Here is a 55,270-nt window from a genome sequence, read left to right on the forward strand (position 1 = left end):
GGGCGAGTCGGCGCGCACGCCGTCGCGCGCCTTGTCGATGTACTTGCCGATGCTCTTCGGGTCGAACACGCCGCCCTTGTCGAGCGCGTCATGGGCGTCGGCCGCCACCTTGTCGATGGCGTCGTTCGGGTCCTTGCCTTCGGCGATCGCCTTGAGGCTGGCCTTGCGCATGTCCTGCTCGGCGGCCTGCAGCCAGTTCGTCATGGCGGTGTCGACGACGGCCTTCTGTTCCTTGCTGCCGTCGCCGCCGTTCGCCTGCGCCTTGAACACTGGCCTGGCGGCGGTCTGTGCCTTCTCGAGCAGGTCCTGCGTGCCCGGGCTGGTCGCGGGGGGCTGGCCCTTTGGCTGGTTGGCTGGCGGCTCGAAGATGGCGTTCATCTTCTGCGCCGCGTCGACTTCGCCCTGCGCGGCGCGCGTGGCTTCCGAAGGGTTGTTGTCCGCACGGCGCTGCCGGATGTCGTCGAGCTTGGCATCGGCGAGCGTCGACTGCTTCTCCTTGAGGTTGCTCGCCGCTTCCTGCTTCAGCGCATCGCGCTCGGCCGCGTCGCTGGCACCGCGTGCCTTGGTGGCTTCCTGCTGGTCGGCTTCGGCCTTGCTCTTCTCGGCCTTGGCCTCGGCGGCTTCCGCGGCCTTGCGCGCTTCTTCCGCCTTGCGGCGCGCGGCTTCGGCCTGCTTGCGCGCTTCCTCGGCCTGTCGCCGTGCCTCCTCTGCCGCGCGCTTCGCCGCGGCTTCCGCCTGGCGCCGCAACTCTTCGGCAGCCCTGGCGGCCGCCAATGCCTCCATCGCTGCCTGTGCGGCGGATTGCGTTCCCGACCCATCGCTGCTGACTGCTAGAACCATAGGACCCCGGATGAAGTTGCAGATTGAAAGAAGGGCTCGCGGCACAACCCGGCCGGCTCCGATGCCGCGCGAACTCTAAGTGGCACCCCGTGCGTGGGCAACAACGAGTTCTCGTAGACGGGAGTGCTGGCGCAGCGAATCCGAAGCAGCTTCTCCTGCATGCAGCAACCGAAGAGGCATGCGTGGAGGAAGGTCATCGGTACGACAGCACGAGCCCGTGCACCAGCCTCGTCCAGCCATCGAGCATCACGAACAGCAGCAGCTTGAACGGCAGCGAGATGGTGGTGGGCGAGATCATCGACATGCCCAGCGCCAGCAGCACCGTGGCGACGATCAGGTCGACCACCACGAACACCAGGTAGATGATGAAGCCGATCTGGAAGGCGCGCGTGAGCTCGCTGAGCGTGAAGCTGGGCACCAGCACCATGAAGTCGTCGTCCTTCAGTTGTTCAGCGCGCGCCTTCGGCCAGATGTTGGCCGCCGACTTCAGGAAGAACTGGCGCTCGCGCTCGTGCGTGTGCTTCTGCAGGAACTCCTTCACCGGCGCCTTGGCCGCGTCGATGACGGCCATGATGTCGCCGAGCCCTTCGCCCTTGGTGCCGAAGCTGCGGCCGCGCAGGGCATCGCCGATGTCCATGCCCACCGGCGCCATGATGTAGACCGACAGGATGATCGCGATGCCGTTGAGCACCATGTTGGGCGGTGTCTGCTGCAGGCCCAGGGCAGTGCGAAGCAGGCCGAACACGATGACCAGCTTGGTGTAGCTCGTCACCATCAGTGCCACGAACGGCGCGATGCCGAAGGCGACGATCAGCGCGACCAGGATGAGGGGTTCGGGAAGTCCGCCTTGCATGGGTATGGACCGGATGAGGGGCGGCCCCTCAGACTTCGCCGGGCGCGAACTCCGACACGCGCACGCCCAGCCGGTCGCCCACCGCGACGAGATAGCCCTTGCCCAGCATGTTGCCGTGCGCAAGGATGCGAACGGGGCTGCGGTTGAGCGGCTGGCCCAGGTCGAAGACGTGGCCGGCGCGGATGCTCCTGAGTTCGCCGAGCGACACGGACAGGTCGCCCACCTCGAAGCGCAGCGTGACCTCCAGCGCGTCGAGCCGGTCGATCGGCAGGTTGGCGTTGTCCGCGGTATCGGCCGCGAGGGCGGGAATGTCTGGCTTCATGGCACTGTTTCTCGATTGCTGAACGGTGATGCGCGAGCCTTCGGCGAAGGCGGAAAGATGCCGCCCGGCGGAACCTCCCAACTCCGCCGTGACCACGATGGCGGCACCCGAGGAACTCCACTGCTCGATGCCGACGATGTCGCCGGGCCGGATGCTTCCGACCTCGCGCAGGCGGATCGGCGTGCTGCCGAGGCGAAAGCTCACGGGCAGGCGCAGCGCGTCGAAGGCGTCGGCTGCGTAGGCGTTGTGATGCGCGCCGGTGGCCGTCGGCACCAGCGTGTCGAGCGTGGCCGCGTCCTCGAACTGCACGTAGCCGCGCAGCACGGTGCTGCCTTCCAGGGGCATGGCGACGAAGAAGGCCGCGTGCCCGGGATCGCCCTGCGAAGGCAGCGCCCGATGGCTGTGTTCGTGCATGTCGCGCGTTTCCGCTTCCGAAGGCTGCCACTCGAAATGCAGGCGCAGCGCTTTCTCGAGCGCGTCGATCAGCGGATGCAGCGCATCGGCGAGCAGGATGTAGCGCAGGTCGCGCGGCAGCAGGTCGATGCGGCGTTCGCCCAGAAGTGCCTGCAGGCTCGGTGCGTCCATTGCGAGATGGCCGACGTGCGAGCCCAGCCTGAAGCGGAAGCTCTCGCGCGCGGTGAGGGCGAAGGTCGTGTCGTGGTGCCAGCGGATGCGGTAGCGGGCACCGCGTGCGGCCGCGATGTCCGGCAACGGCGACGCGCCGTACAGACGGTTCAGCGCGCGCACATTGGCGGCGTCGGCGCGCGGCAATGCGCGGGCTTCGCCGAGTTCCGTGACGGCGTCAGGCATGCACGCTTTCGTTCGATGCGCCGATGCGGGCGGCTCTGTTTTTCTTCACCTTCTTCACGCCTTGAAGCAATGCGATTCGGTTCGCATCGGGACCGGCAGCTTAGCCAGAGGTGTTGCGCGGAGGTAGTCCGCAAACACGTAGTGCCGCGCGCGCCACACACGGCGGCGATCTACGAAAACTCGTGGTTGCCGCGAATGGAGGGCGGCGCATAGAGTCCGTCGCGACGCGACATTCCTCGCGACCGACGACGAAGCGAAGCGATGCGACAGGCACCGCCCGGTACTTCGGGACACCCGCAAGACAAAGACACCATGGCGAGTTCTCCGCGATCCTTTGCCGCCTACCGCGGCGGCGTGCGCGACCTTCTGGGCAGCGCCGGCCGCTACAACGATCTGCTGCTGGCGGGCCTGCTGGTGGTGATCGTCGCGCTCTTCGTGCTGCCGCTGCCGACGCCGCTGCTCGACCTGCTGATCGCGAGCAACCTCGCCATCAGCCTGGTGCTGCTGATCGTGGCGATGTACGTGCCATCGGCGCTGTCGCTGTCGACCTTTCCGTCGCTGCTGCTGTTCACCACGCTGTTTCGCCTTGCGCTCAACATCGCATCGACCAAGCTGATCCTCCTGCACGCGAATGCGGGCCACATCATCGACACCTTCGGCAAGCTGATCGTCGGCAACAACGTGGTGGTCGGCGGCGTGGTGTTCCTGATCATCGCGATCGTGCAGTTCATCGTGATCGCGAAAGGCTCCGAGCGGGTGGCCGAGGTGGCGGCGCGGTTCGCGCTGGATGCGATGCCCGGCAAGCAGATGAGCATCGACGCCGACGTGCGCGCGGGGGTGCTGTCGTCCGCACAGGCGCAGAAGCGCCGCCACATGCTGGAGCAGGAATGCCAGCTCCACGGCGCGATGGATGGCGCGATGAAGTTCGTCAAGGGGGACGCCATCGCGAGCATCGTGATCGCGCTGGTCAACATCCTCGCGGGCATCGCCATCGGCACGATGATGCACGAGATGAGCCTGGGCGGCGCGCTGCAGCGCTACGCGATCCTCACGGTGGGCGACGGCATGGTCTCGCAGATCCCGTCGCTGCTGGTGTCGATCGCGGCGGGCATCGTCATCACGCGCGTGAGCACCGGCGAGCGCCGCGACACGCAGCTGGCGAGCCAGATCGGGCAGCAGCTCATGGCGCATCCGCGCGCGCTGATCATCGCGGGCCTCGCGGTCGCGAGCTTCCTGGTCGTGCCGGGCTTTCCGAAGTGGGTGTTCGGCCTGCTGGCGGCGGCGCTGTTGGGCCTCGGCTTCGCGGTGCGCATGCGGCGCCGCAAGAACCAGACGCCGGGTTGGATCTCGCACCGCGAGGGCGACGCCCTGGAGGACGCCGACGGCGACCATGCCATCGCGGCGCCACTGGCGGTGCGGCTGTCCAGCGGCCTGCGCGGTGGCGTCGACCGCCACGCGCTCGACCTGCAGCTGGCCAGGGTCAAGACCGCGGTCGAATCCGATCTCGGCCCGGTGTTCCCGCGCCTGCAGCTCGCCTACGCGGACGGCCTGGCCCAACACGCCTACCAGGTGCTGGTGCACGACGTCGCGGTGTCGCAGGGCACGCTCAGGCCGGGGTGGCGCATGCTCGATCCGGCCGAGGCTGCGGCGCCGCCGGCGGGCGCAGAGGTGGCCGAGCCCTTCGGCCCCTTCGCCCGGGTCGTCTGGGTGCAGGGCGAAGCAGCCGGCTCCACGAGCTGGGACAACGAGGAGGTGGTGGGCCTGCACCTGGACCACGCCGTGCGCCGCAATGTGCGCGAGCTCATCGGCCTGCAGGAAGTGCAGCGCCTGCTGCATTCGGTGCAGCGCGACGCGCCGGAGCTCGCGGCCGAGGTGGCGCGGGTGGCGTCGAGCCAGCGCATCGCCGAGGTGTTGCGCCGGCTGCTGCAGGAGGGCATTCCGATTCGCAACCTGCACGCGATATTCGAGTGCCTCGCGACATGGGCGCCGAAGGAGCAGGACGCGATAGCGCTCACCGAACTGGTGCGCATCGATCTCGGCCGCTACATCACCAGCCGCTATGTGGGCCCGAACCGCCAGCTCGAGGCCATCCTGTTCGAGTCCAGCCTGCTGGAGCGGGTGCAGAACGCCATCGAGCGTTCGCCGCGCGGCAACCTGCTGCTGCTGAGCCCGGCCGTCACGCAGGACATCCGCGAGCAGGTGCGCCGCATCCTCGGATCGGCCGCGACCCGCGTGGTGGCCATCGCCTCGTCGGACGTGCGCCGCTACATCAAGACGCTGATCGAGCCGGTGGCGCCGCTGCTGCCGGTGCTGTCCTACCAGGAAGTCGACGAAGACGTGGCCCTGCAGCCGGTGGGCTGGGTCACCAACCCCCAGGCCCATTGATGAACATCCCATTGCCTTCGAAGGCGCACCGCGAAAACAACGCCATGACTCCGCAGAACATCCTGGACATCACGCGCGAAGGCCTGCTCCTCGTGCTGTGGATCTCGCTGCCGGTGGTGGCGGTGGCAACGGTCACGGCCTTGGTGGTGGCCGTGCTGCAGGCCGTAACGCAGGTGCAGGACCAGAGCATCGGCCAGTCGATCCGGCTGATCGCGGTGATGGTCGCGATCATCGCCACCGCGGGCTGGATGGGGCGCGACGTGATGCGCTTCGCGGAGCGTGCCATCCAGGCGCTGAGTTCCCTGCCGTGAAGATGCATTTCCCCGAAATGACCGCCCCGCGCCTGAAAGCCTTCTGCCAGCGCCGCCTCGTGCTGTGGGGCTTCGCCGCGCTTGTGGTGCTGGCCATGTGCGCGCAGGCCCGTGCGGCCGAACTGCGCTGGAGCAACCGGCCGTTCCAGATCGTTGCCAACGAGAAGCCGCTGGCCGACTTCCTGCGCGAGCTGGCCTCGTCGCAGAACATCACGGCGGTGATCGACTCCAAGGTGGCCGGCACCATCAGCGGCAAGTTCGCCGGCCCCGCCCTGAGCACGCTCAACAGCGTGTGCGCGGTCAACGGGCTGACCTGGTACTTCGACGGCGCCTTCCTGTTCGTCGACCTGGCCTCCGACGCGAAAAGCGAGGTGCTGCCCATCGCGGCCGAGAACGCGGGGCGCATCGCCGAGACGCTGGTGCGCCTGCACATCTCCGACGAGCGCTATCCGCTGAGCATCAGCGAGCGCGACGCCAGCGTGTACGTGACCGGGCCGCGCCGCTACGTCGAGATGGTGCGCCAGGCGGTGAAGCTGGCCGACCAGAAGAGCGCGATGGCCGAGGGCGCCGAGATCCGGCTGTTTCCGCTCAAGTACGCCTGGGCCTCGGACTTCCGGATCAACCGCTCGGGAAAGGACACGGTCATTCCCGGCGTGGCCAACGTGCTGCGCAGCCTCTATGGCCGCAGCGGCGGGAACGCGCCGAGCGGCAGCGGCGGCCCGCGAGGCATGAGCGGCGGCATGTCGCTGGGCCCGAACCGGCAGATCAAGCTGCGCAGCGGCGAGACCATCAACGCGCCCAAGGTCGAGATCGCCGGGGCCGGCAGCGAAGCCATCGCGCAGGGCGGCATCGCGAACCTCGCGGGCGGCGAACTGCCGCAGTTCCAGGCCGATACGCGCATGAACGCCGTGCTGGTGCGCGACATGCCCGACAAGATGGCCCAGTACGCGAAGCTGATCGAGTCGATGGACGTGCGCCCGCGGCTGGTCGAGATCGAAGTGACCATCATGGACATCAGCTCCGACACGCTCAACAGCCTGGGCATCGACTGGCGCCTGCATGGCCGGCATGCCGACTTCCAGACCGGCCGCGGCGATCGCGGGCAGCTGACCTGGGGCGGCACAGGCAGCGAGGCAGGGCAGATCGGCAGCGCCGACGGCTCGGGCAATCCGCTCACGCCGCTGGGCGGCATGTTCACCGCCGCCATCGGCAACAGCGCGCGCAACTACCTGCTGGCCCGCGTGACCGCGCTGGCCACCAACGGCAATGCGAACTTCGTGGCGCGCCCGAAGGTGATGACGTTGGACAACACCGAGGCCGTGCTGGAGAACCTCAGCGAGTTCTACGTGCGGGTTGACGGCTTCCAGGACGCGGGGCTGTTCAGCATCACGGCGGGCACTGCGGTGCGGGTGACGCCGCTGGTCATCGACGAGAAGGCCTCGCGCGGCGTGATGATGTCCATCGACATCGTCGACGGCGACCTCAGTCCGATGTCGGTCGACAAGATCCCGATCGTGCGGCGCCGCACGGTCAACACGCAGGCGCTCGTGGAGGAGGGGGCGAGCCTGCTGATCGCGGGCTACTCGTCGGAGGAGAAGAGCAATGCCGTCACGGGCGTGCCGCTGCTCAAGGACATTCCCGGCGTCGGCGGGCTCTTCAGGTCGACGGAGAAGAAGCAGTCCAACATGGAGCGCTTCTACCTGCTGACGCCGCGCCTGGTGCTGCCGGGCGCCACGGCGAACCTGCCGGCACTGCCCTTGCCGGAAGTGGGAGGCTGAGCATGCACGACCCGGAAGAGATTTCCTTCGACGACGGCGACGTGCCGGCGGAAGCGGCCGGCATGGCACGGCCGGAGCGCCCCGCGCTGGGCGACGGCTGGTGCCTGCGCTTCCTCAGCGGCGCGGTGAAGGGCCGCACCATCGCGCTCAAGCCCGGGCTCAACGTGCTGGGCTCAGGCGGCGATTGCGAGGTGATGCTGCCCGGCGGCGACGTGCTGCCGCGCCACCTGGCGTTCACCGTGGGCGAGTTGGTGGTGTCGATGCAGCGCCTGAGCACGGCTTCGGCGCGGCTCAACGGCGAGGACATGCGGCAGGCGCGCAGAAGCGTGGTCGCGGGCGACGTGGTGAGCCTCGGGCAGATCGACTTCCAGCTCGACCGCAGCTACGTGCCGGACGTGCGCGAGGACCGCATGTTCGCCCCGGAGTACGAGGCGCGGCCTGGCGAGGGCGCGCTGGCGGGCACGTCCGGGGCTTCCTCGCGGCGGCGCCTCGGCTATTGGGCGGGTGGCGTGATGGCCCTGCTTGCGGTGATCGGCCTGGCCGCCGTGTCGCTCGGCGACGCGGGCGCGAGCGCGCGCCGCGCCGGGCACGTGGACCTGGCCGCGGTGGAAAAGGCGCTCGTGCCGTTCCCCGAGGTGGAAGTGGTGGCCGCGCAGGGCGGGCGGCTCGGCGTGAAGGGCTACGTGGAGTCGAGGCAGCGCCGCGAGGCCCTGCAGCAGGCGATGGAGCCCTTCGGCAGCCAGGTCGGCGTGAACGTGCACTCGGCCGAGGACATGGTCGAGCAGGCGCGCCGCTATGTGGGCGACCCCGGTGTGGCGGTCGCGTACACGGGGCAGGGCCGGCTGGTGCTCACCGGCACGGTGGAGGACGCCGCGGTGCGCCAGAAGATCCGCAGGCTCAGCGAAGACCTGCATCCGTCGGTGCTGGTCTTCGACAAGGTCCAGTACCGGGAGAAGCCCGTGGCCGAGAACAAGGACGCCGACGTGCGCGCGCAGTGGGACGGCTGGCAGAGCGTGCTGCCGGCGCGCATGGTGAGCATCACCGAGGACGGCAACGGCCTGCGGCACATCCAGCTGTCGAACGGCAGCCGCTACTACGAAGGCGCGATGCTGCGATCCGGTGCCGAACTCAAGCGCATCGACGCCGACGGGCTGGTCCTGAGCGGTGGCGTGCCCGACAGCAACAACAGGCGCGGGAGGTGAAGGCATGGCCATCGGCAGAGCCCGCCTCGCGCGCACCCCGGATTTCATGCGGCGCCGCATCCGTGCGCCGCGTGGAATGGTTCCGTCCCGCCGGGGCGGAGCGCTTCAACCCTCGTAAATCAATCCTTTCTTGACCAGGAGATACACATGGCAGGCGCAGTTGACAGCTCTATCCAGCAGATGAACCAGGCCGCAGCCGACAACGCGCGGCTGATGTCGGCCAGCATGGCCGCTTCCACCAGCATCCAGGGCGCGGCATCCACCGCGCACACGGTCAACGGTGCGAGCGCCGCGGGCGGCGAGGTGGCCAAGTCCACCGGCAACGACATCCGCCAGTCGGCCAAGTCCTCGTAAGCAGGTCCGCGCGATGCCCTGTCGCATCGCGCGGCCTTTTCCCCCAGGAGGTGAACCATGACCGATCCCACCGCGCTGGTCGCGGCAGGCACGCCGCCGGCCGGCGTGTCCGCGGCCGCCGCGCAGCAGCAGGCCGGCGCGCCTTCGCGCCTCGATCCGGGCGAGACCCGGATGTTCGCCAACATGATGCAGGGCGTGCAGGCGCCGCCGTCCTCGGTGGCCGCGCCCAGCGCGCTCGGCGACGCCGCCAAGGCGCTCGCGGCCCAGTTCTCCGGCAACGTGCGCTCCTACGAGGAGATGCGCCACAGCATGCTCGAGTCGATCGACATGTCCGACCCCATCAAGACCATGTTCGCGATGACCGACCACGCCATGGAGGCGCACATGATGTTCGCGAAGATGCACATTTCCACGGGCCTGGCGAGCGCCGCCACCAGCCTGTTCGGCACCTTGCTGAAGAACCAGCAATGAGGATGCCGTGAAGCCGCTGTCCCGCACTCTTTCTTCATTTCTTGCGCGCCGCGGCCGCTGGCTCGCGGCGCTGGCCCTGCTGGCGGCGCTGGGCGGCTGCAAGGTCGGCCTGTACTCCAACCTCAACGAGCAGGAGGCCAACGAGATCGTCGCTGCGCTGTCGGCCGAGGGCATCGACGCGGCCAAGAGCCGCGTGGAGGGCAGCAACTGGCAGGTCGAGGTGGACGAGAGCCGCATGGGCGTCGCGCTCGACGTGCTGCGTGCCCAGGGCCTGCCCCACGAGCGCTTCGCCACCATGGGCGAGGTGTTCCAGAAGCAGGGCCTGGTGTCCACGCCCTCCGAGGAGCGCATGCGCTACATCTACGCGGTCTCGCAGGAGCTCTCGCAGACGCTGCGCAACGTGGACGGCGTGGTGTCCGCGCGCGTGCACGTGGTGATCCCGGCCAACGACCCGCTGAGCGAGAAGATGCGGCCGTCGTCGGCCGCGGTGTTCATCAAGCACCGGCCGGATGTGGACATCCGGCTGCTGGCGCCGACCGTGAAGGACATGGTGGCGCACAGCATCGAGGGGCTGAGCCACGACCAGGTATCGCTGTCGCTCTTCGAGGCGCGCCGGCCGGTGGCGTCGGCTGCGGCCCTGGCGGGCGGCGCCAGGGAGCGTGCGATGGTGCTGGGCCTGTTCCCCGCGTCGACGGCGATGGTGCTGCTGGGGCTGCTGCTGCTGGCCGCCGTCTGCCTGCTGGTGCTGCCGGCGCTGCTGCGCAGGCAGGGCGTGGACTGGCGCAGCTGGACGCGCCGCCAGGTGTTCAGGCGCTGATCCGGAACAGGAATGCCGGCACCTACCCCCGCCACCCACGAAGCCCCGCAGGCCGGAACCGGCCCGATGGACCTCGTGCGCCTGGTGGTGCGCTTCAACCTGCACCCCGAGATCGGTCTTCACCCAAGCTGGCTGCCTGCCGACTGGCCGTCGCGCCACCGCGTCCCGGCACGGCTGGGGGAGGCGGGCCGCGCGGTGCTCGCCGACCAGCTGCGGCGAGCCCAGGGGCCGGACGCCGGCAGCGCCGACTACAACTTCGACGCACGCTTCAAGCGCGTGGCGCTGCTCGATGCCGACGCGCTGCGGCGGCTCGCCGCCTACCTCGGCTTCTGCGTGCACCTGCCGCTGTTCCGGCTGCGCGGCGGCGCGGGCGCGCAGATCCGCCGCCAGGCCCGCCGCTTCGATGCCGATGCGGTGGATTTCGTGCTCGACCGGGTGCCGTTGCTCACCGAACTGCGCATGGACAACGCGCTGCTGCAGCAGCGGCCCCTGTCGGCCGGCCGGGTCGCCGTCGAGCGCGGCCACCGGCTGCTGCTTGCCACGGCTGCGGCCGAAGGCGAGACGGTCCGCCGCCGCCTGGGGCACAAGCTGCCGCGCCGCGTCTCGGCGCTCGGCGTGCCGCAGTTGCAGCAGCGCCAACTCCAGCAACTCAACGAACTGATGCTCTCGTGCATCGTCCCCGAAAGACTGCCGCAATGGGACTGGCTTTTCTGATCACCACCGAGAACCTGCAGCTCCTGAGCGAGCGCAAGGTCCTGAAGGAGCACGAATACGCGGCGCTGCTCGACGCATCGACCGTGGTCGAGACGGCCCGGCGCGAGGCGCGCCGCATCGTGCAGCAGGCCACGCAGGACGCCGAGGCCGGCCGCAGGCAGGGCTACGAGGAGGGCCTGCGGCGCGCCAAGGAGGAATACGCGACCCAGCTGGTGACGGACACCATGGCCACCGAGCGACAGCTGCATGCGCTGCGCACGTCCATGGCGCAGGTCGTCGTCAAGGCCGTGGGGCAGTTCATCGCCGACGCGGACCCGGCGGCGCTGTTCGAGGCGGCGCTGCTGCGCGTCGACACGCTGATCCGCCAGGAGCCCTTCATCACCGTGCGCGTGGCGCCCGCGCAGGAGGCGATCCTGCGCGGGGTGATTGCGCGCCTGCGCAGCGAGGCCAACTGGAGCATGACCGTGCACTTCGTGGCCGATGCGGCGCTGCCCGTCGGCGCGTGCGTGGTGCAGACGGCCTCCGGCGTGCTGGACATCGGCGTGGACGCGCAGCTCGCCGCGTTCCGGCGCGCGGTGGAGCGCGGCGGCCTCGCCGAGACCCGGGAGGGGGCGCAATCGTGAACCCGGTGTCCGACGCGGCGCTTGGCATCGTCGCCGAGCTGGAACAGGCGCTGGGCCGCGTCACGCCGGTGGCGATCCGCGGGCGCGTCAGCAAGGCGGTGGGCATGCTGATCGACGCATCGGGCATCCAGGCCCATGTGGGCGAGCTGTGCGAACTGGTCACGCCGGGCGAGCCGCCGCTGCTGGCCGAGGTGGTCGGCTTCCGCGACAACACCGCCGTCCTCACGCCGCTCGGGCCGATCACCGGCATCTCGGCTTTGACCGAAGTGCTGCCCACGGGGCGCGGCCACGTCTGCCCGGTGGGCGCGGGCCTGCTGGGGCGCGTGCTCGACGCGCTGGGCCAGCCCATCGACGAACGGGGCCCGCTCAGGACCCGCACGCTGCTGCCGGTGCACCGCGATCCCGTGAGCCCGCTGGCGCGCCGGATGATCGAGGCGCCGCTGGCCACCGGCATCCGCGCGGTCGACAGCCTGCTCACGCTCGGCGAAGGGCAGCGCGTCGGCGTGTTCGCGCCGCCGGGCGTGGGCAAGAGCACCCTGCTGGGCATGCTCGCGCGCGGCGCGACGGCCGACGTGAACGTGATCGCGCTGATCGGCGAGCGCGGGCGCGAGGTGAAGGAGTTCATCGAGCACAACCTCGGCGCCGAGGGGTTGGCGAAGACGGTGATGGTGGTCTCGACCTCCGACCGGCCGCCGATGGAGCGCATCAAGTCCGCCTATGCCGCGACCACCATCGCCGAGCATTTCCGCGACCAGGGCAAGAAGGTGCTGCTGCTGGTCGATTCGCTCACGCGCTTCGCGCGCGCCCAGCGCGAGATCGGCCTGGCCAGCGGCGAACCGCCCACGCGGCGCAGCTATCCGCCGTCGATCTTCTCGATGCTGCCGCAGCTGCTGGAGCGCGCGGGGCAGGGCAGGACGGGCTCCATCACCGCCGTCTACTCGGTGCTGACCGAGGGCGACGAGGAGAGCGACCCCATCGCCGAGGAGGTGCGATCCATCCTCGACGGCCACATCGTGCTGTCGCGCAAGGCCGCTGCGGCCAACCGCTATCCGGCGATCGACGTGCTGGCGAGCATCAGCCGTGTAATGCCGCTGGTGACTTCGCGCGAGCACCGCGCGGCGGCGGCGCACTTTCGCAGCCTGCTGGCCAAGTACCAGGAGATGGAACTGCTCGTGCAGATCGGCGAATACAAGGCAGGCGGCGACGCGCTGGCCGACGAGGCAATCGGTGCGCGGCCGGCGATGCTCGACTTTCTGTCGCAGCCGCCGGACGCGAGCCTGCCCTATGCGCAATCTATCGAGGCATTGCAGCGGTTCGGCGGCGCCTCGTGGGAGCCGGGCCGATGAGCGCAGGCATCGACTGGAAGCTGCTGGTGGGCGTGCGCGAGCGCCAGAAGACGGTTGCCATGGGTGTCGTCGCGCGCGACCGGGCCGCCGCCGAGCAGAGCCGCGCCGAGCTGCAGCAGGCCCAGGCGTGGCAGCAGCAGCAGGTGCAGAGCAAGGCCGCGCACTGGCAGGCGACCGCCGACGCGCTGACGGACGGGCAATGCAGCGTGGCGCAGCTGCGCCACGCGGGTGCCTGGAGCGCCGCCCTCGATGCGCGGATCGCCGAGGCGAGCCGGCTTGCCGCGCAGGTCGGGCAGGCCCACGCGCTGCGCGAGAGCACGCTGGATGCCAGCCGCCGCAAGCTGCGCGCCGCCAGCGCAGAGGTCGAGAAGGCGCAGCAGATGCAACAGCGCAGCCGCGGCGAGCGGCAGCGCCTGCAGGAGCAGCGGCTCGACGAAGCGACCGAGGAAACCACGTCGCAGGCATGGGCCGCGCGGCGCTCGGCCTAGGCGCGCGGGAACGCACGGATCGCCATGGACCCCTCCATCGAACTGGCCAGCTTCGAGAGATTCTTCTCGTCGGTGGTGCTCACCCTGCCGCGCCTCTTCGCGATCTTCGCGGTGGTGCCCTTTCTCTCGGGCGGCATGATCACCGGCACCGTGCGCAACGGCCTGCTGCTGATGCTCGCTCTGTTCATGTCGCCGGTGGCGGGCGACATGCCCTCGGCTTCCATCGGCACCTGGGTGCTCATCGCGGGCAAGGAGGCCTTCATCGGCCTGATGCTGGGGCTGGGTTTCGGCATCTTCATCTGGGCGGTGCAGAGCGTGGGCGACCTGATCGACTTCCAGACCGGCTCCAGCAACGCGTCCTTCTTCGATCCCGTGGCGGGTCACGAGAACGGGCCCACGGGCGAGTTCCTCGGCTGGATGGTGATCACGCTGTTCGTCTCGGCCGGCGGGCTGCTCGCGATGCTGGGCGTAGTCGTCGACTCCTACCGGCTGTGGCCCGTGGCCTCGTTCTTTCCGAACCTGGGGCTGGTGATCGAGCAGTTCGCGATTCGCCAGGGGGACACGCTGTTCCTGTGGATCGTCAAGCTGGCCTCGCCGGTCATCTTCGTGCTGCTGCTGGTGGAGCTGGGCATGGGCCTGGTCAGCCGCGTGGCGCCGCAGCTCAACGTGTTCGTGTTCTCGCAGCCTCTCAAGAGCCTGCTGGCGCACCTGATGATGCTGCTGTTCGTCTTCTTCGTGTACGAGTCGCTGCAGGAATTCCTGCGGCCCGAGAACGGCGTGCTCGACTTCCTGCGCGCTACGCTCTAGCGCCCTTCGGCCATGGCGGAGAAAGACCAGGACCCCACTCCCAAGCGGCTGCGCGACGCGCGAAAGCGCGGCGAGGTGGTCTTCAGTTCGGACGTGGCCTCGACGGCGGTGTTCGCCGTGGTCGTGGTCTGCATGTGGCTGGGCGGCGGGGTGCTCTACAGCCTGCTGCGAGAGCTCTGGCTGCACGCCACCAGCACCAGCCTGCTGACGCGGCCGGAGGACCGCTTCGACGAGCTGCTGCTGCATACCGGGGAGGCGCTGCTTTGGGGCACGCTGCCCATCATGACCATCGCTGCCGTCGCTGGCATCGTGGGCTCCCTGGCCCAGGTGGGCGGCGTGGCGGCGTGGGAGCGCCTCAAGCCCGACGTGAACCGCATGAACCCGGCCCAGGGGCTGCAGCGCATCTTCTCCACCCGCAATCTCATCAACCTGCTGAAGATGAGCCTGAAGACGATGCTGCTCGCGGGCCTGATGTTCGTGATCGTGCGCGGCTTCGTCGATACCTCGCTCAAGCTCGGCTACGCGAGCCCCGCGGCCACCATGACCGCCGCGGCGCACATGGTGCTCGTGGCCTTCGGCTGGGCAACGGTGATCTATGCGCTGATGGCCGCGGTGGACTACACGCACGAGCACTACGAGTTCATGAAGCAGCAGCGCATGTCGATCGAAGAGGTCCGGCAGGAATACAAGGAGGTGGAGGGCGATCCGGTCAACCAGTCGCGCCGCCGCTCCGCGCACTTCGAGGCGGTGTATGCCAGCCTGGGCGACCGCGTGCGCATGGCCTCGGCCGTGATCCATTCGGCCCGCACGGCCGTCGCGCTGCAGTACCTCGGCGAGAACGACCTGCCGCGCGTGATCGCGCGCGGCGAGGGCGAGGTGGCCGCGCAGATCCGGCGCTTTGCCGGCGAGGGCCTGGTGCCGATGGAGTTCGAGCCCTCGCTGGCCGAGCGCATTTATGCGGAGGTGCCGGTGGACCAGCCGATTCCACGTTCGCTGTATGCACCCGTCGCCAGGCTCCTGCGTTGGGCGCAGGGCATCGGATGAAGCCGGGGCGGCGAGTTAGCCGGCGATGCCGTTCCTGGCCGAGGGCGGTTGGAGCGCATCGAGCGCGGCGAGCCTGCGGTAGTCGCCCGGCAGCACGGCATAGGTGCTCATGAAGGTCTTGTGCAGATGGCTCTGGTCGGTGAAGCCTGCCGCATGCGCCGCATAGGTGACGTGGGCGCCGCCGGCGATCAGGTCGCGGGCGTACTCGATGCGGTGGCCCACCAGCATCTCGTGCGGCGTGAAGCCCCATGCGGCGGTGAACCGGCGCTGCACGTGCACGGGGTGCCAGCCGACCGCATCGGCGAGGCTGTCGAGCGTCATGCGCTGATGAAAGCCCGACGCGATGAGGGCATAGAGCCGGTTCAGGCGCTCATCGCCGCTGTCGGGATGCGGGCGCTCTGCGTCGTGGGCTCCGTCCTCCGTGGGCGAGGGGGCGGGAAGCCATTGCGAGAGGCGCCGGCGAAGCAGTGCACGGCCCGCCGCGATGTCCTCGGGATCGCCGGTGCTCGTGGGGACGAAGAGCAGGCGGTGGCATTCGAGGAATTCGAGCGCCGCGGAGGCGTCGATGAAGACCGAGACTCCCGCATCGTCCTCCAGCCGTGCCAGCGGCGGGGTATCTTCCGCGGGGCTGATGCACCGTGCCACGGCGAGGCTGCAGAAGAGGGCGTCTTCGCGCCAGGCATGTGTGCGCGCCTGCACCGAGTGCCAGACATGCGGCGCAATGCGAAACAGAGCACCCGGCGGCACGACGGTGACGCGGGTGCCGCTGCGCACCTGGAGTTCGGTGTCGGCCACCGCGAGCGTGAAGCCCACGTGCCGGTGTGGCCGGACTTCGCGATGGCGAAACCGGTTGGTTGTGAACTGGAGTCCTGCGAGATCCGTGTCTCGCCAGTACTGGGAGGCGGGCAATGCCATGGAAGGGGGATGTGCGGAGGTTCGGCTTTTGCCTCGCGCTGTGTGCAGCAAGCATGCCAGCGCCGTCGTCATCTGTGAAGCCTCGGCCCGGCGAGGACCCGCGCAGGTCGCGCATTGTTCAAGCAAAGGTACTCAGTTGGATGCGCGAGCCCTGGCAAATGCGTCGGAAGCTAAAAATTTACAAGGCGATGACAACGCCCTTGCGGTACTTTGACCCAGGTCCGTCGTCCTTTCCGGCATGGCGGCACATCCATCAGGCCTTCCATGATTCTGTCCACCTTGTTTCATCGTGCCTCGCCTGCGCCGGCCTCCGAGGCGCAGGGATTCGATCCGGTGCCGCGGCCGCAAGCGGAGCCGCAACCCGCCAATCCGGTTCCGCAGTTCTATGCCGAAGAACACCTGTACATGCCGCGAAGCGTGCCGCCTCACGCCGGCGGCGTGCCGGCCATCGTCGGCAATCTGATGGATGCACCCGGCAGCGAAGCCCGCGCGGCGCTGGTGCGCAGCATGCTCCATGCGCTCGATTTCGACTGGCTGGGCTACGGCACGGTGGCGTACATGCGGGGCCACTGGTGGCCGCTGAGCTTCTTCACCGCCTACGCCAATCCCGAGTGGACCAGACGCTACTTCGCGCACAACTATTGCGGCGTCGATCTTCGGCAGCAGGGCGTGCCCGCGTCGAGCCTTCCACTGGCGTGGGACGTGGCCCGGCTCGAGGCGCTGGCGGCGGAGATTTCGGATGAGCTGAGCGAAGAGCGGCAGCGGTTCCTCGACGACCTGTATGCCAGCGGCATCCGCAGCGGGCTGCTGTTCCGCTTGGCGTCCCCCACGCATGTGAACCAGCATACGGTGATCAGCCTGCTGTCGCGCAGGCCCGGGAGCGACTGGATCAGCGACAGCGTGATCGGGCAGGGCCTGATCCTTGGGCTGGGCGTGCACGAATACGTGTCGCGCCACACGCGCATCGTCGGTGCGCCGGGCGCGGGCCGCATCGAGATCTCCGCGACGCAGCAGGACATCCTCCAGCAACTGCTCCAGGGGCGCAGCGACAAGGAGATCGCCAACCGGCTGGACCTGTCGTCCCACACCGTGGACTACCACATGCGGCAGCTGCGGCGCCGCTTTGCCGCGCGCAATCGGGTGCAGTTGGTGAATGCCGTGCAGCAGGGCGACAGCGATTTCGGAGTGCTCAGCGAGAACTGAGTTCGCCGGGAGGCTGTCCGTGCCTTCAATGCCCCAATTCGACTTGCCAGCCGGCGCGTTGACCGGACACCGAACGCGCAATCTCGGACGGGCGGAAGCCCAGGCGGCGGCGAAACATCGTCGAGAACGCGCCAGGGCTGTCGTAGCCGAGTTCTAGCGCGACGGCCGTCACCGGCTGCCCTTCGGCCAATCTGGAAAGCGCCGATATCAGGCAGGCGTGCTGGCGCCACTCGCCGAAGGCCATGCCGGTCTCGGCGCGGAAGAAGCGCGTGAACGTGCGTTCGCTGCGGTGCAGTTGCTGCGCCCATTCGCCGGCGGTGGCGCGGATGTCGGGTGCGTAGAGAAACTCCACGCACAGGGCGTGAAGCGTGCCGTGCCTGGGCAGCGGCGCGAAGATCGGGAGCGTGGCCGCGCGCGCGATCTCCGCGAGCGCGAGGCGCATGACCATGCCGTCCCTGCCTTGTTCGTCATAGAGCGCCTTCACGTCCGTCGCCTCCAGCAGCAACTGCCGCAGAAGAGGCGAAACGAGCAGCACTTCGCAGCGAGACCCTTCGCGCGGCGCTGCCCTCGGCTCGATATAGAGACTGCGCGTACTGACACCCACCATGCGTACGCGATGCGGTTTGCCCGCCGGGATCCACACCCCGCAATGCGGAGGCACGACCCACGCGCCGTCGTCCGTGCCGACCTCCATGAGACCCGTCGCGCCGTAGAGAAACTGCGCTCGACGATGCTGATGCATCTCCAGGAGCGTTCCGCGCGCGTAGTCGGTGCCGATGGCGAGCACTTCGCGTTCGAGTGCGTCGACGCTGTCCAAAGGTACGTTTCTCATCGAAATCCGCGAAATCCGCTGTTGGCTGAAACGCGAACATTCTTGTCCAGACTCCGAAAGCCGGACAGCGCCAGCAGCCATAACCTTTCAGGAATCGAAGGACTGATTGCGATGGAACTCTACTTCTGGCTTGCCGCCTGCGGCACGCTCGCCGGCGTGACCACGGTGCTCTTCGGTTTCGGCGGTGGCTTCGTGGTGGTTCCGCTGCTCTACCACTTGCTGACGCACATGCGCGGACCGGAAACACCGGCTGCGCCCCATGCGATGCAGATCGCGGTTGCGACCTCGACGTGCGTGATGATCTTCGGATCGGCGATGGCAACGGCGAAGCACCAGCGCGCGGGATCGCTGGATTGGGCGGTCATCAAGCCGCTGGTCTTCGCCATTGCCGCCGGCAGCGTGCTCGGGGCAGCAACCGCGGCCGCGGTGGAGGGCAGCTGGTTGCGCTGGGCTTTCATCGCCTACGTCAGCCTGACCGTTCTGGACTGCTGGCTCCGGCCCGGCTTTCTCCTGCAGCCGGCGCGAGAGGCCCGGCCCGCCCGGGCACGAAACGCATTGACGGGCATCGTCATCGGCTGGATCGCGGCCTTGCTTGGAGTGGGGGGCAGCGTCATGACAGTCCCGTTGCTTCGCCGCAGAGGAGTGAGCATGACCGGCGCGACGGCCATGGCCAATCCGCTGACGCTTCCCGTCGCCTTGGCCGGGACGGCGACTTACGCGGCGCTTTCCTGGGGTGGAATGGCGTCCCTGGGGGCCGGGTATGTGGGCTATGTGGACCTGAGGGCGTTCCTTGCCCTGGTCGCGGGCTCATATGCCGGGATACGCATGGCTTCGCCGTTCATCGGGCGGATTCCCGATCAGGTACACGCCAGGGTGTATGTCGGGCTGCTGATTGCAGTGGTGGCGTCGATGTTGATCGGCTAGGCGGGGTGCCAGCGACCAGCCAGGTGGGGAGCTCCGTCCGATCGGATCTGGTGAGGACCTCTTGGGAGCCTTCAGGATCGCCTGGGACCCTTGGTTGGAGCGGGTGAAGGGAATCGAACCCTCGTATGAAGCTTGGGAAGCTGCCGTTCTACCATTGAACTACACCCGCATCTGGCAAGCCGCCGATTGCAAGGCTGCAGCCGGCGACAGGCGGGAGTATAGATGCATGCCATCCGAGGTTCGCGCCGCCGCGCGGGCCAGCCGACCCAACACGCCATACCGAGCATGAAATCCAAGCCCTTTCGATTCGCCCTCAACGCCTTCCTGGCCGTGACCGCAGGCTCGGCCTTTGCCGGAACGATCACCTGCGTCCCCGCGCCGGGCGGTACCGGCCCGGCTCCCTGGATCCGCAAGATCGCCATCGACGAGCACTCGCGCACCGTCAACATGGACATCGTCCGCCACAGGACAAAAGACACGAACACCATGGGCAAGATGAGGGCGGAGTTGCTGGGCATGGAAGAGACCCAGGGCGGCGAGCCCGCCTACGTCTTCAACGCGATTCCGGCTGCGGGCGACGAGGCCACGAACCTCTTCAGGCTGTTCAAGGCGGGCGAGTGGCGGCTGATCAGCGCGGGGGTGGTGTTCATCGGCAAGGTGCCGACGCTGCGGGCGATCGAGCCGGGCAGGGTCTTCGATTGCAAGCGATCGGACCTTGGATAGCCGGTCGGCAAGCGCTGCGAAATTTTTTTCGGGCGCTGCCTCTTTGGCGGGCATCGTGTTGCAAGCCACGCCAGGCAAGGCTTCCGAGCGATGCGCACACAGTTTTCCACAGCATTGTCCCCATCGAGGCGGGAAAACCTGTCATTGGCTTGTGGTATGGCGAATTCGTAGTGAAAAAGGGTAGCCCGAGGGTAGGCGCGCTCCGACAGACTCGGCGGCGAGCGCAGAGGAACATCGTCTGCACCGCATCCTGCGGAAAGGAGCGTGAAATGACGTTCGACTTCTTGTTTCGCCCGAACCACACCGCGTACCTTCGACGCGCGGCGGCCCTCCTGGAAGAAGCCCAGATGGCGCGCATCGAGCACCAGGCGGCGGCAGAGCATCACAGCGCGCTTGCCCGGATGTACGCCGAACGCGTCAGGCGTCTTGAGAACGAGCTCTATCGCCAGCCGCAGGGCGCGGCACATGGTGCAGCAGGGCTGGCGGCGGAAGCCGGTTCCGCGGACGAACGGCCACAGCTGTACTCGCTGGACGGAAGCCGCAAGCCGGGGCTGACCTCGGCGAGCTGAGCCGGAGCGGACAAAGGGCGGCGAGCCTCGGCCCGTGCCGGGGCCGCGTTGTGGTGCGGCCAAAAAAATACCCGCCGAAGCGGGTTCGAGTTGCCCTTGTGGGCACGCTCTAAGCACTGACAGAGAGCTCTTCTTTTATGCGGCCCTGTTGCGTGACAGCATCGGTATCGTCGGCGCTCGCCCTGCGAGCGCGTGTCAGCCGGAAACAGGTAGTCGCCGTAGGACACTCATTAAAACGTGAACTATTTGGCAGATTTGCGGGGAGGCAGGGTCTTTCGGGACTGCTCGGTCGTATTCCTCACTTCGAAGTGTCGGTCCTGTCCGACAAGGCGGCGGCGCATGAAGCCCTAGATTTTGTGGGCTCGCTTTGAAGTGCGAGTTCTCTGTGCGTGACAGCACCAAGAGGTTCAACCCAGCCTTAGCGCTGGGTTTTTTTTGCTCGGCGTCTGCGTGCTTGCGTCAGAAAAGCTCGAACCGGAAGGTGGTGGTCTGAGGCTGGCTGAGCAGCGGGGTGGCAATCTCGCTGGCGTGCTCCCAGGCCTCGCGCCAGAGGCGGGCGTTGGCGATCTGAGATTCGCTCATCGAGTCGATGCCGGATTCGAGCTGGTTAAGCCAGGCCCGGTAGCACTTCACCAGGCGCGAAGAGGGACCGATGCGCTGCTCGAGCAACCGCAGGAACGTGAAGCGCACCTCCATCAGGTCCCGGATGGTCAGGCTGGTTCCGTCCAGCCGGATGGTGTAGAGCTGCTCGCGGTTGGCTGAGTGATCGAACATCGGACGCGCATGCAACAGGGCCGCGAGCCGACTTGCCAGCGGCGCATGCAGCCGCGCTTGTCCGAAGGTCTCAGGCCTTGTCTCTATCTGGATAGAAAGGGGTGACCGGAAATATTAGCCAAGCACCTGTTGTGCGAAATGGAATCCGGGTTCCGGTTTGTCGCGATGAGTGAACCACTTGCGCGCTGTTCAGCGCAGGAACACATGCTCCATGAACTGCCTGATCGGGTACTGGATCACCGTTTGTACCTTCGCCGGCAGTTCCAGCGGCCGCATCAGCATCTTGAGCGTGGTGCCCGGGCTCAGGTGGGTGCGGATGGTGCTGTTCATGTCGGCGCTCAGGCGCTGCACGTAGGCCATGTCGTCGGCGCGTTCGGGCGAACGCGTCCTGACCACGTGGCGGATCGCGCAGTCGGCGTCCTCGCTCTTCAGTTCGAGCGTGCGCCGGCCGATGGTGCCCATCACGCGCAGGCGGCCCAGCTTCTCCTGCTCGCGGTAGCGCCGGTAGTAGCGGTAGAAGTGCTTGTAGTGGTTGACTTCGTCGGTGGCGATGCGCGTCGCCAGGTCCTGAAGCACGGGTTCGTCGGTACAGCGGGCCATGGCGCGGTAGTAGGTGGCGGTGCCGGTCTCGACCACGCAGCGGGCGGTCATCTCGAGGCCTCGGGTGGGGGCGAGCAGCTCGACCTTGCAGTAGGTCGCGTATTCCTCCAGGAAGTTGCCGTAGGCGGTGTCCCAGTCGAACTCCGGCCATACGTGGCGCACGTAGGCGCGCAGGGCCTTGCCGTGCTGCAGTTCCTCGAGTTCCCAGTGCTGGGAGAGCCAGTCGGTGACTTCCTGGTCGCCCTTGAAGAAGTCCACCAGGTTGTGCGTGTACAGGTCGGAGCCGCTCTCGATGAAGGAGGCGGAGGTCACCAGATAGAAGAGGTTTTCGTCCGGGCGTACCTTGTCGAGCGCGATGCGCGAGAAATCCAGGTCTTCGATCGTCCAGTGCCTTTCGGCATCTTGGCTTGCCATGCGAACTCCTTGATCTTTTTTGTCCGTACAAGTACGGATGGCGCAGCCCCTCGTTGGTTCTCGTTTTTTGCGCCAGGACACATATTAGCCGTGGAGTGAGCATTGCGCTGTCGTCCGGCAGCCCTTGGCCGGCGCGGGCCGCATGGCCAAACCTATAATCGTTTGTTCAAGCAAATCAAGCAGTTAGGCCGGTTCGCCGCAGTGGGTTCGACATGAGGGTCGCCATCGCCGCGCCGCCCTCGACGGCAGAAGACGAATCCAAAGATGAGCCAGCCCACATTCACGGTCGCGGACATCCGCAAGACCTTTATCGATTTCTTCGCTTCCAAGGGCCATACGGCGGTGCCGTCGAGCCCCCTCGTGCCGGGCAACGACCCGACGCTGATGTTCACCAATTCGGGCATGGTGCAGTTCAAGGACGTGTTCCTCGGCACCGACAAGCGCCCCTACAACCGTGCGGCCTCCGTCCAGGCCTGCCTGCGCGCCGGCGGCAAGCACAACGACCTCGAGAACGTGGGCTACACCGCCCGCCACCACACCTTCTTCGAGATGCTGGGCAACTGGAGCTTCGGCGACTACTTCAAGCGCGAGTCGCTCACCTGGGGCTGGGAGCTGCTCACGCAGGTCTACAAGCTGCCGGCCGACAAGCTGCTGGCCACCGTCTACCACGAGGACGACGAGGCGTACGACATCTGGACCAAGGAAATCGGCCTGCCGCCCGAGCGCGTGATCCGCATCGGCGACAACAAGGGCGGCAAGTACAAGTCCGACAATTTCTGGATGATGGCCGACACCGGCCCTTGCGGCCCGTGCTCCGAGATCTTCTACGACCACGGCCCGCACATCCCCGGCGGCCCCCCGGGCAGCCCCGAGGAGGACGGCGACCGCTTCATCGAGATCTGGAACCACGTGTTCATGCAGTTCGACATGCAGCCCGACGGCAGCGTGGTCAAGCTGCCCGCTCCCTGCGTCGACACCGGCATGGGCCTGGAGCGCCTGGCCGCGATCCTGCAGCACGTGCACAGCAACTACGAAATCGACATCTTCGACGCGCTGATCAAGGCCGCCGCGCAGGCCACCGGCACGCAGGACCTGTCGAACAATTCGCTCAAGGTGATCGCCGACCACATCCGCGCCACCTCGTTCCTGGTGGCCGACGGCGTGATCCCGTCGAACGAAGGCCGCGGCTACGTGCAGCGCCGCATCATCCGCCGCGCCATCCGCCACGGCTACAAGCTCGGCCAGAAGAAGCCCTTCTTCCACAAGCTGGTGCCCGAACTGGTGCGGCTCATGGGCGAGGCCTACCCCAAGCTGGTCGCCGACGAGAAGCGCATCACCGACACGCTCAAGGCCGAGGAAGAGCGCTTTTTCGAGACGCTGGCCAACGGCATGGAAATCCTCGACGCGGCGCTGGCCGGCGACGCCAAGGTACTGCCAGGCGACGTGGCCTTCAAGCTGCACGACACCTACGGCTTCCCGCTCGACCTCTCGGCTGACGTATGCCGCGAACGCGGCGTGAGCGTCGACGAGGCCGGCTTCAACGCCGCCATGGAAAAGCAGAAGGCCGCGGGCCGTGCTGCCGGCAAGTTCAAGATGGACCGCAACGTCGATTACGCCGGCGCGGGCAACGTCTTCACCGGCTACGAGAAGCTGGAAGAAAGCGCCAAGGTCGTCGCTCTGTACTTTGAAGGCTCCGCCGTCGCTGAGCTCAAGGAAGGCCAGCCCGGCATCGTCGTGCTCGACACAACCCCGTTCTATTCGGAAAGCGGCGGCCAGGTCGGCGACCAGGGCGTGCTCGTGGCCGAAGGCGTGCAGTTCGGCGTGGAAGACACGCAGAAGATCAAGGCCGACGTGTTCGGCCACCACGGCACACAGACCCAGGGCACGCTGAAGGTCGGCGACACGGTCAAGGCCGCGGTCGACACCGCGCGCCGCGCCGCCACCATGCGCAACCACTCGGTCACCCACCTGATGCACAAGGCCCTGCGCGAAGTGCTCGGCGGCCACGTGCAGCAGAAGGGCTCGCTGGTCGATGCCGACAAGACGCGCTTCGACTTCGCGCACAACGCGCCCGTCACGCACGAGCAGATCCTGGAGATCGAGAAGCGCGTGAACGCCGAGATCCTCGCCAACACCGAGACGCACGCTCGCGTGATGGACATGGAGTCGGCCCAGAAGACCGGCGCGATGATGCTGTTCGGCGAGAAATACGGCGAGACCGTGCGCGTGCTCGACATCGGCACCAGCCGCGAGCTGTGCGGCGGCACCCACGTGGGCCGCACGGGCGACATCGGCCTGTTCAAGATCGTTAGCGAAGGCGGCGTGGCCGCCGGCGTGCGCCGCATCGAGGCCGTCACCGGCGCGAATGCGCTCTCCTACCTGCAGGATCTCGAATCGACCGTGCAGAGTGTGGCCGCCACGCTCAAGTCGCCGGCCGCCGAGCTGCAGGGCCGGCTCTCGCAGGTGCTGGAGCAGGTGAGGGCGCTCGAGCGCGAAGTGGGCGCGCTCAAGGGCAAGCTGGCTTCGTCGCAGGGCGACGAGCTCGTGTCGCAGGCCGTGGACGTCAAGGGCATCAAGGTGCTGGCCGCCAAGCTCGAAGGCGCCGACGCCAAGACGCTGCGCGAGACCATGGACAAGCTCAAGGACAAGCTCAAGACGGCAGCCATCGTGCTTGCCGCCGTCGACGGCGAGAAGGTGCAGATCGCGGCCGGCGTCACGGCCGACAGCACGGCCAAGGTCAAGGCTGGCGAGCTGGTCAACTTCGTGGCCCAGCAGGTCGGCGGCAAGGGCGGCGGCAAGGCCGACATGGCCATGGCCGGCGGCACCAATGCGGCGGGCCTTCCGGCTGCGCTGCAATCGGTGCAGGCCTGGGTCTCCGAACGCGCCTGACGGCCGGCAGCGCCACCGGAACGAGCACGCCACCCATGCCAGAAGCGATCCCCGGTGAAGTGCTTGTGATGGGGGCGGGCACCATCGGGTGCTTCATCGGCGGAAGCCTGGCGGCGGCGGGCGTGCCCGTCACCTTCGTCGGCCGTCCGCGCGTGCTCGAGAAGCTCGCCAAACATGGCCTGACGCTCACCGACATCGACGGCGCGACGCACAGGCTGCCTGCCGACAGGCTGCGCCTGAGCGGGCAGGTGCCCGCCGGCGCACGGCCCGCGCTGGTGCTGCTGTGCGTGAAGAGCGGCGCCACGGCCGAGGCCGCGGGCGAACTGGCCTTCTCGCTGCCGGCAGGCACTGCGGTGATCTCGCTGCAGAACGGCATCTCCAACTGCGCGGCCGCCGCGCAGACCGGCCCTTCGCTCAATGTGCGCGCCGGCATGGTTCCCTACAACGTGGCCGAGATCGGCCCCGGCGCCTTCCACCGCGGCACCGGCGGCCGGCTGGCCGCGGAAGACGACGCGGTGCTTCGCCCATGGCTTCCCGTATTCGAGCGCGCCGGCGTGCCGCTCGACCTGCATGCCGACCTTTTGCCCGTGCAGTGGGGCAAGCTCATGCTCAACCTCAACAACCCCGTCAACGCGCTTTCGGGCCTGCCGCTGCGCGAGGAGCTCATGCAGCGCGGCTACCGCCGCTGCTTCGCTTCGCTGATCGAGGAGGCGCTGGGCATCCTCAACGTCGCGGGCATCGCCCCGGCGCAGGTCGCGGCGGTGCCGGCGCACCGGCTGGTGAGCCTGCTGCGGCTGCCCGACTGGATCTTCCGCATCGTCGCGGCGCGCATGCTGCGCATCGATGCCAAGGCGCGCTCGAGCATGGCCGACGACCTTGCGCTCGGCCGCCGCACCGAGATCGACGCGCTCAGCGGCGAGGTGGTGCGCCTCGCGCAGGAGCACGGCCTGAGCGCGCCGCGCAATTCGCGCATGGTTTCGCTGCTCGAGGCCTGGCCGCAACAGCCGAAGCGCTGGACGGCACGGCAATTGCAGGACGCGCTGGGCTTGTAACGTCCGGCCCTGTACCCTCGGCTGCGTCACGGCAGCTTCAAAAGGGTTGTTCTCATGCGGGTCCTGATTCTCGGCAGCGGTGTCATCGGCACCTCGATCGCGTATTACCTGGCGCGTGCCGGTCACGAGGTGACGGTGCTGGAGCGTCGGCCGGCGCCCGCGCTCGAAACCAGCTTTGCGAACGCGGGCGAAGTCTCGCCCGGCTACTCGGCGCCATGGGCCGGGCCCGGCGTGCCGGTCAAGGCCGTCAAGTGGATGCTGATGCAGCACAGCCCGCTGGTCATCAAGCCGATGCTCGATCCGGCGATGTGGCGCTGGGGCCTTGCGATGCTGCGCAACTGCACGCAGGCGCGCTACGAGATCAACAAGAGCCGCATGGTGCGGCTCGCCGAATACAGCCGCGATTGCCTGAAGGAACTGCGCGCCGGCACCGGCATCGCCTACGACGAGCGCATGCAGGGCACGCTGCAGCTCTTTCGCACGCAGCAGCAGCTCGACGGCACCTCGAAGGACGTCGAAGTACTGCAGGCCTCGGGCGTGCCCTACCAGTTGCTCGACCGTGAAGGCTGCGTGCAGTACGAGCCCGCGCTCGCGGCGGTGAAGGGCAAGTTCGTCGGCGGTTTGCGGCTGCCGGGCGACGAGACTGGCGACTGCTTCAAGTTCACGCAGGCGCTGGCGAAGCTGGCCGAGGCCGAGGGCGTGAATTTCAGGTTCGGCGTCAACATCCAGGCTCTCGAGCACGACGCCGTCAAGGGCATCACTGCGGTGCGCACCGATGCCGGCAGCTTCACGGCCGATCGCTACGTGGTCGCGCTCGGCAGCTATTCGCCCGCGCTGGTCAGGCCGCTGGGCATCCGGCTGCCGGTGTATCCGGTCAAGGGCTTCTCGATCACGGTGCCGATCACCGACGCCAGTGGCGCGCCCGAATCGACGGTGATGGACGAGACCTTCAAGGTGGCGGTCACGCGCCTGGGCGATCGCATCCGCGTGGGCGGCACCGCGCAGCTCTCGGGCTTCGACCTGCGGCTCAACGAGCGCCGGCGCGACACGCTCGAGCACGTCGTGACCGACCTGTTCCCCAAGGGCGGCAGCGTGCGCGACGCTTCCTTCTGGACTGGCCTGCGCCCCATGACGCCCGACGGCACGCCCGTGATCGGCTCCACCCGCATTCCCAACCTGATGCTGAGCACCGGCCACGGCACCCTCGGCTGGACCATGGCCGCGGGCACAGGCCGCGTAATGGCCGACCTGATTGGGGGCAGGGCGCCCGGCATCGACATGGAGGGCCTCACCGTGGCGCGCTACGGCGGCTGACGCTTCGCTCCTTCTCCTCCACGCCAGGACAGGGCGGCCCGAAAGGCCGCCCTGTTTTCGTTGTGACACAAGAATTGGGGTTTTCCCTTAGTCATGAAGTTGTCTTCTTCGATATTCTTCGTGGCGTTCCATTAATAAATCGTTGTTTCTTTAGTGAGACAAAACCGAGCCAAACGGACACGATGAAACAGACACGCCGCCTTGCCATCGCCGCCGCCATTTCCATGGCCGCCGCTTGCGCCTCCGGACTCGCCTGGGCAGCCGACAGCTACCCCGTCAAGCCGATCACGCTGGTCGTCGCCTATCCGGCCGGTGGCGACACCGACGCGCTGGCGCGGCTGTTCGCCGAGAAGCTGTCGACGCGCGTCGGCCAGCCCGTGGTGGTCGACAACCGCCCCGGCGCCAGCGGCATCATCGGCAGCGCCTATGTGTCGAAGGCCACGCCCGACGGCTACACGCTGCTGCTCGCGCCCAGCACCTTCTCGATCGCGCAGCTGGTGCTCAAGACCAACGGCTCGGGCTACGACGTGCTCAACGGCTTCACGCCCATCGTGCAGACGGGCAGCCAGCCGCTGTTCCTCGTGGCCGGCGGCAACAGCGGCCTCTCCACGGTGAAGGACGCCGTGGCCGCGGCCAAGGGCGGCAAGACGCTGAGCTACGCGAGCCCGGGCAGCGGCTCGCCGATGCACATCCTGGGAGAGATGTTCGCCCGCGCATCCGGCACCACGCTCGCGCATGTGCCCTACAAGGGCGTGGCGCCCGCCATCAACGACGTGCTGGGCGGCCACGTGCCCGTCACCTTCATCACGCTGGGGCCGGTGGCGCCGTACATCGCCAACGGCAAGCTGCGCCCGCTGGCCGTGGCCTCGGCCCAGCGCTCGCCGCTCGCGCCCAACGTGCCCACGCTGGCCGAGCAGGGCTACAAGGACGTCGAGGTGACGGCCTGGAACGGCCTCTGGGGCCCGCGCAACCTGCCGCCCGAGATCGTGAAGACGCTCAACGGCCACTTCAACGAGATCCTGAAGATGCCCGAGATCGTCTCTCGCATGGCCGTGCTCGGCACCACGCCCGTGGGCGGCGACGCCGAGGTGCTCGGCAAGACCAACGCCGCCGACTACGCGCGCTTCGGCAAGGTGATCAAGGAACTCGGCATCCAGGCCGACTGACCCCCGCGACCGATCCACGGACCTCATTTCCATGACCGAACTCAAAGCCATCGCCGATCCATCGAGCCTGCAGGCACTGCTCGCCGAGCTGCCCGCCAACCTGCTGGCCGGCCGCCGCGTGCTCGTGACCGGCGGCGCGCGCGGCCTGGGGCTCGCCTTCGCGCAGTGCATCGCCGCCGCGGGCGCCAGCGTGGTGCTGGCCGACATCCTCGGCGAGCTGGCCGAGACCGAGGCGAAGGCGCTGCGCGAAGCCGGCCGCAACGCGCATGCGCTGCCCGTCGACCTGGCCAACCCCGGCTCCATCGTGGCCTGCGCCGACGAAGCCATCCGCCTGCTCGGCGGCCTCGACGGCCTGGTCAACAACGCCGCCATCACCAACTCGGGCGGCCGCGACGCGCACCAGCTCGAGATCGACGTGTGGGACCGCGTGATGAACGTCAACGTGCGCGGCAGCTGGCTCATGGGCCGCGCCTGCCGCCGGGCGCTGGCAGAGAGCGGGCGCGGCGCCATCGTCAACCTCGCCTCCGACACCGCGCTGTGGGGTGCGCCCAACCTGCTGGCCTATGCGTCGAGCAAGGGCGCCGTCATTTCCATGACGCGCTCGCTGGCGCGCGAATGGGGCGGCGACAACATCACCGTCAACGCCGTGGCGCCGGGCCTCACGCTGGTGGAAGCCACCGAATACGTGCCGATGGTGCGCCACCAGAAGTACCTCGAAGGCCGCGCCATCCCGCGCGAGCAGCAGGCCGCCGACGTGTGCGGCGCCACCGTCTTCCTTCTTTCCGGGCTCGCGCGCTTCGTGACGGGCCAGCTGCTGGCCGTCAATGGCGGCTTCGCGATGCACTGAATTTTTCCGACCAAGGAGTACACCCGATGAGCGACCTGTCCGAACAGCAGAAAATCAACGAAACCGCCGCCAGCAGCCTGGCGCAGCCCGAGGGCAGCAGCCTCGCGGAGTGGATGAACACCCGCATCGCGCGCTACGAAACCCGCAAGTACGACTGGGACGCGCTGAAGTTCCAGGCCGACTTCGATCCCAAGTTCCGCCGCGCCCAGATGCGCTACGTGGGCACCGGCGGCACCGGCGTCGCGAAGGACGTCAACACCGTCCCCGCCGAGCACTTCACCTTCTCGACCATGGTGATCCCCGCCGGCCACGAAGGCCCGCCGCACCTGCATACCGACGTGGAGGAAGTGTTCTTCCTGATCCGCGGCAAGCTCAAGGTGGTGATCGAGAAGGACGGCGAGCGCTTCGAGACCATCATGACCGACCGCGACCTGATCTCGGTGCCGCCCGGTGTGTACCGCGAGGAGATCAACATCGGCGACGAGGACGCGCTGATGTGCGTGATGCTGGGTGCGAAGAAGCCCGTCACGCCGACCTATCCCGCCGACCACCCCCTGGCCAAGATCAAGCGCTGAGCGGACGCACGGCCATGAACGTCTCCACCGACGCCCTGACGACGCTGCCGGCCTCCGAGCTGGCACGGCTCGACGCCAGCTTCCCGGCCCGCGATGTCGCGGTCGGCGGCGGCGCCGTGGTGTCGGTGCGCGAATGTGGCCAGGGGCCGGCCATCGTGTGCCTGCACGGTATCGGTTCGGGCGCCGCATCGTGGATCGACACTGCCGAGCTGCTCACGCCACAGGCCCGCGTGATCGCGTGGGATGCACCAGGCTATGGCGGCTCGACACCGCTCGAAGCCGCCGCGCCGTCCGCCGCCGACTACGCGGCCCGGCTGGGCCAACTGCTCGACGCGCTCGGCATCGAATCTTGCGTGCTGGTCGGCCATTCGCTGGGCGCGATCACCGCCGCTTCGGCCGCGCGCTCCGATGCGCGCATCCGCCGGTTGGTGCTGGTGAGCCCCGCCATCGGCTACGGCGCTGCCTCGCGCTCGGAGGCGCGGGCCAAGGTCCGCATCGAGCGCCTTGCCACGCTCGACGAACTCGGCATCGCCGGCATGGCCGCGAAGCGCTCCGGCCGGCTGGTTTCCGACAAGGCCTCCGAGCACGCCCGCCAGTGGGTGCGCTGGAACATGGCCCGCCTGAACGACCACGGCTACCGCCAGGCCGTCGAGCTGCTGTGCAACGCCGACCTGCTGGCCGACCTGCCGCCGCCCATGCCGGTGCGCGTGGCCTGCGGCGCGCTCGACGTGGTCACGCCCCCGTCGGCCTGCGAAGAAGTCGCGCGCAAGTGCGGAGTGCGGCTCGAATTGGTGGACGATGCGGGCCACGCCGGCTATGTGGAGCAACCGCAGGCCGTCGCGAAGCTGCTGAGCGAATCCCTCGCCGGCTGACCGCAATCACACAGAGACATCCGAGGAAGGAACCACAGGCATGGCCAGCAACAACAACGACGGCAACGAGGCGATGGAAGAGGGCGCCGACCGCTACAACGTGCCCGCGCTGGAGCGCGGATTGCGCGTGCTGTGCGAGTTCAGCCGCGAAAGCCGCACGCTCTCGGCACCCGAACTGGCGCGCCGCTTCGACCTGCCGCGCTCCACCGTCTTCCGCCTGCTCACCACGCTGGAGAACATGGGCTTTCTCGAGCGCACCGAGGGCGGTCGCGACTACCGCCTGGGCCTGGCCGTGCTGCGCCTGGGCTTCGAATATCTCGCCTCGCTGGAGCTCACCCAGCTGGGCACGCCGCTGCTGAACCGCCTGTGCGACGAACTGCGCACGCCCTGCAACCTGGTGGTGCGCGACGGCCGCTCCATCGTCTACGTCGCCAAGGTGGCGCCGCCCACGCCCTTCGCCAGCTCGGTCACCGTGGGCACGCGACTGCCGGCCCATGCCACGGTGCTGGGCCGCATCCTGCTCGAAGACCTCACGCTGCCGCAGCTGCGCGCCCTCTACCCCGAAGACAAGCTCGAGACCTTCTCGCCGAGCACCCCGAAGACCGTGACCGAGCTCTTCGACATGGTGCAGGCCGACCGCCAGCGCGGCTACGTGCTGGGCGAGGGCTTCTTCGAATCGAACATCTCCAGCATCGCCGCGCCGGTGCGCGACCACAGCGGCCATATCGTGGCGGCGCTGGGCGCCACCGTTACCGCCAGCCACATCGAGGAGAGCCGCATCGACGAGATGGTGCAGCGCGTGCGCGGCACCGCCGACGAGATCTCCGGCCTGCTCAATTACTCGCCCGCGCGTACCGCCAACGTGGTGCCGCTTCGCTCAGCCTGATTCCGGGACCATGACCGCCCAAGCTCTTCCTTCCTCTTTCTTCGCCGCCGATGCGCTGGCCGGCCGCGTGGCCGTGGTCACGGGCGGCTCGTCGGGCATCGGCCTGGCCACTGTCGAACTGCTGCTGGGCTGCGGCGCCTCGGTGGCCCTGTGCGGCCGCAATGCCGAGCGGCTCGATGGCGCCGTGGCCGGCCTGCGCGGGCAGTACCCCGGCGCGAAGCTCTTCGCGCAGACCTGCGACGTGCTCGACGCCGCCTCGGTGCGCTCCTTCGCTGCCGCCAGCGAAGCCGCGCTCGGCCCGGCCTCGATGCTCGTCAACAACGCGGGGCAGGGCCGGGTCTCGACCTTCGCGGACACCGACGACAAGGCCTGGACCGAAGAGCTGAACCTGAAATTCTTCTCCGTCATCAACCCGACGCGCGCCTTCCTGCCGCAGCTCGCGGCGCAGCGTGCAGTGCTGGGCGATGCCTCCATCGTCTGCGCCAACTCGCTGCTGGCGCGCCAGCCCGAGCCGCACATGGTCGCCACCTCGGCCGCGCGCGCCGGCCTCTTGAACCTGGTGCGTTCCATGGCCACCGAGTTCGCGCCGCAGGGCGTGCGCGTCAACGGCATCCTGATCGGCCTCGTCGAATCGGGCCAGTGGCGCCGCCGCTTCGAGGCGCGCGAAGACAAGTCACTCGGCTGGGCCGCATGGAGCGGCCAGCTCGCGAAGAACAAACACATTCCGCTGGGTCGCCTGGGGCTTCCGACAGAAGCCGCCCGCGCGATCCTTTTCCTCGCTTCGCCCCTCGCGTCGTACACGACGGGCAGCCACATCGACATCTCCGGAGGCCTGTCACGCCATGCATAACCCCAGCAACACCGTCACCGTCGGCGCCGTCGTCGCCGCCTTTCTCGAACAGTGCGGCGTCAAGGCGGCCTTCGGCGTGATCTCGATCCACAACATGCCGATCCTCGATGCCTTCGCGCAGCGCGGCACGGTGCGTTTCATCTCGGCGCGGGGCGAGGCCGGCGCGGGCAACATGGCCGACGCCTACGCACGCTCCACCGCCAGCCTGGGCGTGTGCATCACCAGCACCGGGCCTGCCGCGGGCAACATCGCGGGAAGCATGGTCGAGGCCCTGACGGCCGGCGCGCCCGTGCTGCACATCACCGGGCAGATCGAGACGCCGTACCTCGACAAGGGCATGTCGTACATCCACGAGGCACCCGACCAGCTCACCATGCTCAAGGCCGTGTCGAAGGCCGCGCTGCGCGTGCGCAGCGTCGAAACGGTGCTCGGCACGCTCAAGCGCGCCGTGCAGCTTGCGCTGACGGCACCGACGGGCCCTGTCAGCGTCGAGATCCCGATCGACATCCAGTCGGCGCTGACCACGATGCCGGCCGACCTGTCGCCGCTGCCCATCGAGCGCCCCGTGCCATCCGCCGCCGCGCTCGACGCGCTGGCCACGCGCCTCGCCGCCGCCAGGCGCCCGATGCTGTGGGTCGGCGGCGGTGCCCGCCATGCCCGCGCCGCCATCCAGCGCTTGCAGAAACTCGGCTTCGGTGTCGTCACCACGACGCAGGGCCGCGGCACGGTGCCCGAGGACGATGCCGGTTCGCTCGGCGCCTACAACATCCAGAAGCCGGTCGAGGCCCTGTACCAGACCTGCGACGCGATGCTCGTGGTCGGCTCGCGCCTGCGCGGCAACGAGACGCTCAAGTACGAACTGAAGCTGCCCCGCCCGCTGTACCGCATCGACGCCGACGCCGCCGCCGAAGGCCGCTGCTACGCGTCCGAAGCCTTCGTCTGCGGCGATTCCGCGCTGGCCCTCGAAGGCCTGGCAGACCGCCTCGAAGCCGCCAGGTACAAGGCCGACCCGCAACTGCTGGCCGACCTGCGCGCCGCCCACGACCAGGCGGTTGCGGCGCTGCGCGACGGCCTCGGCCCGTACGCCGAGCTCGTGCGCCAGCTCCAGTCGGCGGCCGGCCGCAACTTCAACTGGGTGCGTGACGTGACCGTCTCCAACAGCACCTGGGGCAACCGCGAACTGCGCGTCTTCGAACCGAGCGCCGGCGTGCACGCCACGGGCGGCGGCATCGGCCAGGGCATGCCGATGGCCATCGGCGCGGCCATCGGCGCGGCGGTGACGGGCTCGGGCCGCAAGACCTTCTGCCTGGCCGGCGACGGCGGCTTCATCCTGAACCTGGGCGAGCTGGCCTGCATGGTGCAGGAGAAGGCGCCCATGGTGATCGTGCTCATGAACGACAAGAGCTACGGCGTCATCAAGAACATCCAGGACGCGCAGTACGGCGGCCGCCAGTGCTATGCCGAGCTGCACACGCCCGACTACGACCTGCTGTGCAAGTCGATCGCGCTGCCGCATGCCCGCGTGCGGGACCTGGCCGAGCTGCCCGCCCGCCTCGGCGAGGCGCTGGCGGCCGAAGGTCCGTTCCTGCTGGAGATCGACATGCTCTCGATCGGCAGCTTCAAGGCCACCTTCGCCGGCCCGCCGACCAACACGGTCACGCAGATCCCGGCGCTCGGCACGGCCGGCAAGTGAGCGAAGCCCGTTCCATGACCACTCCCACGCGTATCGGACTCGTCGGCTGTGGAGCCATCGGCACCTCGGTGCTCGAACTGCTCCACGGCGATCCGGCCCTGAAGGTGGTGGCCGTCGTCGTGCCCGCCGACGCGATTGCCGCCGCGCGGAAGGCGGCGCCCGACGCGCAGGTGGGCAGCGCCTTGCCTGCCGCCGGCATCGACCTCGTGGTCGAGACCGCGGGCCATGCCGCCATCGAGCAGCACGTGCTGCCCGCGCTCGCACGCGGTACGCCCTGCGTGGTCGCCTCGGTCGGCGCGCTGTCGGCCACGGGCTTCGCCGAGAAGCTCGAAGCCGCGGCCGCTGCAGGCAAGACGCAGGTGCAGCTGATTGCCGGCGCCATCGGCGCCATCGACGCGCTGGCTGCCGCCCGCATCGGCGGCCTCGACAGCGTGCGCTACACCGGCCGCAAGCCGCCGCAGGCGTGGAAGGGCACGCCGGCAGAGCAGGGCCGCGACCTCGGCGCGCTGACACGAGAAACCGTGATCTTCGAGGGCAGCGCGCGCGAAGCGGCCTTGCTCTATCCGAAGAACGCCAACGTGGCCGCCACCGTCTCGCTTGCGGGGCTGGGGCTCGACCGCACCATGGTGCGGCTCATTGCCGACCCCACCACCGCCGAGAACGTGCACACTGTCGAAGCCGAGGGCGCCTTCGGCAGCTTCGAGCTGACCATGCGCAACAAGCCGCTCGCGGCCAATCCCAAGACCTCCGCGCTCACCGTCTACAGCGCCGTGCGCGCGCTGCGCAATCGCGTGGCCGCGCTGGCCATCTGAGCCCGACATTCCATGATCTCTTCCGAACTCCTTCCGATCTGCATCGCCGGCGAATGGCGCCTGGGCGGCGGCGACGTCTACGAAAGCCTCTACCCGGCCACCGGCGAGCCCATCGCGCGCCTGCGGGCCGCGAGCCTGGCCGACGTCGAGGAAGCCATTGCCGGCGCAGACCGCGCCTTCCGCACCAGCGGCTGGGCGCAGCGCCTGCCGCACGAGCGCGCGGCCGTGCTGCACCGCGTGGCGCAGCTGATCCGCGAAGAGGCCGAATCGCTCGCGCAGAAGCAGCGCCTGGACAACGGCAAGCCCATCAACGAGACCCGCAACCTCGTGGCCAGCGCCGCCGGCACCTTCCAGTTCTTCGCAGCCGCGCTGGAAACGCTCGAAGAAACCATCACGCCCTCGCGCGGCGCCTTCGTGACCATGAGCGTGCACGAGCCCATGGGCGTGGTCGCGGCCATCACGCCGTGGAACTCGCCCATTGCCAGCGAGGCGCAGAAGCTGGCGCCCGCGCTGGCCGCCGGCAACGCGGTGGTCGTGAAGCCCGCCGAGGTCACGCCGCTGATGGCGCTGGAGCTGGCGCGCATCTGCGAGAAGGCCGGCGTGCCCAAGGGCATCGTCAGCGTGCTGCCGGGCAGGGGCTCGGTGATCGGCGACGCGATCACCAAGCATCCACTGGTCAAGCGCGTGTCGTTCACCGGCGGCACCACCACCGGCAAGCACATCGCCCACATCGCGGCCGACAAGATGATGCCGGTGTCGCTGGAACTCGGCGGCAAGTCGCCGACCATGGTGCTGGACGACGCGGACCTCGACCACGCGGTGAACGGCGTGCTCTACGGCATCTTCAGTTCGTCGGGCGAGTCGTGTATCGCGGGCTCGCGCCTTTTCGTGGCGCGCGGCATCTACGACGAGTTCCTCACGCGGCTGGCCGAAGGCGCCAACGCGCTGCGCGTGGGCGATCCGGCTTCGGAGCGCACGCAGATGGGGCCGCTCATCACCGCGAAGCATCGCGAGGGTATCGAGCGCTACGTGGAGCTGGGCGTTTCCGAAGGCGGCAGGATTCGCACGGGCGGCGTACGCCCGCATGGCGACGGCTATGACCGGGGCTACTTCTACCAGCCGACCATCCTCGAAGGCCTGACGAACAGCGCCCGCATCAGCCAGGAGGAAATCTTCGGCCCGGTGCTGGTCGCCATGCCCTTCGACAGCGAGGAAGAGCTGATCGCGCAGGCCAACGACAGCGTCTACGCGCTGGCGGCCGGCGTGTGGAGCCGCGACTTCAAGCGCGCCTGGAAGCTGGGCCGTGCGGTGCAGGCCGGCACGGTCTGGGTCAACACCTACAAGCAGTTCTCGGTGTCCACGCCCTTCGGCGGCTGGCGCGACAGCGGCCTGGGCCGCGAGAAGGGCCGCGAGGGCATCTTCCAGTACATGGAGCAGAAGAGCATGTACTGGGGCACCAACGAACAACCCCTGCCTTGGGCAGCACCATGAAAACCCCCAGGCTTCGCGCACTTCGTGTCGCTTCGCCCACCCCCTTGCAGGGGGCAATACCTGCGGCCCGGCAAAGCCGGTTCCGCGGTATTCCTGGAACGAGCTGTTCGGCGCCGCGCGTGTGCCGGTCGGCATGACAGAAAGATTGAAATGAGCGTACTTGGCATCGACCAGATCACCTACGGCGCGGACGACCTGCCCGCGTGCCGCCAGTTCTTCCAGGACTGGGGCCTTTCGCTGAAGTCGGAGGCCGCCGACGAACTCGTCTTCGAATGCCTCAACGGCTGCAAGGTGGTGGTCGCGGCGCTGGACAAGCCGGGCCTGCCACCCGCGATGGAAGAGGGCCCGACGCTGCGCGAAGTCGTGTGGGGCGTGGAAAGCGACGCGGACCTCGCCCGCTACGCCGACGCCATCGCGCAGGACCCGGGCTTCTTCGACGCCACGGTGGACGGCGCGCGCCGCATCGGCTGCATCGACCCCAACGGCCTTGCGGTGTGCCTGCAGGTCAGCCGCAAGCATGCGGTGCAGGTCGACTGCGGCGCCATGAACACCTGGAACGCGAAGCTGCGCATCAACCAGCCGGCGCCCATCTACGAGCGCGCCGTGCCCATCGAGGTGGGCCACGTCGTGTTCTTCGTGAACGACGTGAAGGCCACCAGCGCCTTCTACGCGCAGCGCTTCGGCTTCGTGGGCTCCGACAGCTACCCCAACCGCGGCGCCTTCATGCGCTGCGCGGCCGAGGGCGGTCACCACGACCTGTTCCTGCTGCAGATTCCCTCGGGCAAGCGCGGGCTGAACCATGTGGCCTTCACCGTGCGCGACATCCACGAGGTGTTCGGCGGCGGGCTGCACTTCTCGCGCCGAGGCTGGGAAACCCAGCTCGGCCCGGGCCGCCACCCGGTGTCGTCGGCGTACTTCTGGTACTTCAAGAACCCGGCAGGCGGCCTCATCGAGTACTACGCCGACGAAGACCAGCTCACCGCCGACTGGCAGCCGCGCGAGTTCGAGCCGGGTCCCACGGTCTTCGCCGAATGGGCGGTTGACGGCGGCCTCGACGGCAACACCCGCCGCCAGAAGAACGCGGAAGGGCCCAAGGGCGCCTTCCTGACCGAAAAGAAATGAACTCCCCGACTCTCATGCAACGACGTTTTTCCTTCTCCGTCCTGTTCGCCGCAGTCGCGGCCTTCACGCTCGCCGCGCCCGTGCACGCGCAGCAGAGCGAGGCGCAGAAGCAGCTCTCCAGCGAGCGCTTCACCATCATCTCGCCGTTCCCGCCCGGTGGCCCGGTCGACACGCTGGCCCGCGTGCTCTCCGAGGGCCTGGCCAAGCGCTACGGCCAGGCTGCGGTGGTCGACAACCAGGTGGGCGCGGCCGGCAACATCGGCATGGACAAGGTCAAGCGCGCCAAGGGCGACGGCCACACGCTGCTGGTGATCCCGGCGGGCAACGTCACCATCAACCCGACGCTGATGCCCAGCTTCCCCTTCGACATGGCGAAGGACTTCGTGCCGGTCACCATGCTCGCGAAGGCGCCCAACGTGCTTGTGGCCTCGCCGGCATCGGGCATCAAGAACGCGAAGGACCTCGTGGCGCAGGCCAAGGCCAAGCCCGGCACGCTGTCGTATGCCTCGCCCGGCGTGGGCAGCGGCCTGCACCTGGCGGGCGAGCTCTTCAAGCAGCAGGCCGGCATCGACATGCTGCACGTGCCCTACAAGGGCACGGCGCCCGCGCTCAACGACGTGCTCGGCGGCTCGGTGCCGCTGATGTTCAGCAACCTGCCGGCGACGCTGCCCTTCCTGAAGAACGGCAAGCTGGTGGCCATCGGCGTGACCGAGGCCAAGCGCAGCGCGGCGGCGCCGGAGATTCCGACGCTGGCGGAGCAGGGCATCCAGGGCGTGACCGTGACCTCGTGGTACGGCCTGATGGCGCCCAAGGGCACGCCGCCGGCCGTGGTCGAGCAGCTCGCCAAGGACGCGGCCGAGATGCTCTCGAAGCCCGACGTGCGCGAGCGCCTGAAGCTGCAGGGCATGACCGACGCGGCCATGAAGCCCGCCGAGTTCGCCGCCTACATCCGCGACGAGACGGCCGTGTGGGCCAGGATCATCAAGGCCCGCAACATCGTCGCCGAGTAAGCGGAAGAAGGACCCGGGGAGACACCCATGAAGACCATCACCACAAGCGAATCCACCATCGGCATCGTCGGCGCGGGCATCGGCGGCCTCGTGGCGGCCATCGCGCTGCGGCGCGCGGGCCACGACGTGGTCGTGTTCGAGCAGGCGAAGCAGTTCGCCCGCGTCGGCGCGGACATCAATCTCACGCCCAATGCGGTGCGCGCGCTCGACGGCCTCGGCGTGGGCGAGGCGGCCCGCGTGACGGCGGCGCGCCCGTCGCACCGCATCAGCCGCACCTACGACACTGGCGAGGAAACCTCGCGCCTGGAGATGGCCGAGACCGCCGAGCAGCGCTACGGTGCGCCGCAGCTCACCATCCACCGCGCCGACCTGCTGGCTGCGCTGGCCGACATGTTCCCGGCGGAGCAGGTCGCGCTCGGCAAGCGCGCCGGGAAGATCGCTGCCGATGAAAAGGGCGTGAGCCTCTCGTTCGCGGACGGCACCGAGGCCCGCGTCGGTGCGCTGATCGGCGCGGACGGCATCCACTCCTGCGTGCGCACCGCGATGTTCGGCGCCGAGAGCCCGCGCTTCACCGGCATCGTGGCCTACCGTGCCGTGGTGCCGGCCGAGCGCGTGGCCGGCGTGCCCAACCTGGGCGCCTTCACCAAGTGGTGGGGACCGAATCCGCAGAGCCAGATCGTCACCTTCCCGCTGAACCGGGGCAAGGACGTCTTCATCTTCGCGACCACGCCGCAGGACAGCTGGCACCTCGAGTCGTGGACCGCGCCCGGCAGCGTCGAGGAACTGCGCGAGCAGTACGTGGCCTACCACCCCGAGGCGCGCGCCTTGCTCGACGCCTGCGACACGGTGCTCAAGACCGCGCTGTACGAGCGCGATCCGATGCCCGCCTGGACCCAGGGCCGCATGGCTCTGCTGGGCGATGCCGCGCACCCGATGCTGCCTTTCATGGCACAGGGCGCCGGCATGGCCATCGAAGACGCCGTGGTGCTGTCGCGCCACCTCGAAGGCGTGGCGATGGCTGACGTGCCGGCCGCGCTGAAGCGCTTCGAGACCGCGCGCATCGAGCGAGCCAGCCACGTCCAGCTCGGCTCGCGCGGCAACAACTGGCTGCGCGAAGGCGGCAACGCCGACTGGGTCTACGGCTACGACGCCTGGGCCGTGCCGCTCGCGACCCCGGCCATGGCGGCTGCCGCCTGAATCTTCAATTCATTCCGCCCTACGGAGGCCCACGATGCAAACCCAAGACCGCTACCTGCAACCGCACCAGGCGCGCCGGCGCCCCGCGACCACCTATGAAGACCTGCTGGGCGACGTGATCGAGCGCGCCTTCGCCGACGGCATCCACGACCTGCCGGGGCTGGTGCAGCGCCTGAACGACAGCGGCCTGGCCACGCCGGGCGGCCAGCAATGGACCGAAGAGCTGTATCGCAAGGAATTGGCGGCGCTGGCTGCCTGAGAGGGAAAGGGAACATCATGACCATCGCCATCCAACCCGCCGGCAACGCTGCAGCGGACCCGGTCGACCATCTGCTCGAGATCGGCCTGAAGGACCTCTGGTATCCGATCTGCCCCTCGCACTTCATCAAGGAGAACCCCGTCTCCCTGCGCCGCCTCGGCCGCAAGCTCGCGCTGTGGCGCGACGGCGAAGGCGTGCTGCACGCGCTGGAAGACCGCTGCCCGCACCGCGGCGCGCCGCTGTCGCAGGGCGTGGTGCTGGGCGACCGGCTCTCGTGCCCGTACCACGGCGTGGAAGTGCGCCACGACGGCGTGGTCACGCGCGTGCCCGGCAGCCCCGGCTGCAAGCTCGAGGGCTCCAAGGCCACGATGCATTTCCACGTGCAGGAGCGCGCGGGCGCGGTGTTCATCTACAACTCGAAGGAGCCGGTGGACGTGCCGCCGCCGCTGGTGCTGCCCGAGCAGCTCACCGACGAGGCCGAATACAGCAGCTTCCTCTGCTACACCGAGTGGAAGGGCGACTACCGCTACGTGCTCGACAACGTGATGGACCCGATGCACGGCACCTACCTGCACAAGCAGTCGCACTCGATGGCCGAGGGCGATTCGAGCGCGAAGTTCGGCATCCGCCAGACCGACATCGGCTTCGTCTTCGAGAAGGAAGGCCAGCGCAACGTCAACTTCGACTGGACCGAGTGGGCCGACACCGGCATCCACTGGATGCGCCTCGAGATCCCGTACCCGAAGACCGGTGGCCCCGGCGGCAACTTCATCATCATCGGCGCCTTCTCGCCCATCGTGAAGGGCATGACGGCCACCTTCTTCTGGCGCGTGCGCAAGCTGCAGCCGGGCTGGCAGCGCGACACCTGGCGCTTCCTCTACCGCAATCGCCTGGAGGCGCGCCACTGGCACGTGCTGGAGCAGGACCGCGTGATGCTCGAAGAGATGGAAGCCGACGCCAACCAGCACGAGAACCTGTACCAGCACGACCTGGGCATCGTCCGCCTGCGCCGACACATGCGCAATCTGGCGGTCGCGCAACTCGCCCAGGCGAGCGAGACCGCTACGGCCTGACAGGGGAGAGAGCTTCGCCATGTCTTCCCCAACGCTCAACGCCCTGGTGCACACCATGCGCTACGAGGCCGACGGCATCGTGAGCGTCGAGTTCCGGCCGGCCACGCCCGCGGTGGATTTCCCCGCCTTCGAGGCCGGCTCGCACATCGACCTGCACCTGCCCAACGGGCTGGTGCGCAGCTACTCGCTGTGCAACCCGGCTAGCGACCGCCAGCGCTACGTGGTGGGCGTGCTCAACGACCGCAAGAGCCGCGGCGGTTCGCGCTACGTGCACCAGCAGCTGCGCGTGGGCATGACGCTGCCCATCTCGGCGCCGCGCAACAACTTCAAGCTGGAAGAGGGCGCCGAGCGCTCGGTGCTCGTGGCCGGTGGCATCGGCGTCACGCCCATCTGGTGCATGCTGCAGCGGCTGGTGGCCATCGACAGGCCGGTCGAGATCGTCTACTGCGCCCGCACCCGCAAGGAGGCCGCCTTCTGCGACGCCATCGAGGCGCTGGCGAAAGAAAAGTCGGTTGAGCTCACCTGGCACTTCGACGACGAGAAGGGAGCGCCGCCCAACCTCGTCGAGCTGCTGTCGGGCAAGGGCGCCTCCAGCCACTACTACTGCTGCGGGCCCACGCCGATGCTCGATGCCTTCGAGAAGAGCTGCGAGCAGCTGGGCTATGCCAACGCGCACATCGAGCGCTTCGCCGCGGTGCAGGTGGAATCGGGCGCCGCCTCGCAGGCCTGCGTGGTGGAGTGCGCCAGGAGCGGCAGGAGCGTCGAGGTGCCGGCGGGCAAGTCGATTCTCGACAGCCTGATCGACGCCGGGCTCAACCCCGACCACAGCTGCAAGGAAGGCGTGTGCGGCGCCTGCGAGACGGCGGTGCTCGAAGGCGATATCGACCACCACGACGGCATCCTCACCAAGATCGAACGTGCGTCCAACAAGACCATGATGATCTGCGTCTCTCGCTGCAAGGGCGAGCGTCTGGTGCTCGACATCTGAACAGGGCCGAAGGCCGACAGAAGAAAACTACCCGAGACAACTCAATGAAAAAGTATCTGATCGCGCTGGCTGCGGCCAGCGGGGCTGGCGCAGCGCTGGCCCAATCTTCCCTCACGCTCTTCGGCGTGGTAGATGCGGCCGTCACCTACACCAAGGGAAGCGGCCCCGGTTCGGCCCACAAGACGCAACTGAGCAACAGCGGCAACATGTTCAGCCGCCTCGGTTTTCGCGGCACGGAAGACCTGGGCGGCGGCTACTCCGCCAACTTCTGGCTGGAGATGGGCCTGCAGAACGACAGCGCGCAGGGCTTTCCTTCGAACACCAACAACCAGGCCAGCGGCAACGGGCCGGCGGGCGTGCTGAGCTTCAACCGCCGCTCCACCGTGAGCCTCGCCGGCCCCTTCGGCGAATTGCGGCTGGGCCGCGACTACGTGCCGGCCTTCTGGAACACGGCCATCTTCGATCCCTTCGGCACGGGCGGCGGCATCGGCGCCAACCAGATCTACTTCTCGGGCCTGGGCGGCCTCGTCGCGCCCACCGGCACGCGCGCATCGAACAGCATCGGCTACCTGCTGCCGGCCAGCCTCGGTGGCTTCTACGGCCAGGTGATGTACGCCATGGGCGAGAACGACTCCAGGTCGGTGCTGCCGGGCACGCTGGTGTCGAACAGGCACGACGGCGACCACACCGGCGCGCGCTTCGGCTACCAGGGCGGCGGCCTCAACATCGCGCTGGCCACCGGCCGCACGCGCTATGCGAGCGGCGACCTGCGCGTGACCAACCTCGGCGCCTCCTACACCTTCGACGCCTCGCTCATGAACCTCAAGCTCACGAGCGAGCTGTACAAGGAGTCGAAGGGCACGACCGACGCCAAGGGCGTTCTGGTCGGCTTCCAGCTGCCGATCGGGCCCGGCGAGATCAAGGCCTCGTATGCGCGCTACCGGCTGGAGCCGGCGGGTGCGCTGCTGAAGCCCACCTCGTCGAAGCTGGCCATCGGCTACGTGCACAACCTCTCGAAGCGCACCGCGCTGTACGCAACCATCGCGCGCATCAGCAACAGCAACGGTGCATCGCAGGCCCTCTCGGGCGCGATCACCGCGCCGAACCGTGCCTCCAGCGGCACCGAGTTCGGCATGCGCCACATGTTCTAGGCGCGCGCGCCTCATCACCTTCAGCCCGGCAGGAACGGCCATGCAGAGCAGCAGAAACGACGACGACAGCGGCAAGAACGACAGGAACCTTCGTTGGTACGGCGTCATCACGCTGTTCGCGATCGTCGCCATCTCCTACGTGGACCGCATCAACATCGCGGTGCTGATCACCGACGCGGCCTTCCTGAACCACGTAGGCCTCGCCGCCACCGACCGCGTGAGCCAGGGCTTCCTGGCGACGGCCTTCATGCTGGGCTACGGCGTGTCGGCCTTCGTGCTCACGCCGTTCTGCTCGGCGCTCTTCGGCGTGCGGCGCAGCCTGGTCTACGGGCTGATCCTCTGGGGCGTGGTGACATGGGCTTCGCCGATGTTCCACAGCTACGGCCTGCTGCTGGCTTCGCGCGTGCTGCTGGGCGTGTCCGAAGGTCCGCTCTTCTCGCTGGCTTCGGCATACATCAAGGCGCACTTCCGCAGCGACGAGAACGGCAAGCCCAACGCCTTCGTCAACATGGGCACGGGGTTGGGCCTGGCCATCGGCTATCCCCTGGTGGGCTGGCTGCTCACGCAGTTCGCGTGGGACAGCTCCTTCCACGTGCTCGGCGTGCTGAACATCGTGCTCGGCATTCCGCTGGTGCTGGCCTTCGTGCGCATGCCGCCGGGGCATGCCGATGGCGTGAAGCCGTCTTCCTTCGGCGAGGCGATGTCGCGCGTGGGCGGCATCGTGAAGGGTGCGCTCCATACGCGGCACCTGTTCCTCATCACGCTGCTCACCTCGGCAGCGCTGGCGTACCTCTGGGGCAGCAGCAACTGGCTGCCGACCTACCTGCGCGAGGCGCGCGGCTTCTCGATGCGCGAGATGGGCTGGCTGGCCTCGCTGCCGCAGTACGCCACCGTGCTCGCGGTGTTCGCGGGCGGCGTGCTCATCGACAAGGTGGGGCGCGAGCGCGTGCCCTTCATCTTCATGGGCGCGAGCGTGGGCGTGGCGCTGTCTGTGCTGATGGCCATCAATGCGCGCGACCCTTATGCGGCTGCGTGCTGCCTGGTGGCGGCCAATTTCTTCTGGGGCCTGCAGAGCCCGGCCATTCCGAGCACGGTGCAGTACTGCTCGCGGCCCGAGCACACGGCCAGTGCCTTCGGCGTGACCAACGGCGTGGGCAGCCTCGTGGCGGGCTTCATGCCGGCGCTGATGGGCGGCGTGATCGGCGCGATGTCGCATGGCGTGGGCGCCAGTCCCGCGGCATCGGCGGCTTCGTCGGCCTCCGGCTTCTTCGCGGGCTTCGCATTGCTCATCGGCACGCAGATCGTCGTGTTCGGCTGCGGCTTCATGCTGTGGCTGCGCGACCGCTCGCACGGCGCGCACACAGTCTCTGGTTCACAGCTTTCATAGGCTTTTCGAAGGCTTGTACCTTCGTACTGTGGCCGTCGCGTCACAGTGTCGCGAGCCGTTTTCCGTCATCTGCGTGAGCAGGTGTTTCGGCGGCTGAACCATCTTCGTATTGCATGGCATGCACCGCATGCCATGACGCCATTCGGCCTATGGCGCGCGAACATTTTGAGAAAGAAAAGTTCCGCGATTCGTTGAGCGCACAGCGTCCATCAGCTACAACTGTGCGACATCAATGGACGAGGGAATGCGCGTGAAATCAACGACAAGAGCCGCAGCAAGTCTTGCCATCGCCAACACGGCCCGCACCGTTTCCGCTTCGCGGACGTGCATCGCGCCGACGATGCGCATGCACTGACGAAGGCCTTCGCGCTACAAGCCCCGCCTCCACATCCCATCACCCCGCGATCGCCGGGAATGGAACCCCTTACGCCTCGCATCCTGGGACCGCCGCTTCGCGCGCGGTGTGACCCTGCATGACTGTGTGGTCCTGACGAACGGATGAGTTCGCCGGGAGGGCGCCGTGTTGCCCGTTTCTTTCCGATTCCCCCGTTGTTCATCTCACTCATCACCGCGCGCGTCATGCGCATCGCAGGCTATCCGCCGGCGCATGCGGGACGGCGCATGTTTCTTCTTACCAAGAGTACTCAGAGGCGATCATGAAAAGATTCAATACACCCGTGGTCAATCATCTTGCCATCACCGCAGTGACCCTTGCCGTGCTCACGGCTTGCGGCGGCGGCGGAGACAGTGGTGGCGCTTCGTTCGGCGGTGCCGGCACGGGGCTCAGCGCTCCGTCTGACCAGGTCGTTTCCGCTCCCGTTTCCGATCCCACCGCCAAGGCACCCGATGACGGCGCGCCCAACCTCGCCGACAACTCCGCTTCGGCAGTCGACCGCTCCGCAAAGCCGATGGAACTGCCCGACACCGTCTGGCCCAGCAACTACAAGCTCTGGTTCCGGCCCGATGCGGCGCTCAAGACCTTCGTGGGCCGTGGCGACGTGGAGATCGAAGTGCTCAAGCCGGTGGATGCCATCGTCGTCGCCGCGCACAACCTGAACTTCGCCAAGGGCCGCACCACGCTACGCAAGGTGTCGAACCCCGGCGAGGCGATCCCGCTGATTCCCACGCCGCAGACGCTGGGCGACTTCGTGCAGCTGCGGCTGAACGACGGACAGATCGCCAAGGGCAAGTACCTGCTGCACATGGAGTGGGACGGCAAGATCCAGTTCTCCGACGCCGAGTACTGCCCGCCTGCCGAGGTGGCGCGCAACCCGTTCTGCTCTGCCGCCACCGGTATCTTCAAGGTGGGCCTTTCCACGCCCGAGGGCGTGAGCAGCGACGCCATCGTGACGCAGGGCGAAACCAACTACGCGCGGCAGTGGTTCCCGGGATGGGACGAGCCGGCCTTCCGTCACACCTTCGAGATCTCGGCCGAGGTGCCGGGCGACTGGAAGACGGTGTCCAACGGCGCGCAGATCGAGGCGACGAAGCTGCCCGACGGCTACCAGCGCGTGGCTTTCGAGAAGACGCCCTCGATGCCGATGTACCTGACCTTCTTCGGCGGCGGCAAGTTCGACATCCTGGCCGACAAGTTCAAGAACCCGCTGGACGGCAGCGAGATGCCGCTGCGCTGGTTCACGCCGCCGGGCCGCTCCGACTGGGCCAAGTTCGCGATGGAGTGGACCAAGGTGTCGATGGACTACTACTACAACTACACGGGCATCCCGCTGCCGTTCAAGAAGTTCGACACCGTCGCGGCCAACGACAGCTACGACAACAAGCCCAACACCGGTTTCGGCGGCATGGAGAACTGGGGCTCGATCTTCGAGTTTGCCGACTCGGTGCTCACCAAGCCGGGCGACACGCCCACGCTGTACTCGGTGACGGTGGTGACGCACGAGGTGGCGCACCAGTGGTTCGGTGACCTGGTCACGCTCGACTGGTGGGACAACGTGTGGCTCAACGAGTCGTTCGCGCGCTGGTTCGAAAGGCGCACCACGATCAAGTTCCACCCCGAGTACTACAGCTTCTCCGACTACGTTCTCGACAAGCACAACGTGATCGTGGCCGACCTGAAGAACACGGCCGTGCCGGTGCAGCGCAACCTCAACGACGCGGGCTCGTTCGGCTTCATCAGCCCGTCGATCTTCGTCTACAACAAGGGCAGCCACGTGCTGGAGACCATCCAGAACTACATCGGCGAAGAGGCGATGCAGAAGGGCCTGCGCATCTACCTGAAGGACTACGCCTTCGGCAACGTCACGCCCTCGCGCCTGTGGAGCTCGCTGGAGAAGGCCAGCAACGGCAAGAAGGTGAGCGAGATCGGCGACAGCCTGATCCGCCAGACCGGCATTCCGCTGCTCACGGTGGACGCGCAGTGCGCGGGCAACAGCACCTACGTGAACATCACGCAGGAGGCCTTCCCCAACCAGAACCTGTACCCGGCATCGACCTGGACCATTCCCGTCACGCTGGCCTATGGCGACTCGATGGAGCAGCGCAAGACCTTCGTGATGTCGGGCAACAGTACGCAGGTGGAGCTGCCGGGCTGCACCGCGGTGCTGGCGGGGCCGACCGGGCAGGACTACTACGTGAGCAACTACAGCGCCCCCTCGTGGAGCGCGCTGCTGGCCAAGGCGCAGAACTTCTCGGGCAACAAGCCGCTCTTGCTGAACATCGAGCGCGATGCGTTCCGGCTGCTGAGCGTGGGCCGCATCACGCAGGCGCAGTACGACCAGATCAAGGGCGTGCTGAACCTGCCGGCGCCGCTGCTGGCCAAGACGCAGGTTAGCGAGCAGAAGATGGTGGCGGTGGCCACCGGCGCGGAGAAGGAGTCGTACCCGCATGCGCTGCGCTTCCAGGGCAGCCTGAAGCTGCGCGACAACGAGAAGCGCTGAGCATCGCCTGAACCGGCGCGCGCTGCCCTCGGCGAGAGCGGTGCGCGCCTCTTCGACAAGGACCATCATGAACACAGCATTCCTGAAATGGCTGGCTGCGGGAGCGGCGGCGCTGCTGCTGTCCGCCTGCGGCGCGAGCACCGGCAACAGCGGCGGCCCCGAGGCCGAACTCGTCGGCACCTACGCCGTGAAGCAGAACGGCGCGCTCAAGGAGCTCATCAAGATCGAACGGCAGGGCGACGGCTACGTGATGCGCGACAAGGTGCGCACGGCGGACTGGAGCGAGCCGAAGATGACGATGAAGCCCGTGACGCGAGAGCACTGGAGCCGCATCACCACCGACAAGGAGAACACCGCCTTCGTCGGCGTGGCCAGCGAGCAGCTCGGCATATTCAAGGTGCCGGCGGGCTGGCAGAAGAACGGCTTCCAGACCTCGACCGGCTACTTCCTCTTCTATTCGCGCGGGCCGGTGGAGGCGTACAAGCTCTGAGGCGAAGGCTCAGGCAGCGGGCGCCACGCTCGCGCCCTCGATGCGGTGGCGCTTCAGCGCATCGGCCACGAAGCCGCTGGCCTTCATCTCCTCCACGAAGGCGGCGAGCAGGGCCTGCGCTTCGGTGCCGCGGCTGGCGGGCGTGCCCATGGCCTGCTGGATGACCATGAAGCGCCCCGGCAGCACGCGCACGCCGGGTGCGCGCTTCGCCTCGCCCTCGAGCATCCGGCGGATGCCGGCCGCCACTTCGACTTCGCCCGAGCGAAGTGCCGCGAGTGCGGGGCCTGCGCCCTGGAGGCGGACGATCTCGGCCGCCTTGATCTCGCGCGTCAGGAACAGGTCGTAGGCGCTGCCTGCTCCGACGGAGATGCGGTTGCCATTGGCATCGACCTGCGCGTTGTCGGTGAGCGCGGAGGCGTCGGGTACGAGGTAGCTGCCTTCGATCAGCACGTAGGGCGCGGTGAACAGCAGCCCTTCGCTGCGCGCCGGGTCGATGGCGAAGAAGCCGATGTCGGCCTTCTCGTTCTTCACCGCGTCGACCGATGCGGCGGCCTTTTCGAACACCACCAGCTCGATGGCCACGCCGAGACGCCGCGCGAACTCGCGCGCCAGGTCGATGGAGACGCCCTCCGGCTCGCCCGTGGCCGCGTCCTTGTTGGCCAGGATCGGGTTGCCGAGATTGATCGAGGCGCGCAGCGTGCCGCTGGGCGCGAAGGCGGAAACGAGGGCGGGGGAGATCGTCGTCTGCTGCTGAGTCATGGCGTCCTGGCATCGATGGAGGAAGATGCCCGCCAGTTTACGGGGCAGGCTACGACCCGGCTGGCGCCACGATCCCGAGCGAACCCAGCGGCCCGAGCGGCAGCCGCACCGTGACGCGCAGGCCCGGCCTCACGCCGGTGTCGCCCAGGGCGATGGTGCCCCCGTGCGCGTCGATCACCGATCGCACGATGGCCAGCCCCAGGCCGCTGCCGGTCTGCGTCTGGTCGGGGTCGCGGAAGAAGCGGTCGAACACGCGCTCGCGCAGTGCCGGCATGATGCCGGGCCCCTGGTCGGACACCGTCAGCACCGCCATGTCGCCGTCGCGCCGGATGCCCACGCTCACCACCGAGCCCACGGGGCTGTACTTGGTGGCGTTGTCGATCAGGTTGTCGATCATCGAGACCAGGCTGTCGCGGTCGCCCATGAGCTCGACGGGCTCGTCCTCCACGAGTTCGATCTCCACCTCGCGCACGTGCGCCAGCGCCGACAGCGCCGCCAGCCGCTCCTGCACCAGGTCGTCCAGCCGCAGGGCGCGCGGCGCCGAGGCGCTGGCGTTGCTGCGCATGAGCCGCAGCAGCTGGCCCACCAGCCGCTCTGCGCGCGCGTTGCTGCTGAGCACGCGCGCGAAGAGCTCGTCCTGCCGCTCGGTGGGAATGTGTTCGATGAGCAGCGACTGCAGCGCCTCCACGTTCACGCGCATCGCCGCGATGGGCGTGCGCAGCTCGTGCGCCGCGTCGGCGATGAAGCTCTGCTCGCGCGCGATGCTGGCGCGCAGCCGCTCCATCAGTGCGTTGAAGTTCTGCACCATCGGCTGCAGCTCGTCGTGGCGCGGCTGCGTCGACACCGGCGCCAGGTCGTGCGGACCGCGCGAGGCGATCTCGCTGGCCACCTTGCGCCACGGCCGCAGCGCCAGGCGGATCGACAGCCACGCCGGAAGCAGCAGGAAGGGCACGCTGATGACCAGCGGCAGGATGTAGTAGCCGCGCGACTGGAAGGTGAGCCACACCTGCTCGGTGCCGGGCGTGACCAGCGTGACGCGCGTCTTGCCGGAAGGAGACTCGATGGTGCGCGCGCGCCAGCTCTTTCCGTTGACCTGCACCGTCTCCCCGATGTCGGGACGGGTATTGGCGATGCCCTCGGGCGGCAGTCCCCGGGAACGGTAGATCTCGTGGCCGTTCTGCCAGACGATGACGCTGGGCGCCATGGCCGCGTCGTCGTTGTCGTCGCCGCCGCCGAAGGAGTTGCGCAGCGCGATGTCCATGGAGCGCAGGCTCTCGTACTGCCGGGCAGGCTGGTCGGTGAGGTTGCGCGCGACGACGAGCATGCTGCGCTGCGAGGCGTCCATGATCGAGAGGTCTTCGTTGAACGCGGAGTTCAGCAGCACCGCGATGGCGAGGCTCCACAGCAGCGTCATCATCCCGACCTGCGCGAACATGAGGCGGCGCACCAGCGAGGGCCGCCGGACGCGCTGCCAGCCGCTGCGCAGCAGCCGCGCGGGGGCACGCGCTATCGAGGCGAGCACCGCGTTCATGTGTGCTCCAGCGGCGGTGGTTGCTGCTGCTGAGCGGCGAGATAGATCACGTAGCCGATGCCGCGCACGGTGCGGATGTAGCCGTCGCCGATCTTGCGGCGCAGGTTGGAGACGTGCACGTCGAGCACGTTGCTGCCGGGCCCCTGGCCCTGCACGGCGCCCTGGGTGCCCGCCACCATGAGCTGCTCGAGCACGCGGCGCGCGACCACGCGGTCGGCCCGCCGCACCAGCAGGCTCAGCAGGCGGAATTCGCTTCGCGAAAGCGAAACCGGCACGCCGTCCACGCGCACGCGCTGCGTCGGCTCGTGCAGCCACAGGCCTCGCACCTCGAAGGTGGCGCCGTCGCCGCCGTAGCTGCGCCGCGCAAGGGCGCGCACGCGCGCGAGCAGCTCGGCCAGCACGAAGGGCTTGACCATGTAGTCGTCGGCGCCGCTGTCCAGGCCCTGCAGGCGGTCGTGCAGGCCGTCGCGGGCGCTGAGGATGAGCACCGGCAGCCGCTTGCCGTCGCGCCGCAGCCGGTCGAGCACGTCGAGGCCCTCGCCGTCGGGCAGGCCCAGGTCGAGCAGCAGCAGGTCGCAGCCCTCGGTCTCGAGGATGCGCCGCGCCTCCTCGACGCGGCGCACCCATACCACCTCCATCCCCTGGGTCTGCAAGGCGACGCGAATGCCGGTGGCAAGGTCGAAATCGTCTTCGGCCAGGAGGATCTTCATGGCGGGCAATCTACCTGCCGAAGCTGAAGGATTCCCAAAGAAACAGATACGCAGACGTGCTTTGGGGCACGCAAGGAAGCAGGGCGCGAGGCGCCGGAATTTCAGCAGACCTTCATCTATGCGGCTCACCATGCGGGGTGTTCGCCCCACACCACCAGGAAAGAACAGAACGGGACATCGATGAGCCTCTTCGAAGCGCGCCTCTTCGCCGGCAATTTCCGCTCGCCGGAAGCCCATTCCTCACTGCTGGCTTCGTATGCCCGCGTGCTCGCGCGCTGGCCCGTGCCGCACGAGAGCCGCTACGTCGAGACGCGCTACGGCCGCACGCACCTGCTGGCCTGCGGGCCGGCCTATGCGCCGCCGGTGGTGCTGCTGCACGGCGGCGGCGGCAACGCCACCACCTGGGTCCACAACATCGCTCGGCTCGCGGGCTCGCTGCAGGTCTACGCGGTGGACATCATCGGCGACGCCGGCCGCAGCGAAGGGCGCCGTCCCGCGACGGAAGACGGCTACTGCAACTGGCTCGAAGACGTGCTGATCGCCATCGGCCGGCCCAAGGTGGGGCTGTGCGGCGCCTCCTTCGGCGCATGGCTCGCAGCGGCCTACGCGCGCCAGACCATGCGCCGCGTCGGCAAGCTGGCGCTGCTGGCGCCGCCGAACCTGGAGTCGGTGCGCATCGGCACGATGCTGCGCGCGGGCTTCGCCGCAGCCTTCCCGAGCGAGCGGCTGGTGCGCGCCTTCCGGGCGCTGGTGTCGTCTCCGAAGGCGCCCGAGCCGCCGCCCTGGGCCATGGACGACTGGCTCGTGCGCTGGCGCTGCCAGCGCCATCCGAGGCCACCCGGCCGCATGACAGATGCCGACCTGCGCGTGCTGCCCAGGAACACGCTGCTGATGCTCGGCGAGGACGAGGTGCTATTCGACCCGGTGCGCGCCCGCGCCCGTGTGAAGGCGCAGGCGCCGCATGTGCGCGTCGAGTTGCTGCCCGACGCGGGCCACGCCATTGCCTTCGACCAGGCCGACAAGGTTGGCGATGCGCTGGTCGAGTTCTTCCTGCGCGACGGCTGGACGCTCTGACCGTGTGCGCTCAGCGCGCCGGCAGCGGCTCCAGGCCCGTCTTGGCGATGGTGGGCGCCGCTGCGGGCGAGTTGAGATAGCGGATGAGCTGCCGCGCCGCGTCGGGCTGCTTCGAGCCGGTGGCGACGCCGGCGGAGAACACCGTCACGCGCTGCACTTCGGCCGGCAGGGGGCCGATGTAGTCGATACCGGCGATGGGCAGCAGCTCGCTGACCTGCTGCAGGCCGAGCGCCGCGTCGCCGCGGGCCACCACCGAACCGACGCGCTCGCTCAGGATGCGCTTGCTCTTGGGCTTGACCTGGTCCTCGATGCCCAGCTTCTTGAGCAGCTCGGTCTCGTAGTAGGTGCCGCTCGCGCTGGCCGAGTAGGCGATCGACGGCGCGGCGATCAGCGTGCGCTTGAGCGCGTCGACCGTGCTGATGTCGGGCCTGGGCGCGCCCTTGCGCACCGCGAAGCCGATGGAAGAGCGCACCAGGTCGACCTGGCTGCCGGGCACCACCTTGCCCTGGGCCACCAGCGCGTCGAGCGCGGGGCGCGCGAGGATCACGACGTCTGCGGGCTCGTTGCGCGCCAAGCGGCTGGGAATGGAATCGTCGGCATTACCCATGGAGGCGCCGTAGGCCGTCTTGACGCTGCGGCCGCTGCTGCGCTCGAACTCGGGTCGCAGGTCGTTGTAGGCCGCGGTGAAGCCACCCGAGGTCATGACGTGGATGTCGGCGCCGGCGACGGGCTTGCTGGTGCTGCTGCTGTTGGTGCCGAGGCTGCCGCAGCCTGCGAGCGCGAAGGCCGCGATCAGCGGGAGGGCGGCGCGGCGGGTGATGGAAAGGGCAGGGCGGAAAGGGCCGAGAAAAGGTTTGGTCACGATGTCTCCAAGGGGAAGTTGGCTGCAGAAGCCATCGTAGAAGCCGGACCTGTCATTCCGCCCTCAGCGGATTCGGGGTTACTACCGAGGCGCGGCGGGCTCGTCTCCGGGCGCGCTGCCGCCCGGGTCGGCGGCCGGCAGCCGCCCGCGCCGGGCCAGCCCCTCGCGCAGCAGGAACTCGACCTGCGCGTTCGCGCTGCGCAGTTCCTGCGCGGCGAGGCGCTCGATCTCGGCCCACAGGGCCGGATCGATGCGCAGGGGATAGGCTTTCTTGCCGGGACTGGCCATCGGGTGAATACGGATCGGAAGGCGCGTACGGTTCGCGCCTCAGGTGTAGAGCGTACCGGTGTTCACCACGGGCTGAGTCTCGCGGTCGGAGCACAGCACCACCAGCAGGTTCGACACCATCGATGCCTTGCGCTCGTCGTCGAGCACGACCAGGTTGCGCTCCGACAGGCCCCTGAGGGCAGCCTCGACCATGCCGACCGCACCGGCCACGATCTGGTGCCGAGCGCTCACGATGGCCACCGCCTGCTGGCGGCGCAGCATCACCTGCGCGATTTCGGGGGCGTAGGCCAGGTGGGTGAGCTTGGCGTCGAGCACTTCGACGCCGGCGCTGGCGAAGCGGCGGTTCAGGTCGTCTCTGAGGGCGTCGGCCACCGTGTCGAGGCCGGCGCGCAGCGTGGTCTCGTCGCTCGGCAGGTCGTCGCCGCTGTCGTAGGCGTAGAGGGTGGCGAGGTGGCGGATGGCGGCTTCGGCCTGGATGGCGACGAACTTGTTGTAGTCGTCGATCTCGAACACGGCCTGCGCCGTGTCGTAGACCCGCCAGACCACCGCCGCGCCGATCTCCACCGGGTTGCCGCGCTTGTCGTTCACCTTCAGCGGCGGGGTGTTGAGGTTGCGCGCGCGCAGCGAGATCTTCTGGCCGCTTTGCAGCGGGTTGGTCCAGCGCAGGCCCTCAGAGCGGTCGGTGCCCTGGTACTCGCCGAAGAGCGTGAGGATGATGCCCTCGTTGGGCTGCAGCATGTAGAGACCGGGAACCAGCACGAGGCCGACCACGATCAGCAGGATGCTCAGGGGCAGCGGCATCAGGCGCTGCACCATCGCCCAGACGCCGATGGCGATCAGCAGCAGCGCCACCGCGGACACGCCGTAGCCGTTGATCGACCGGTAGGGGCGCTCCATGCGGACCGGTCGCGGATTGATGTTGGGGGTCTTCTCTTGCATCGCTGCCTCCGTTGAAAGTGATATCACTTTAATATCTTTTTGAGGCCAGTCAAGATGTTTTCGATGTCCCGGCGAATGCTCCGGATTTCCGCTGCCGCCGCGCTGGCTGCGAGCCTGTTCGGCGCCGAGCCGGCCGGTGCCACCTCGTGCGCCGGCCGCGCCTCTTTCCTCGATTCGGTGGCGGCTGCGCGCGGCGAGCCACGCGCCCGCGTGCTTCGCGTACGCGTCGTGCCCTTCGACTTGGGCGTGCCCGACTACACGCCGCCTCCGCTCTCCTTCATGTTCGAGCCGGTCGAGTTCCTCGACGGCAGGCCAGCCGGCAAGGCCGCAGGCCGCTTCATGGGCAACGGCGTGCTGCACTTCATGCTCAACGCGGCGCCGCCAGGCCGCGAGGAGCCGTTGCCGCAGGGCTCCGAATGGATCGTGCTGGCACGGGATGACGGCGAGGGCGCGCTGGGTATCGGCCCGTGCGGCTCGATCCTCGAAGTCCGAGGCGACACGGTGCATGGCTTCATCCGCGGCGCTCCGACCAGCATCGACACCACGCAGGCCATGCCGCTGCGCGAGTTCCGGCGCTCGCTGCGGGCTACAAGGTAGAGCAGGCGCGCCCGGTCAGTCGACCAGGTCGAAGCAGCAGCCCGCGTAGTAGGGCTTGTCGCCACCCTCGACGAAAGGCACCTCGATGGGCTTGCCCTCGTTGCGCCACACGTCGCGCTTGCGGTAGCCGGAGCGCGAGAGGTCGGCCAGCAGCTCGTTGTGGTGCTGGATGCGGTAAGGGCACACCGCGATGCCGATGCTGTTGAGCGTGTAGATCGTGCGCTCGGGATGCACGGCGGTGGTGTTCATCACGATGCGCTTGGGCTTCACCGCAAGCTCCGAGAGGATCGTGTCCATGCGCACCGGCAGGTACTGCAGGCTGCCCGATACGTACAGCACATCGCAGCCGCTGGCGTCGTGGTAGTCGGTG

At 68.3% G+C, this 55,270-nt stretch carries 56 protein-coding genes and 1 tRNA gene (2 of these 57 only partly in view); 41 read left to right on the top strand and 16 right to left on the bottom strand.

Translation table 11 applies throughout. The features are described from left to right. The 3 genes from EJP67_RS12640 to sctQ form a co-directional block, all read right to left on the bottom strand. On the bottom strand, positions 1-783 hold the 5' end (the start) of the coding sequence (locus EJP67_RS12640) for a DUF4781 domain-containing protein (protein WP_126022053.1). The gene continues 9,087 nt to the left of window position 1, outside the view; the window shows 783 of its 9,870 coding nt (coding positions 1-783); its start codon is at positions 781-783; its stop codon lies off the left edge, out of view. Between the two features lie 250 nt (positions 784-1,033). Continuing rightward, positions 1,034-1,693, bottom strand: coding sequence for a type III secretion system export apparatus subunit SctR (sctR, locus tag EJP67_RS12645; RefSeq protein WP_126022054.1), 660 nt, complete (start codon positions 1,691-1,693; stop codon positions 1,034-1,036). 28 nt (positions 1,694-1,721) lie between these two features. Beyond that, complete coding sequence (gene sctQ / locus EJP67_RS12650) at positions 1,722-2,825, bottom strand: type III secretion system cytoplasmic ring protein SctQ (RefSeq protein WP_126022055.1); 1,104 nt, start codon at positions 2,823-2,825, stop codon at positions 1,722-1,724. Positions 2,826-3,137: 312 nt separating this feature from the next. On the opposite strand from sctQ, the gene sctV reads away from it, so the two are divergent. From sctV to EJP67_RS12715, 13 genes are all read left to right on the top strand, one after another. Beyond that, the gene (gene sctV, locus EJP67_RS12655) at positions 3,138-5,210 is read left to right on the top strand and encodes a type III secretion system export apparatus subunit SctV (protein WP_126022056.1); all 2,073 of its coding nucleotides are present in this window, start codon (positions 3,138-3,140) and stop codon (positions 5,208-5,210) included. 44 nt (positions 5,211-5,254) lie between these two features. Then, on the top strand, positions 5,255-5,521 hold the full coding sequence (gene sctS / locus EJP67_RS12660) for a type III secretion system export apparatus subunit SctS (RefSeq protein ID WP_126022057.1): 267 nt from the start codon (positions 5,255-5,257) through the stop codon (positions 5,519-5,521). A 17-nt stretch (positions 5,522-5,538) separates the two neighbouring features. Continuing rightward, the gene (sctC, locus tag EJP67_RS12665; RefSeq protein WP_240650630.1) at positions 5,539-7,299 is read left to right on the top strand and encodes a type III secretion system outer membrane ring subunit SctC; all 1,761 of its coding nucleotides are present in this window, start codon (positions 5,539-5,541) and stop codon (positions 7,297-7,299) included. 2 nt (positions 7,300-7,301) lie between these two features. Beyond that, on the top strand, positions 7,302-8,501 hold the full coding sequence (locus tag EJP67_RS12670; RefSeq protein ID WP_165909623.1) for an FHA domain-containing protein: 1,200 nt from the start codon (positions 7,302-7,304) through the stop codon (positions 8,499-8,501). Between the two features lie 147 nt (positions 8,502-8,648). Then, a complete protein-coding gene (locus EJP67_RS12675) occupies positions 8,649-8,855 on the top strand; it encodes a hypothetical protein (RefSeq protein ID WP_021004014.1) in 207 nt (68 codons plus the stop codon). Between the two features lie 57 nt (positions 8,856-8,912). After that, a complete protein-coding gene (locus tag EJP67_RS12680) occupies positions 8,913-9,326 on the top strand; it encodes a hypothetical protein (protein WP_126022058.1) in 414 nt (137 codons plus the stop codon). Positions 9,327-9,333: 7 nt separating this feature from the next. Beyond that, entirely contained in the window at positions 9,334-10,143 is an 810-nt protein-coding gene (gene sctJ / locus EJP67_RS12685; RefSeq protein WP_240650631.1) for a type III secretion system inner membrane ring lipoprotein SctJ, read from the top strand. 12 nt (positions 10,144-10,155) lie between these two features. Continuing rightward, the gene (locus tag EJP67_RS12690; RefSeq protein WP_126022059.1) at positions 10,156-10,857 is read left to right on the top strand and encodes a SctK family type III secretion system sorting platform protein; all 702 of its coding nucleotides are present in this window, start codon (positions 10,156-10,158) and stop codon (positions 10,855-10,857) included. After that, positions 10,839-11,480 carry a type III secretion system stator protein SctL gene (sctL, locus tag EJP67_RS12695; protein ID WP_126022060.1) on the top strand — a complete coding sequence of 214 codons (642 nt, stop codon included), beginning with the start codon at positions 10,839-10,841 and terminating at the stop codon, positions 11,478-11,480. The genes EJP67_RS12690 and sctL overlap by 19 nt, the downstream gene beginning before the upstream one ends. After that, complete coding sequence (locus EJP67_RS12700; RefSeq protein WP_418121369.1) at positions 11,477-12,826, top strand: FliI/YscN family ATPase; 1,350 nt, start codon at positions 11,477-11,479, stop codon at positions 12,824-12,826. Before sctL ends, EJP67_RS12700 begins: the two co-directional genes overlap by 4 nt. Then, complete coding sequence (locus EJP67_RS12705; RefSeq protein ID WP_126022061.1) at positions 12,823-13,314, top strand: serine kinase; 492 nt, start codon at positions 12,823-12,825, stop codon at positions 13,312-13,314. Before EJP67_RS12700 ends, EJP67_RS12705 begins: the two co-directional genes overlap by 4 nt. Before the next feature lie 24 nt (positions 13,315-13,338). After that, the gene (gene sctT / locus EJP67_RS12710) at positions 13,339-14,121 is read left to right on the top strand and encodes a type III secretion system export apparatus subunit SctT (protein WP_126022062.1); all 783 of its coding nucleotides are present in this window, start codon (positions 13,339-13,341) and stop codon (positions 14,119-14,121) included. 12 nt (positions 14,122-14,133) lie between these two features. Beyond that, positions 14,134-15,165 (top strand): EscU/YscU/HrcU family type III secretion system export apparatus switch protein, encoded by a 1,032-nt coding sequence (locus tag EJP67_RS12715; protein WP_126022063.1) that lies wholly within the window; start codon positions 14,134-14,136, stop codon positions 15,163-15,165. Positions 15,166-15,180: 15 nt separating this feature from the next. Here EJP67_RS12715 and EJP67_RS12720 read toward each other — a convergent pair whose 3' ends face one another. Further along, the gene (locus tag EJP67_RS12720; protein WP_165909624.1) at positions 15,181-16,080 is read right to left on the bottom strand and encodes a helix-turn-helix domain-containing protein; all 900 of its coding nucleotides are present in this window, start codon (positions 16,078-16,080) and stop codon (positions 15,181-15,183) included. Between the two features lie 264 nt (positions 16,081-16,344). Between EJP67_RS12720 and EJP67_RS12725 the strand changes: the two genes are divergently transcribed. Further along, entirely contained in the window at positions 16,345-17,283 is a 939-nt protein-coding gene (locus EJP67_RS12725) for a helix-turn-helix transcriptional regulator (protein WP_126022065.1), read from the top strand. Between the two features lie 25 nt (positions 17,284-17,308). Here EJP67_RS12725 and EJP67_RS12730 read toward each other — a convergent pair whose 3' ends face one another. Then, positions 17,309-18,115: an AraC family transcriptional regulator gene (locus tag EJP67_RS12730; RefSeq protein WP_126022066.1), complete on the bottom strand. Its 807-nt coding sequence runs from the start codon at positions 18,113-18,115 to the stop codon at positions 17,309-17,311. Between the two features lie 111 nt (positions 18,116-18,226). On the opposite strand from EJP67_RS12730, the gene EJP67_RS12735 reads away from it, so the two are divergent. Continuing rightward, positions 18,227-19,039: a sulfite exporter TauE/SafE family protein gene (locus EJP67_RS12735; protein ID WP_126022067.1), complete on the top strand. Its 813-nt coding sequence runs from the start codon at positions 18,227-18,229 to the stop codon at positions 19,037-19,039. A gap of 95 nt (positions 19,040-19,134) precedes the next feature. Here the strand turns inward: EJP67_RS12735 and EJP67_RS12740 are convergent. Continuing rightward, positions 19,135-19,208: transfer RNA gene (locus EJP67_RS12740), tRNA-Gly, on the bottom strand. A gap of 116 nt (positions 19,209-19,324) precedes the next feature. Here EJP67_RS12740 and EJP67_RS12745 point away from each other — a divergent pair. Together EJP67_RS12745 and EJP67_RS12750 are read left to right on the top strand one after the other, a co-directional pair. Then, the gene (locus tag EJP67_RS12745; protein ID WP_126022068.1) at positions 19,325-19,762 is read left to right on the top strand and encodes a hypothetical protein; all 438 of its coding nucleotides are present in this window, start codon (positions 19,325-19,327) and stop codon (positions 19,760-19,762) included. A 269-nt stretch (positions 19,763-20,031) separates the two neighbouring features. Beyond that, complete coding sequence (locus EJP67_RS12750) at positions 20,032-20,331, top strand: hypothetical protein (protein ID WP_126022069.1); 300 nt, start codon at positions 20,032-20,034, stop codon at positions 20,329-20,331. Positions 20,332-20,790: 459 nt separating this feature from the next. On the opposite strand, the gene EJP67_RS12755 is transcribed toward EJP67_RS12750, so the two are convergent. After that, positions 20,791-21,105 (bottom strand): hypothetical protein, encoded by a 315-nt coding sequence (locus EJP67_RS12755; RefSeq protein ID WP_126022070.1) that lies wholly within the window; start codon positions 21,103-21,105, stop codon positions 20,791-20,793. A gap of 189 nt (positions 21,106-21,294) precedes the next feature. Next, positions 21,295-22,119: a ferritin-like domain-containing protein gene (locus EJP67_RS12760; RefSeq protein WP_126022071.1), complete on the bottom strand. Its 825-nt coding sequence runs from the start codon at positions 22,117-22,119 to the stop codon at positions 21,295-21,297. 264 nt (positions 22,120-22,383) lie between these two features. On the opposite strand from EJP67_RS12760, the gene alaS reads away from it, so the two are divergent. The 20 genes from alaS to EJP67_RS12860 all read left to right on the top strand — a co-directional run bounded on the left by alaS (position 22,384) and on the right by EJP67_RS12860 (position 44,753). Further along, positions 22,384-25,008: an alanine--tRNA ligase gene (gene alaS, locus EJP67_RS12765; protein ID WP_126022072.1), complete on the top strand. Its 2,625-nt coding sequence runs from the start codon at positions 22,384-22,386 to the stop codon at positions 25,006-25,008. Positions 25,009-25,043: 35 nt separating this feature from the next. Then, a complete protein-coding gene (locus EJP67_RS12770) occupies positions 25,044-26,060 on the top strand; it encodes a 2-dehydropantoate 2-reductase (protein WP_126022073.1) in 1,017 nt (338 codons plus the stop codon). Between the two features lie 54 nt (positions 26,061-26,114). After that, positions 26,115-27,374 (top strand): D-amino acid dehydrogenase, encoded by a 1,260-nt coding sequence (locus EJP67_RS12775; RefSeq protein ID WP_126022074.1) that lies wholly within the window; start codon positions 26,115-26,117, stop codon positions 27,372-27,374. 182 nt (positions 27,375-27,556) lie between these two features. Beyond that, on the top strand, positions 27,557-28,540 hold the full coding sequence (locus EJP67_RS12780; RefSeq protein ID WP_126022075.1) for a Bug family tripartite tricarboxylate transporter substrate binding protein: 984 nt from the start codon (positions 27,557-27,559) through the stop codon (positions 28,538-28,540). Positions 28,541-28,571: 31 nt separating this feature from the next. Further along, entirely contained in the window at positions 28,572-29,387 is an 816-nt protein-coding gene (locus EJP67_RS12785) for an SDR family oxidoreductase (RefSeq protein ID WP_126022076.1), read from the top strand. A 26-nt stretch (positions 29,388-29,413) separates the two neighbouring features. Then, positions 29,414-29,962: a cupin domain-containing protein gene (locus tag EJP67_RS12790; RefSeq protein ID WP_093200616.1), complete on the top strand. Its 549-nt coding sequence runs from the start codon at positions 29,414-29,416 to the stop codon at positions 29,960-29,962. 14 nt (positions 29,963-29,976) lie between these two features. Next, positions 29,977-30,834: an alpha/beta fold hydrolase gene (locus tag EJP67_RS12795; protein ID WP_126022077.1), complete on the top strand. Its 858-nt coding sequence runs from the start codon at positions 29,977-29,979 to the stop codon at positions 30,832-30,834. A 40-nt stretch (positions 30,835-30,874) separates the two neighbouring features. Continuing rightward, positions 30,875-31,720, top strand: a complete 846-nt coding sequence (locus tag EJP67_RS12800) for an IclR family transcriptional regulator (RefSeq protein WP_126022078.1) — start codon at positions 30,875-30,877, stop codon at positions 31,718-31,720. A gap of 10 nt (positions 31,721-31,730) precedes the next feature. Beyond that, complete coding sequence (locus tag EJP67_RS12805; RefSeq protein WP_126022079.1) at positions 31,731-32,570, top strand: SDR family oxidoreductase; 840 nt, start codon at positions 31,731-31,733, stop codon at positions 32,568-32,570. Continuing rightward, the gene (locus tag EJP67_RS12810; RefSeq protein WP_126022080.1) at positions 32,563-34,263 is read left to right on the top strand and encodes a thiamine pyrophosphate-binding protein; all 1,701 of its coding nucleotides are present in this window, start codon (positions 32,563-32,565) and stop codon (positions 34,261-34,263) included. Before EJP67_RS12805 ends, EJP67_RS12810 begins: the two co-directional genes overlap by 8 nt. Before the next feature lie 14 nt (positions 34,264-34,277). After that, a complete protein-coding gene (locus EJP67_RS12815; RefSeq protein ID WP_126022081.1) occupies positions 34,278-35,075 on the top strand; it encodes an aspartate dehydrogenase in 798 nt (265 codons plus the stop codon). 12 nt (positions 35,076-35,087) lie between these two features. After that, positions 35,088-36,566, top strand: a complete 1,479-nt coding sequence (locus EJP67_RS12820) for an aldehyde dehydrogenase (protein WP_126022082.1) — start codon at positions 35,088-35,090, stop codon at positions 36,564-36,566. Positions 36,567-36,716: 150 nt separating this feature from the next. Further along, positions 36,717-37,688 (top strand): VOC family protein, encoded by a 972-nt coding sequence (locus EJP67_RS12825; protein WP_126022083.1) that lies wholly within the window; start codon positions 36,717-36,719, stop codon positions 37,686-37,688. Then, on the top strand, positions 37,685-38,698 hold the full coding sequence (locus EJP67_RS12830) for a Bug family tripartite tricarboxylate transporter substrate binding protein (protein WP_240650632.1): 1,014 nt from the start codon (positions 37,685-37,687) through the stop codon (positions 38,696-38,698). The genes EJP67_RS12825 and EJP67_RS12830 overlap by 4 nt, the downstream gene beginning before the upstream one ends. Before the next feature lie 27 nt (positions 38,699-38,725). Then, complete coding sequence (locus tag EJP67_RS12835; protein WP_206169490.1) at positions 38,726-39,895, top strand: FAD-dependent monooxygenase; 1,170 nt, start codon at positions 38,726-38,728, stop codon at positions 39,893-39,895. A 34-nt stretch (positions 39,896-39,929) separates the two neighbouring features. Continuing rightward, positions 39,930-40,154: a recombinase-like helix-turn-helix domain-containing protein gene (locus EJP67_RS12840; RefSeq protein WP_126022084.1), complete on the top strand. Its 225-nt coding sequence runs from the start codon at positions 39,930-39,932 to the stop codon at positions 40,152-40,154. A gap of 17 nt (positions 40,155-40,171) precedes the next feature. Next, positions 40,172-41,227 carry an aromatic ring-hydroxylating oxygenase subunit alpha gene (locus EJP67_RS12845; RefSeq protein ID WP_126022085.1) on the top strand — a complete coding sequence of 352 codons (1,056 nt, stop codon included), beginning with the start codon at positions 40,172-40,174 and terminating at the stop codon, positions 41,225-41,227. Positions 41,228-41,246: 19 nt separating this feature from the next. Further along, positions 41,247-42,215 (top strand): PDR/VanB family oxidoreductase, encoded by a 969-nt coding sequence (locus EJP67_RS12850; protein ID WP_126022086.1) that lies wholly within the window; start codon positions 41,247-41,249, stop codon positions 42,213-42,215. 44 nt (positions 42,216-42,259) lie between these two features. Beyond that, complete coding sequence (locus EJP67_RS12855) at positions 42,260-43,366, top strand: porin (protein ID WP_126022087.1); 1,107 nt, start codon at positions 42,260-42,262, stop codon at positions 43,364-43,366. Positions 43,367-43,406: 40 nt separating this feature from the next. Then, on the top strand, positions 43,407-44,753 hold the full coding sequence (locus tag EJP67_RS12860) for an MFS transporter (RefSeq protein WP_126022088.1): 1,347 nt from the start codon (positions 43,407-43,409) through the stop codon (positions 44,751-44,753). Between the two features lie 213 nt (positions 44,754-44,966). Here the strand turns inward: EJP67_RS12860 and EJP67_RS34125 are convergent, their stop codons facing one another. After that, on the bottom strand, positions 44,967-45,101 hold the full coding sequence (locus EJP67_RS34125; RefSeq protein WP_260319252.1) for a hypothetical protein: 135 nt from the start codon (positions 45,099-45,101) through the stop codon (positions 44,967-44,969). A 308-nt stretch (positions 45,102-45,409) separates the two neighbouring features. On the opposite strand from EJP67_RS34125, the gene EJP67_RS12865 reads away from it, so the two are divergent. Continuing rightward, positions 45,410-47,650, top strand: coding sequence for a M1 family metallopeptidase (locus EJP67_RS12865; protein ID WP_126022089.1), 2,241 nt, complete (start codon positions 45,410-45,412; stop codon positions 47,648-47,650). A gap of 67 nt (positions 47,651-47,717) precedes the next feature. Further along, positions 47,718-48,140 carry a hypothetical protein gene (locus EJP67_RS12870; RefSeq protein WP_126022090.1) on the top strand — a complete coding sequence of 141 codons (423 nt, stop codon included), beginning with the start codon at positions 47,718-47,720 and terminating at the stop codon, positions 48,138-48,140. Positions 48,141-48,149: 9 nt separating this feature from the next. Here EJP67_RS12870 and EJP67_RS12875 read toward each other — a convergent pair whose 3' ends face one another. Genes EJP67_RS12875 through EJP67_RS12885 form a run of 3 tightly spaced genes read right to left on the bottom strand, consistent with a single transcriptional unit; the run spans position 48,150 to position 51,140 of the window. Then, a complete protein-coding gene (locus tag EJP67_RS12875; protein WP_126022091.1) occupies positions 48,150-48,899 on the bottom strand; it encodes a transporter substrate-binding domain-containing protein in 750 nt (249 codons plus the stop codon). A 49-nt stretch (positions 48,900-48,948) separates the two neighbouring features. Continuing rightward, positions 48,949-50,430, bottom strand: a complete 1,482-nt coding sequence (locus tag EJP67_RS12880) for a sensor histidine kinase (RefSeq protein ID WP_126022092.1) — start codon at positions 50,428-50,430, stop codon at positions 48,949-48,951. Beyond that, positions 50,427-51,140: a response regulator gene (locus tag EJP67_RS12885; protein WP_126022093.1), complete on the bottom strand. Its 714-nt coding sequence runs from the start codon at positions 51,138-51,140 to the stop codon at positions 50,427-50,429. The genes EJP67_RS12880 and EJP67_RS12885 overlap by 4 nt, the downstream gene beginning before the upstream one ends. A 180-nt stretch (positions 51,141-51,320) precedes the next feature. Here EJP67_RS12885 and EJP67_RS12890 point away from each other — a divergent pair, with 180 nt between their 5' ends. Then, positions 51,321-52,214 carry an alpha/beta fold hydrolase gene (locus EJP67_RS12890; RefSeq protein ID WP_126022094.1) on the top strand — a complete coding sequence of 298 codons (894 nt, stop codon included), beginning with the start codon at positions 51,321-51,323 and terminating at the stop codon, positions 52,212-52,214. A 10-nt stretch (positions 52,215-52,224) separates the two neighbouring features. Here the strand turns inward: EJP67_RS12890 and EJP67_RS12895 are convergent, their stop codons facing one another. The 3 genes from EJP67_RS12895 to EJP67_RS12905 form a co-directional block, all read right to left on the bottom strand. Next, entirely contained in the window at positions 52,225-53,076 is an 852-nt protein-coding gene (locus EJP67_RS12895) for a substrate-binding domain-containing protein (protein ID WP_126022095.1), read from the bottom strand. An 81-nt stretch (positions 53,077-53,157) separates the two neighbouring features. Then, on the bottom strand, positions 53,158-53,364 hold the full coding sequence (locus tag EJP67_RS12900) for a type II toxin-antitoxin system antitoxin (protein WP_126022096.1): 207 nt from the start codon (positions 53,362-53,364) through the stop codon (positions 53,158-53,160). 39 nt (positions 53,365-53,403) lie between these two features. After that, positions 53,404-54,303 carry an SPFH domain-containing protein gene (locus EJP67_RS12905; RefSeq protein ID WP_126022097.1) on the bottom strand — a complete coding sequence of 300 codons (900 nt, stop codon included), beginning with the start codon at positions 54,301-54,303 and terminating at the stop codon, positions 53,404-53,406. A gap of 75 nt (positions 54,304-54,378) precedes the next feature. Between EJP67_RS12905 and EJP67_RS12910 the strand changes: the two genes are divergently transcribed. After that, entirely contained in the window at positions 54,379-54,900 is a 522-nt protein-coding gene (locus tag EJP67_RS12910; RefSeq protein WP_126022098.1) for a hypothetical protein, read from the top strand. Positions 54,901-54,915: 15 nt separating this feature from the next. Here the strand turns inward: EJP67_RS12910 and EJP67_RS12915 are convergent, their stop codons facing one another. Continuing rightward, positions 54,916-55,270: the 3' end of a TIGR04325 family methyltransferase gene (locus tag EJP67_RS12915; RefSeq protein ID WP_126022099.1), read on the bottom strand. It continues 416 nt past the right edge of the window; 355 of the gene's 771 nt are visible here — the last part of the coding sequence; the start codon falls outside the window, past its right edge — the gene reads right to left on this strand; its stop codon occupies positions 54,916-54,918.

Origin of the sequence: Variovorax guangxiensis (assembly GCF_003952165.1) — a bacterium.
GTDB lineage: Bacteria > Pseudomonadota > Gammaproteobacteria > Burkholderiales > Burkholderiaceae_C > Variovorax > Variovorax guangxiensis.

Bases quoted from the DNA above. Each gene is read 5' to 3' on its own strand.
- EJP67_RS12680 (WP_126022058.1), top strand. From the start codon at position 8,913: ATGACCGATCCCACCGCGCTGGTCGCGGCAGGCACGCCGCCGGCCGGC.
- EJP67_RS12760 (WP_126022071.1), bottom strand. From the start codon at position 22,119: ATGGCAAGCCAAGATGCCGAAAGGCACTGGACGATCGAAGACCTGGAT.
- EJP67_RS12705 (WP_126022061.1), top strand. From the start codon at position 12,823: ATGAGCGCAGGCATCGACTGGAAGCTGCTGGTGGGCGTGCGCGAGCGC.
- EJP67_RS12815 (WP_126022081.1), top strand. From the start codon at position 34,278: ATGACCACTCCCACGCGTATCGGACTCGTCGGCTGTGGAGCCATCGGC.
- EJP67_RS12810 (WP_126022080.1), top strand. From the start codon at position 32,563: ATGCATAACCCCAGCAACACCGTCACCGTCGGCGCCGTCGTCGCCGCC.
- EJP67_RS12715 (WP_126022063.1), top strand. From the start codon at position 14,134: ATGGCGGAGAAAGACCAGGACCCCACTCCCAAGCGGCTGCGCGACGCG.
- EJP67_RS12830 (WP_240650632.1), top strand. From the start codon at position 37,685: ATGAACTCCCCGACTCTCATGCAACGACGTTTTTCCTTCTCCGTCCTG.
- EJP67_RS12910 (WP_126022098.1), top strand. From the start codon at position 54,379: ATGCTCCGGATTTCCGCTGCCGCCGCGCTGGCTGCGAGCCTGTTCGGC.
- EJP67_RS12780 (WP_126022075.1), top strand. From the start codon at position 27,557: ATGAAACAGACACGCCGCCTTGCCATCGCCGCCGCCATTTCCATGGCC.
- EJP67_RS12775 (WP_126022074.1), top strand. From the start codon at position 26,115: ATGCGGGTCCTGATTCTCGGCAGCGGTGTCATCGGCACCTCGATCGCG.
- EJP67_RS12885 (WP_126022093.1), bottom strand. From the start codon at position 51,140: ATGAAGATCCTCCTGGCCGAAGACGATTTCGACCTTGCCACCGGCATT.
- sctC (WP_240650630.1), top strand. From the start codon at position 5,539: ATGACCGCCCCGCGCCTGAAAGCCTTCTGCCAGCGCCGCCTCGTGCTG.
- EJP67_RS12845 (WP_126022085.1), top strand. From the start codon at position 40,172: ATGACCATCGCCATCCAACCCGCCGGCAACGCTGCAGCGGACCCGGTC.
- EJP67_RS12770 (WP_126022073.1), top strand. From the start codon at position 25,044: ATGCCAGAAGCGATCCCCGGTGAAGTGCTTGTGATGGGGGCGGGCACC.
- EJP67_RS12875 (WP_126022091.1), bottom strand. From the start codon at position 48,899: ATGACTCAGCAGCAGACGACGATCTCCCCCGCCCTCGTTTCCGCCTTC.
- EJP67_RS12860 (WP_126022088.1), top strand. From the start codon at position 43,407: ATGCAGAGCAGCAGAAACGACGACGACAGCGGCAAGAACGACAGGAAC.
- EJP67_RS12825 (WP_126022083.1), top strand. From the start codon at position 36,717: ATGAGCGTACTTGGCATCGACCAGATCACCTACGGCGCGGACGACCTG.
- EJP67_RS12870 (WP_126022090.1), top strand. From the start codon at position 47,718: ATGAACACAGCATTCCTGAAATGGCTGGCTGCGGGAGCGGCGGCGCTG.
- EJP67_RS12855 (WP_126022087.1), top strand. From the start codon at position 42,260: ATGAAAAAGTATCTGATCGCGCTGGCTGCGGCCAGCGGGGCTGGCGCA.
- EJP67_RS12735 (WP_126022067.1), top strand. From the start codon at position 18,227: ATGGAACTCTACTTCTGGCTTGCCGCCTGCGGCACGCTCGCCGGCGTG.
- alaS (WP_126022072.1), top strand. From the start codon at position 22,384: ATGAGCCAGCCCACATTCACGGTCGCGGACATCCGCAAGACCTTTATC.
- EJP67_RS12840 (WP_126022084.1), top strand. From the start codon at position 39,930: ATGCAAACCCAAGACCGCTACCTGCAACCGCACCAGGCGCGCCGGCGC.
- sctS (WP_126022057.1), top strand. From the start codon at position 5,255: ATGACTCCGCAGAACATCCTGGACATCACGCGCGAAGGCCTGCTCCTC.
- EJP67_RS12755 (WP_126022070.1), bottom strand. From the start codon at position 21,105: ATGTTCGATCACTCAGCCAACCGCGAGCAGCTCTACACCATCCGGCTG.
- EJP67_RS12745 (WP_126022068.1), top strand. From the start codon at position 19,325: ATGAAATCCAAGCCCTTTCGATTCGCCCTCAACGCCTTCCTGGCCGTG.
- EJP67_RS12750 (WP_126022069.1), top strand. From the start codon at position 20,032: ATGACGTTCGACTTCTTGTTTCGCCCGAACCACACCGCGTACCTTCGA.
- sctT (WP_126022062.1), top strand. From the start codon at position 13,339: ATGGACCCCTCCATCGAACTGGCCAGCTTCGAGAGATTCTTCTCGTCG.
- EJP67_RS12905 (WP_126022097.1), bottom strand. From the start codon at position 54,303: ATGCAAGAGAAGACCCCCAACATCAATCCGCGACCGGTCCGCATGGAG.
- EJP67_RS12835 (WP_206169490.1), top strand. From the start codon at position 38,726: ATGAAGACCATCACCACAAGCGAATCCACCATCGGCATCGTCGGCGCG.
- EJP67_RS12820 (WP_126022082.1), top strand. From the start codon at position 35,088: ATGATCTCTTCCGAACTCCTTCCGATCTGCATCGCCGGCGAATGGCGC.
- EJP67_RS12725 (WP_126022065.1), top strand. From the start codon at position 16,345: ATGATTCTGTCCACCTTGTTTCATCGTGCCTCGCCTGCGCCGGCCTCC.
- EJP67_RS12790 (WP_093200616.1), top strand. From the start codon at position 29,414: ATGAGCGACCTGTCCGAACAGCAGAAAATCAACGAAACCGCCGCCAGC.
- EJP67_RS12900 (WP_126022096.1), bottom strand. From the start codon at position 53,364: ATGGCCAGTCCCGGCAAGAAAGCCTATCCCCTGCGCATCGATCCGGCC.
- EJP67_RS12805 (WP_126022079.1), top strand. From the start codon at position 31,731: ATGACCGCCCAAGCTCTTCCTTCCTCTTTCTTCGCCGCCGATGCGCTG.
- EJP67_RS34125 (WP_260319252.1), bottom strand. From the start codon at position 45,101: ATGCGCATCGTCGGCGCGATGCACGTCCGCGAAGCGGAAACGGTGCGG.
- EJP67_RS12850 (WP_126022086.1), top strand. From the start codon at position 41,247: ATGTCTTCCCCAACGCTCAACGCCCTGGTGCACACCATGCGCTACGAG.
- EJP67_RS12795 (WP_126022077.1), top strand. From the start codon at position 29,977: ATGAACGTCTCCACCGACGCCCTGACGACGCTGCCGGCCTCCGAGCTG.
- EJP67_RS12890 (WP_126022094.1), top strand. From the start codon at position 51,321: ATGAGCCTCTTCGAAGCGCGCCTCTTCGCCGGCAATTTCCGCTCGCCG.
- EJP67_RS12720 (WP_165909624.1), bottom strand. From the start codon at position 16,080: ATGGCATTGCCCGCCTCCCAGTACTGGCGAGACACGGATCTCGCAGGA.
- EJP67_RS12675 (WP_021004014.1), top strand. From the start codon at position 8,649: ATGGCAGGCGCAGTTGACAGCTCTATCCAGCAGATGAACCAGGCCGCA.
- sctV (WP_126022056.1), top strand. From the start codon at position 3,138: ATGGCGAGTTCTCCGCGATCCTTTGCCGCCTACCGCGGCGGCGTGCGC.
- EJP67_RS12865 (WP_126022089.1), top strand. From the start codon at position 45,410: ATGAAAAGATTCAATACACCCGTGGTCAATCATCTTGCCATCACCGCA.
- EJP67_RS12690 (WP_126022059.1), top strand. From the start codon at position 10,156: ATGCCGGCACCTACCCCCGCCACCCACGAAGCCCCGCAGGCCGGAACC.
- EJP67_RS12880 (WP_126022092.1), bottom strand. From the start codon at position 50,430: ATGAACGCGGTGCTCGCCTCGATAGCGCGTGCCCCCGCGCGGCTGCTG.
- EJP67_RS12730 (WP_126022066.1), bottom strand. From the start codon at position 18,115: ATGAGAAACGTACCTTTGGACAGCGTCGACGCACTCGAACGCGAAGTG.
- EJP67_RS12785 (WP_126022076.1), top strand. From the start codon at position 28,572: ATGACCGAACTCAAAGCCATCGCCGATCCATCGAGCCTGCAGGCACTG.
- sctQ (WP_126022055.1), bottom strand. From the start codon at position 2,825: ATGCCTGACGCCGTCACGGAACTCGGCGAAGCCCGCGCATTGCCGCGC.
- EJP67_RS12670 (WP_165909623.1), top strand. From the start codon at position 7,302: ATGCACGACCCGGAAGAGATTTCCTTCGACGACGGCGACGTGCCGGCG.
- sctR (WP_126022054.1), bottom strand. From the start codon at position 1,693: ATGCAAGGCGGACTTCCCGAACCCCTCATCCTGGTCGCGCTGATCGTC.
- sctL (WP_126022060.1), top strand. From the start codon at position 10,839: ATGGGACTGGCTTTTCTGATCACCACCGAGAACCTGCAGCTCCTGAGC.
- EJP67_RS12800 (WP_126022078.1), top strand. From the start codon at position 30,875: ATGGCCAGCAACAACAACGACGGCAACGAGGCGATGGAAGAGGGCGCC.